At 42.4% G+C, this 57,671-nt stretch carries 37 protein-coding genes, 2 tRNA genes and 3 rRNA genes (2 of these 42 cut by a window edge); 33 read left to right on the top strand and 9 right to left on the bottom strand.

Features of this window, described 5'->3' with window-relative positions; all coding sequences use genetic code 11:
* The 12 genes from tpiA to rrf all read left to right on the top strand — a co-directional run.
* Positions 1-531, top strand: partial view of a triose-phosphate isomerase gene (gene tpiA, locus ACYQ3L_RS07210; RefSeq protein ID WP_380000634.1) — the 3' portion only. 216 nt of this gene lie to the left of the window's left edge; only the last 531 of its 747 coding nucleotides appear in the window; its start codon lies off the left edge, out of view; the stop codon is at positions 529-531.
* A 152-nt stretch (positions 532-683) separates the two neighbouring features.
* Positions 684-1,187, top strand: a complete 504-nt coding sequence (locus tag ACYQ3L_RS07215) for an SPOR domain-containing protein (RefSeq protein WP_380000632.1) — start codon at positions 684-686, stop codon at positions 1,185-1,187.
* A gap of 36 nt (positions 1,188-1,223) precedes the next feature.
* A complete protein-coding gene (folE, locus tag ACYQ3L_RS07220) occupies positions 1,224-1,787 on the top strand; it encodes a GTP cyclohydrolase I FolE (RefSeq protein WP_380000630.1) in 564 nt (187 codons plus the stop codon).
* Between the two features lie 81 nt (positions 1,788-1,868).
* Positions 1,869-2,519 (top strand): TatD family hydrolase, encoded by a 651-nt coding sequence (locus ACYQ3L_RS07225; RefSeq protein WP_380000627.1) that lies wholly within the window; start codon positions 1,869-1,871, stop codon positions 2,517-2,519.
* Between the two features lie 66 nt (positions 2,520-2,585).
* A complete protein-coding gene (locus tag ACYQ3L_RS07230; RefSeq protein ID WP_380000625.1) occupies positions 2,586-3,650 on the top strand; it encodes an asparaginase in 1,065 nt (354 codons plus the stop codon).
* The gene (locus tag ACYQ3L_RS07235; protein WP_380000623.1) at positions 3,637-4,116 is read left to right on the top strand and encodes a YkgJ family cysteine cluster protein; all 480 of its coding nucleotides are present in this window, start codon (positions 3,637-3,639) and stop codon (positions 4,114-4,116) included. Before ACYQ3L_RS07230 ends, ACYQ3L_RS07235 begins: the two co-directional genes overlap by 14 nt.
* A 12-nt stretch (positions 4,117-4,128) precedes the next feature.
* The gene (locus ACYQ3L_RS07240; RefSeq protein ID WP_380000621.1) at positions 4,129-5,070 is read left to right on the top strand and encodes a phospholipase A; all 942 of its coding nucleotides are present in this window, start codon (positions 4,129-4,131) and stop codon (positions 5,068-5,070) included.
* Positions 5,071-5,425: 355 nt separating this feature from the next.
* A 16S ribosomal RNA gene (locus ACYQ3L_RS07245) occupies positions 5,426-6,952 on the top strand.
* A gap of 202 nt (positions 6,953-7,154) precedes the next feature.
* Positions 7,155-7,228, top strand: a tRNA-Ile gene (locus ACYQ3L_RS07250).
* A 107-nt stretch (positions 7,229-7,335) separates the two neighbouring features.
* Positions 7,336-7,409 (top strand) — tRNA-Ala (locus tag ACYQ3L_RS07255).
* Between the two features lie 190 nt (positions 7,410-7,599).
* A 23S ribosomal RNA gene (locus ACYQ3L_RS07260) occupies positions 7,600-10,486 on the top strand.
* Positions 10,487-10,671: 185 nt separating this feature from the next.
* A 5S ribosomal RNA gene (gene rrf / locus ACYQ3L_RS07265) occupies positions 10,672-10,780 on the top strand.
* Together the 16S, 23S and 5S rRNA genes with 2 tRNA genes alongside form the textbook arrangement of a ribosomal RNA operon.
* 125 nt (positions 10,781-10,905) lie before the next feature.
* Here the strand turns inward: rrf and ACYQ3L_RS07270 are convergent.
* On the bottom strand, positions 10,906-14,904 hold the full coding sequence (locus tag ACYQ3L_RS07270) for a two-component regulator propeller domain-containing protein (RefSeq protein ID WP_380001989.1): 3,999 nt from the start codon (positions 14,902-14,904) through the stop codon (positions 10,906-10,908).
* A 287-nt stretch (positions 14,905-15,191) separates the two neighbouring features.
* Here ACYQ3L_RS07270 and ACYQ3L_RS07275 point away from each other — a divergent pair, with 287 nt between their 5' ends.
* The 7 genes from ACYQ3L_RS07275 (at position 15,192) to ACYQ3L_RS07305 (ending at position 29,936) form a co-directional block, all read left to right on the top strand.
* Positions 15,192-18,404: a SusC/RagA family TonB-linked outer membrane protein gene (locus ACYQ3L_RS07275; RefSeq protein ID WP_380001987.1), complete on the top strand. Its 3,213-nt coding sequence runs from the start codon at positions 15,192-15,194 to the stop codon at positions 18,402-18,404.
* Positions 18,405-18,415: 11 nt separating this feature from the next.
* Positions 18,416-20,317 (top strand): RagB/SusD family nutrient uptake outer membrane protein, encoded by a 1,902-nt coding sequence (locus ACYQ3L_RS07280; RefSeq protein WP_380001985.1) that lies wholly within the window; start codon positions 18,416-18,418, stop codon positions 20,315-20,317.
* A 21-nt stretch (positions 20,318-20,338) separates the two neighbouring features.
* The gene (locus ACYQ3L_RS07285; protein WP_380001983.1) at positions 20,339-21,526 is read left to right on the top strand and encodes a DUF4959 domain-containing protein; all 1,188 of its coding nucleotides are present in this window, start codon (positions 20,339-20,341) and stop codon (positions 21,524-21,526) included.
* A gap of 12 nt (positions 21,527-21,538) precedes the next feature.
* A complete protein-coding gene (locus tag ACYQ3L_RS07290) occupies positions 21,539-22,738 on the top strand; it encodes a DUF4998 domain-containing protein (protein WP_380001981.1) in 1,200 nt (399 codons plus the stop codon).
* A gap of 120 nt (positions 22,739-22,858) precedes the next feature.
* On the top strand, positions 22,859-25,810 hold the full coding sequence (locus tag ACYQ3L_RS07295; RefSeq protein ID WP_380001979.1) for a discoidin domain-containing protein: 2,952 nt from the start codon (positions 22,859-22,861) through the stop codon (positions 25,808-25,810).
* A 230-nt stretch (positions 25,811-26,040) separates the two neighbouring features.
* Complete coding sequence (locus ACYQ3L_RS07300; RefSeq protein ID WP_380001977.1) at positions 26,041-27,609, top strand: glycoside hydrolase family 43 protein; 1,569 nt, start codon at positions 26,041-26,043, stop codon at positions 27,607-27,609.
* Positions 27,610-27,698: 89 nt separating this feature from the next.
* Complete coding sequence (locus tag ACYQ3L_RS07305) at positions 27,699-29,936, top strand: glycoside hydrolase family 3 N-terminal domain-containing protein (protein WP_380001991.1); 2,238 nt, start codon at positions 27,699-27,701, stop codon at positions 29,934-29,936.
* Between the two features lie 163 nt (positions 29,937-30,099).
* Here the strand turns inward: ACYQ3L_RS07305 and ACYQ3L_RS07310 are convergent, their stop codons facing one another.
* The 3 genes from ACYQ3L_RS07310 to ACYQ3L_RS07320 form a co-directional block, all read right to left on the bottom strand.
* A complete protein-coding gene (locus ACYQ3L_RS07310) occupies positions 30,100-32,358 on the bottom strand; it encodes a monovalent cation:proton antiporter family protein (protein ID WP_380001975.1) in 2,259 nt (752 codons plus the stop codon).
* Between the two features lie 473 nt (positions 32,359-32,831).
* A complete protein-coding gene (locus ACYQ3L_RS07315; RefSeq protein ID WP_380001973.1) occupies positions 32,832-34,058 on the bottom strand; it encodes a glycoside hydrolase family 88 protein in 1,227 nt (408 codons plus the stop codon).
* A gap of 76 nt (positions 34,059-34,134) precedes the next feature.
* Positions 34,135-35,214: an aldose epimerase family protein gene (locus ACYQ3L_RS07320; protein ID WP_380001971.1), complete on the bottom strand. Its 1,080-nt coding sequence runs from the start codon at positions 35,212-35,214 to the stop codon at positions 34,135-34,137.
* A gap of 678 nt (positions 35,215-35,892) precedes the next feature.
* Between ACYQ3L_RS07320 and ACYQ3L_RS07325 the strand changes: the two genes are divergently transcribed.
* The 6 genes from ACYQ3L_RS07325 (at position 35,893) to folK (ending at position 40,197) form a co-directional block, all read left to right on the top strand.
* The gene (locus ACYQ3L_RS07325) at positions 35,893-36,771 is read left to right on the top strand and encodes a cell division protein FtsX (RefSeq protein WP_380001969.1); all 879 of its coding nucleotides are present in this window, start codon (positions 35,893-35,895) and stop codon (positions 36,769-36,771) included.
* A gap of 4 nt (positions 36,772-36,775) precedes the next feature.
* Entirely contained in the window at positions 36,776-37,039 is a 264-nt protein-coding gene (locus tag ACYQ3L_RS07330) for a DUF3098 domain-containing protein (RefSeq protein WP_380001967.1), read from the top strand.
* 14 nt (positions 37,040-37,053) lie between these two features.
* Complete coding sequence (locus ACYQ3L_RS07335; protein WP_380001965.1) at positions 37,054-37,905, top strand: undecaprenyl-diphosphate phosphatase; 852 nt, start codon at positions 37,054-37,056, stop codon at positions 37,903-37,905.
* Complete coding sequence (gene truB / locus ACYQ3L_RS07340) at positions 37,905-38,594, top strand: tRNA pseudouridine(55) synthase TruB (RefSeq protein ID WP_380001963.1); 690 nt, start codon at positions 37,905-37,907, stop codon at positions 38,592-38,594. Before ACYQ3L_RS07335 ends, truB begins: the two co-directional genes overlap by 1 nt.
* A gap of 67 nt (positions 38,595-38,661) precedes the next feature.
* On the top strand, positions 38,662-39,711 hold the full coding sequence (gene queA, locus ACYQ3L_RS07345) for a tRNA preQ1(34) S-adenosylmethionine ribosyltransferase-isomerase QueA (RefSeq protein ID WP_380001961.1): 1,050 nt from the start codon (positions 38,662-38,664) through the stop codon (positions 39,709-39,711).
* A complete protein-coding gene (gene folK, locus ACYQ3L_RS07350; RefSeq protein WP_380001959.1) occupies positions 39,712-40,197 on the top strand; it encodes a 2-amino-4-hydroxy-6-hydroxymethyldihydropteridine diphosphokinase in 486 nt (161 codons plus the stop codon).
* Here the strand turns inward: folK and ACYQ3L_RS07355 are convergent.
* The 3 genes from ACYQ3L_RS07355 to ACYQ3L_RS07365 all read right to left on the bottom strand — a co-directional run bounded on the left by ACYQ3L_RS07355 (position 40,194) and on the right by ACYQ3L_RS07365 (position 44,247).
* Positions 40,194-41,645 carry a glycoside hydrolase family 10-like protein gene (locus tag ACYQ3L_RS07355; protein ID WP_380001957.1) on the bottom strand — a complete coding sequence of 484 codons (1,452 nt, stop codon included), beginning with the start codon at positions 41,643-41,645 and terminating at the stop codon, positions 40,194-40,196. The genes folK and ACYQ3L_RS07355 overlap by 4 nt on opposite strands.
* Before the next feature lie 3 nt (positions 41,646-41,648).
* Positions 41,649-42,968 carry a TldD/PmbA family protein gene (locus ACYQ3L_RS07360; protein WP_380001955.1) on the bottom strand — a complete coding sequence of 440 codons (1,320 nt, stop codon included), beginning with the start codon at positions 42,966-42,968 and terminating at the stop codon, positions 41,649-41,651.
* 559 nt (positions 42,969-43,527) lie between these two features.
* A complete protein-coding gene (locus ACYQ3L_RS07365; RefSeq protein WP_459952370.1) occupies positions 43,528-44,247 on the bottom strand; it encodes a helix-turn-helix domain-containing protein in 720 nt (239 codons plus the stop codon).
* Between the two features lie 191 nt (positions 44,248-44,438).
* On the opposite strand from ACYQ3L_RS07365, the gene ACYQ3L_RS07370 reads away from it, so the two are divergent.
* Complete coding sequence (locus ACYQ3L_RS07370) at positions 44,439-46,742, top strand: TonB-dependent receptor (RefSeq protein WP_379994074.1); 2,304 nt, start codon at positions 44,439-44,441, stop codon at positions 46,740-46,742.
* A gap of 76 nt (positions 46,743-46,818) precedes the next feature.
* On the opposite strand, the gene ACYQ3L_RS07375 is transcribed toward ACYQ3L_RS07370, so the two are convergent.
* Together ACYQ3L_RS07375 and ACYQ3L_RS07380 are read right to left on the bottom strand one after the other, a co-directional pair.
* Positions 46,819-48,249, bottom strand: coding sequence for a TldD/PmbA family protein (locus ACYQ3L_RS07375; protein WP_379994125.1), 1,431 nt, complete (start codon positions 48,247-48,249; stop codon positions 46,819-46,821).
* Positions 48,249-49,616, bottom strand: a complete 1,368-nt coding sequence (locus ACYQ3L_RS07380; protein WP_379994075.1) for an MATE family efflux transporter — start codon at positions 49,614-49,616, stop codon at positions 48,249-48,251. The genes ACYQ3L_RS07375 and ACYQ3L_RS07380 overlap by 1 nt, the downstream gene beginning before the upstream one ends.
* Positions 49,617-49,891: 275 nt before the next feature.
* Here ACYQ3L_RS07380 and lysS point away from each other — a divergent pair, with 275 nt between their 5' ends.
* The 7 genes from lysS to ACYQ3L_RS07415 all read left to right on the top strand — a co-directional run.
* A complete protein-coding gene (gene lysS / locus ACYQ3L_RS07385; protein WP_379994076.1) occupies positions 49,892-51,637 on the top strand; it encodes a lysine--tRNA ligase in 1,746 nt (581 codons plus the stop codon).
* 93 nt (positions 51,638-51,730) lie between these two features.
* Positions 51,731-52,729, top strand: coding sequence for an NAD(P)H-dependent glycerol-3-phosphate dehydrogenase (locus ACYQ3L_RS07390; protein ID WP_379994077.1), 999 nt, complete (start codon positions 51,731-51,733; stop codon positions 52,727-52,729).
* A 10-nt stretch (positions 52,730-52,739) separates the two neighbouring features.
* Positions 52,740-54,086, top strand: a complete 1,347-nt coding sequence (locus tag ACYQ3L_RS07395; RefSeq protein WP_379994078.1) for a glucose-6-phosphate isomerase — start codon at positions 52,740-52,742, stop codon at positions 54,084-54,086.
* A gap of 90 nt (positions 54,087-54,176) precedes the next feature.
* Positions 54,177-55,211 (top strand): dual-specificity RNA methyltransferase RlmN, encoded by a 1,035-nt coding sequence (gene rlmN / locus ACYQ3L_RS07400; RefSeq protein ID WP_379994080.1) that lies wholly within the window; start codon positions 54,177-54,179, stop codon positions 55,209-55,211.
* The gene (locus tag ACYQ3L_RS07405; RefSeq protein ID WP_379994081.1) at positions 55,201-55,866 is read left to right on the top strand and encodes a hypothetical protein; all 666 of its coding nucleotides are present in this window, start codon (positions 55,201-55,203) and stop codon (positions 55,864-55,866) included. Before rlmN ends, ACYQ3L_RS07405 begins: the two co-directional genes overlap by 11 nt.
* Positions 55,867-55,873: 7 nt before the next feature.
* On the top strand, positions 55,874-56,956 hold the full coding sequence (gene pdxA / locus ACYQ3L_RS07410; RefSeq protein WP_379994082.1) for a 4-hydroxythreonine-4-phosphate dehydrogenase PdxA: 1,083 nt from the start codon (positions 55,874-55,876) through the stop codon (positions 56,954-56,956).
* Between the two features lie 60 nt (positions 56,957-57,016).
* On the top strand, positions 57,017-57,671 hold the 5' portion of the coding sequence (locus ACYQ3L_RS07415; protein WP_379994083.1) for a sugar phosphate nucleotidyltransferase. It continues 56 nt past the right edge of the window; the window shows 655 of its 711 coding nt (coding positions 1-655); the start codon lies at positions 57,017-57,019; the stop codon falls past the right edge of the window.

The following is a 57,671-nucleotide window of genomic DNA, read 5'->3' on the forward strand; positions in this document are numbered from 1 at the left end:
ACCGGAGAAGTGTCGGCTGCTATGGTAGCATCCACCGGTGCAAAATATGTTATTCTGGGACACTCTGAACGCCGTACATATTACGGAGAAACAGATGCTATCCTGAAAGGGAAAGTCCTGCTTGCTTTGGCTAATGGTCTGAGCCCTATTTTCTGTATTGGTGAGACTAAAGACGAAAGAGAAAAAAACGTACATTTCGATGTAGTTAAAAAACAGACTGTAGATGCATTGTTCGAACTTTCGGCTGAAGATTTCTCCAAAATCATTATAGCTTACGAACCGGTTTGGGCTATCGGTACAGGCCTTACAGCTACATCAGCTCAGGCTCAGGAAATGCATGCCTACATCCGTCAGATAATTGCGGATAAGTACGGAAAAGAAGTAGCCGATAACACTTCTATCCTTTATGGAGGTAGCGCAAACGGCGGTAATGCAAAAGAATTATTCGCATGTCCGGATATCGACGGCGGACTTATCGGAGGAGCTTCTCTCGATGTGGAGAAATTTATCCCTGTTATAGAAGGATTCTAATATGGCTCTATAAATTGCAGGGCTGGAAACAGCTCCTGCAATTGCTTTTAAATAAAAGAAACATAATTGGAGTTGTACCAAAAAACATAACTGTCAATTGTTGTTATACTTTGACGAACAATAAACAGGTCTGCGACCTTAAATAAATTGGTATGAAAAAGAGTCTTTATATTTTTCTTGTCCTGTCTCTGTTTTCAGGCTATGCCTTAGCTCAGGACGATAATAAAACGATTATAGATGAACTGAATTCATCTAAATGGGGACAAGGAAATATCAAAGTGATGCAGGACGAAGCTGTACAGAATATACTGGGAGTTCGTCAGGTAGCTGTTATAGATACTGCAAAAATATTGGGTGTCATCGACCCGGCGGCTAATTTCACAAAAGTGAGAGGCTTTAAGATTCAGGTCTTTTCGGGCAATAACCAACAACGCTCCAAGAGAGAAGCCGAATCGAAACAGGCACAGGTTAGATCTGCTTTCCCCGAATTGGAAACGATCGTAAGCTTTCAGTCACCATTCTGGCGTTTGCGTGTCGGGAACTTTACGAGCAGGGCGGATGCGGATGAAGTGCTAAAGGAGATGAAGAAAATATTTCCGGCCTTCGGGCGGGAGATGTATGTTGTGCCGGATGTTGTGAAAAAAACGGTACAATAAACCACTAATTTAAATCAGACGATAAAAATCTTCACAATGCAAGAAGAACAAAATATAGAGCTGCTGGCAAAGCATTACAAGGAAATCATAAATCTGTTGGGCGAAAATGCCGACAGGGAGGGGTTGATAAGCACTCCGGTAAGAGTCGCGAAAGCTATGCAGTTTTTGACTAAAGGTTATCACGAAGACCCTGAAGAAATCCTGAGAAAAGCTTTCTTTAAAGAAGATTACAGGCAGATGGTCATAGTTAAGGATATTGATTTTTATTCCATGTGCGAACATCACATGCTGCCCTTTTGGGGAAAGGCTCATGTAGCTTATATTCCTAATGGCTATATCACGGGACTAAGTAAAATTGCCCGTGTCGTGGATGTTTTTGCCCGACGCCTGCAAGTGCAGGAACGTATGACCCTCCAGATAAAGGAATGCATACAGAAAACACTTAATCCGCTCGGTGTCATGGTGGTGATAGAGGCCCAGCATATGTGTATGCAGATGCGGGGCGTAGAGAAGCAGAATTCTACGACTACCACTTCCGACTTCACCGGAGTATTTAATCAGGCAAAGACCCGCGAGGAGTTTATCAATCTTATCCGATAAAATCAGATGAACAAAAGATAAATGAATGCGAGGTTTTTCCGGAAAGAGGAGTAACCTCGTTTTTAATTTAGAGATAAAGATATGTGCCTATACAATATTCATACACATAAAGCGGGTCGGGAAGAGATCAACGGATATAAGGTACAATATATACTGAATACTTCCCCCGGAGATTTTGAAGAGGAGATTTTGACACCTGATAATATCCGGTTCTCATGTGGTATACATCCCTGGGATGCAGATAATGCAGGAGAGCGATTGGCCCGGTTAAATGAAATTGCACAGGACAAGTCGGTTCTTGCTATTGGAGAAGCCGGGCTGGATAAATTGAAAGGCCCTGATATGAAAGTCCAGGAACAGGTGTTCAGGCGGCAGATTGAGTTGGCGATGAACATAAGTAAGCCATTGATAATTCACTGCGTAAAAGCCTGGGATATTCTGATTGCTTTACAGAAAGAGTATAAATCCGATATTCCGTGGATTATTCATGGATACAGAGGAAATGTGGAGCAAACGAAGCAACTTGTGCAGTTTGGCTTTAAATTCTCTGTAGGAGAGTTCTTTAATGAGGGTGGAATACGGCATATCCCACTGGATTCCCTATTTTGCGAAACGGATATGTCTGAAGTTTCTATCTGTAAGATATATGAGACTGTTTCTTCGGTTCTGGACCTTCCATTTAATCAATTTGTCGGGATTGTAGCGGATAATATGGGGTTTTATTCTAAATAGTTGACAAAATTATATTGTATATTATTAAATTCATTATTTTTACATATTCAAAAGTTGCAAATTGACATGATAGATGTAAATGCTCATATTCTATTGATTTATACCGGGGGAACAATCGGAATGGTCGAAAATCCGGTCACAGGTTCTCTTGAACCATTCGATTTTACTCATTTGAATAGCCATTTGCCCGAATTGCAGCGTTTTCGTTTTCATGTGGATCATATTGTATTTGATCCGGTTATCGATTCATCGGAGATCACTCCGGAACATTGGAAAAAGATAGTGCGGACAATTGAATATAATTATCATAAATACGATGGCTTTGTCATCTTGCATGGCACAGATACAATGGCCTATACGGCTTCTGCACTGAGTTTTATGATTGAAAACCTTCAAAAGCCGGTGGTTCTCACAGGAGCACAATTACCAATTGGTAAATTAAGAACCGACGCAAAGGAAAATCTTATCACAGCGCTAGAAATAGCAGCCGATAAAGATGTGCTGGGAAATCCGATAGTACCCGAAGTCTGTATTTTCTTTCAAAACGACCTGTTGCGTGGTAATCGCGCAACTAAAGTAAATGCGGATAACTTCAACGCGTTCAAATCTTATAATTATCCCAACCTGGGAAAGTCGGGGATACAAATAAGGTATGATAAAAAGGTCATACACCAGCCCGATTATGATAAAAAGACAGTATTTCATTATCAGCTGGATACACGTATTGCAACTTTAAAACTATTCCCCGGAATTAACAGGCAAACAGTAGAGACTATACTGACCCTTAAGAATATAAAGGCTATTATTATAGAAACCTATGGTTCGGGAAATGCACCTTTGTCTCCCTGGTTTATTCGTCTCATACGCGAAACTGTAAAAAAAGGCGTTGTAATAGTAAACATTACTCAATGTAATACAGGTATGGTTGATATGCATCGTTACGAAACAGGGCGCGAATTGCTTAAAGCCGGGGCGGTAAGTGGATTTGATGCTACTTTCGAAACAGCTATAGCAAAGCTTATGTTTTTGGTCGGACACAAATATGAAAAAGAAGATATTCAGATTAGGATGAGGGTACCATTAATAGGAGAGATAACGCGTGTTGAAGATAGAATGAATGAAACAATATGAAAATCTGCAGTTATTAGCAGAAAAAGCAGAATCCTCATTTCTGCTATATTATAAGAAGAATAAGAAGCGTTTGATGAAGATGGATACAATTGTTCAGCAATTGCATGAAGATGTATCTGCCGAAATAGACTGCTTGTCATGCGCCAATTGTTGCAGGACATTAGGCCCCGCTATCTATGATAAGGATATAGAACGTATGGCTAAGGCTTTGCGGATAAAGTCAGCCGAAGTTGTCGCCAGGTACCTGAGAACAGATGAGGATGGCGATTATGTATTTCAGTCGATGCCTTGTCCTTTCCTTTTGCCGGACAATTATTGTTCAATATATGAGGCCCGCCCGAAGGCCTGTAGGGAATATCCGCATACGGATAGAAAAAGATTTGAACAAATATACAGGCTAACTGTTAAAAATTCAGCGACTTGCCCAATAGCATATGAAGTGCTATCCCGGCTTATTAATAAATAATTAATGCATTCTATGAAGAGTTTTTGTCTCTTATTTACGCTTTTATTTTTTGCGCTGACCCGGCTTTCTTCTCAGGAACCTGTTTTGCAGGATACTATCAAGGTAGAAAAACAAAAGAAAGATAGTACGGCTAGCGTTGGTTCTTTTATCTCTCATCAGACAGATGTTATAGTAGGCTCTGTATTCGGTCCGTCTAAGCAATTGAGTAATGCAGACAGTATAATAAATAAATTTGATGCGAATCCATCTTTCGGAATATACAAAGATAACTATTTCATAGTGGGGACTCAGATGCTGAGTAAGCCAACGAAATACAATTCCGATGCTAAATTTCAGGTTAGTATTATGCACAGGATTACGAATAGTACGTTGCCATTCAAAACATATGCATTTCTTACATATACTCAAAAAGCGTTTTGGGATGTTTTCCAGGATTCTTTTCCCTTTCGGGATCTGAACTATAATCCGACACTTGGAATAGGGAAAGCGTTGGTGCGCAATAATAGGTTTTTGGGAACGCTTACCTTTCAGTTTGAGCATGAGTCGAATGGAAAAGATGGCACAGACTCCCGTAGTTGGAATAAAGTATCCTTCGGGACTTATTTTACCTTGGACGATCATTTGACACTCCAGACAAAAGCCTGGATACCAATTGTGGATGGGACAAATAATAAGGATATTGTAAAGTACTCGGGTTGGGGACTTATGGCTATGGAATACTCAAGTCCTAAGAAAAAATACAATATAGGATGTGTCGTTACAAAAAGAGGAGGAGTGAATCTGAATGCGAATATAGAACTGAATTTCTCAATACGTTTGTTCAGTGATGACAATCAATATCTCTTCCTTCAATACTACAATGGCTATGGTGAATCTATGCTGGATTACAATCATCATAGGCAACGTATAAGGTTGGGCTTTGTTATTAAGCCGACTTTTATTACGATGTACTGAAAAAAATATGTTTTGCAACATATTAATTGATAGCATATTGTGAGTTTGTTTACTTTTTATTAAAAATTTGTTGCAGATATATTTGGTTTGGTAAAGATTATTTACATATCTTTGCACCCGCTTTACCACTAAAAGGCTCTTCGGCAGCGGGGAGTTTATGGGAGTAGAGAAAGCGATCTTTGAGATTATGAAATAACAACATTATAGAGTGTAGTACACAGTCTGAACCCTGGTTAAGTTTGGGGTTTGGATAAAAAGCTAGAGATAGTAAAAAAAGGTGCTACCGTCAATTACTATTACCCAATAGTAAAATAAAAACGCTTGAACAGGATCAAAAGGTTAAAAAAAAGAATATACAAAGAAGAGTTTGATCCTGGCTCAGGATGAACGCTAGCGATAGGCCTAACACATGCAAGTCGAGGGGCAGCATAGGGTAGCAATACTTTGATGGCGACCGGCGCACGGGTGAGTAACGCGTATGCAACCTACCTATAACAGGGGGATAACCCGGAGAAATTCGGACTAATACCGCATAAAACAGGGGCTCCGCATGGAGATATTTGTTAAAGATTTATCGGTTATAGATGGGCATGCGTTCCATTAGCCAGTTGGTGAGGTAACGGCTCACCAAAGCAACGATGGATAGGGGAACTGAGAGGTTTGTCCCCCACACTGGAACTGAGACACGGACCAGACTCCTACGGGAGGCAGCAGTGAGGAATATTGGTCAATGGGCGAGAGCCTGAACCAGCCAAATCGCGTGAAGGAAGACTGCCTTATGGGTTGTAAACTTCTTTTGTACAGGAATAAAAAGGGGGACGCGTCCCTTATTGCATGTACTGTACGAATAAGCATCGGCTAACTCCGTGCCAGCAGCCGCGGTAATACGGAGGATGCGAGCGTTATCCGGATTTATTGGGTTTAAAGGGTGCGCAGGCGGGCTTTTAAGTCAGCGGTGAAATCTCGGGGCTTAACTCCGAAACTGCCGTTGAAACTGGGAGTCTTGAGTATGGATGAAGTAGGCGGAATTCGTTGTGTAGCGGTGACATGCTTAGATATAACGAGGAACTCCGATTGCGTAGGCAGCTTACTAAGCCATAACTGACGCTCAAGCACGAAAGCGTGGGGATCAAACAGGATTAGATACCCTGGTAGTCCACGCCGTAAACGATGATTACTAGTTGTATGCGATATACCGTATGTGACTAAGCGAAAGCGATAAGTAATCCACCTGGGGAGTACGCCGGCAACGGTGAAACTCAAAGGAATTGACGGGGGCCCGCACAAGCGGAGGAACATGTGGTTTAATTCGATGATACGCGAGGAACCTTACCCGGGCTTGAAATGTACATGAATTACGTTGAAAGATGTAAGCCAGCAATGGCATGTATGTAGGTGCTGCATGGTTGTCGTCAGCTCGTGCCGTGAGGTGTCGGCTTAAGTGCCATAACGAGCGCAACCCACATTGTTAGTTACTAACAGGTCAGGCTGAGGACTCTAACAAGACTGCCGTCGTAAGATGCGAGGAAGGTGTGGATGACGTCAAATCAGCACGGCCCTTACGTCCGGGGCGACACACGTGTTACAATGGGTGGTACAAAGGGCAGCTACTTGGTGACAAGATGCTAATCTCCAAAGCCACTCCCAGTTCGGATCGGAGTCTGCAACTCGACTCCGTGAAGCTGGATTCGCTAGTAATCGCGCATCAGCCATGGCGCGGTGAATACGTTCCCGGGCCTTGTACACACCGCCCGTCAAGCCATGGAAGCTGGGGGTATCTGAAGTGCGTAACCGCAAGGAGCGTCCTAGGGTAAAACCGGTGACTGGGGCTAAGTCGTAACAAGGTAGCCGTACCGGAAGGTGCGGCTGGAACACCTCCTTTCTGGAGATGCTGTTCGAGCAAGGTAGTCCTTTTTAAGAAAGGTACTGCACTCTTAAATGATGTTGTTGTTTTAACATATACTCAGTTTACAGGAGTAGGTACAGGTTTACCAGTTGAAATATACTGTTTACTGTTTACTGCTAACTGTTAACTGACCAAGAGAAACCAAGAAGCTGGCAATCAGTTTCAGGCGAGAACAGCCAGTCCTATAGCTCAGTTGGTTAGAGCGCTACACTGATAATGTAGAGGTCGGCAGTTCAACTCTGCCTGGGACTACATCGCTGCGAGAGCAGCGAGGTTTCAAGATTCCAAGATTTAAAAATTTCAAGATTCCACAAATAATTTTGCAATCATTAAATTTTGAAATCTTTAAATCACCTTACGGGGGATTAGCTCAGCTGGCTAGAGCACCTGCCTTGCACGCAGGGGGTCAACGGTTCGAATCCGTTATTCTCCACAACTTAAGTGAATAACGAAGAGTGAAAAACGAAGAATATAAATTATATTTTTCACTTTACACTTATCAGTTTACACTTAAAAACGATCTTTGACATGATGTAAAAAAAGAGCAAGTAAAGTTAGATTATGGAAATAATCTATCAAACCCTGCTAATGAATAATCTTCGGGTTATTTGTTAGATAGAAAAAAGAAAGTAGGAAAGGGCACATGGGGGATGCCTAGGCTCTCAGAGGCGAAGAAGGACGTGATAAGCTGCGATAAGCTACGGGAAGGTGCAAATAACCCTTGATCCGTGGATTTCCGAATGGGGCAACCCAGTATCCGAAGAGGATATTACACTATGTATGTAGTGAGCAAACGCGGGGAACTGAAACATCTAAGTACCCGTAGGAAAAGAAAATAAAAATGATTCCCAGAGTAGTGGCGAGCGAAATGGGAAGAGCCCAAACCGTTATTGTTTAGGCAATAGCGGGGTTGTAGGACTGCGCCGTGGCAAGACCGATTTGAAGTAGAACGCTATGGAAAGAGCGATCATAGAGGGTGATAATCCCGTATACGAATCATATCCGAAGCCTAGCAGTATCCTGAGTAGCGCGGGACACGAGAAATCCTGTGTGAATCAGCCGGGACCATCCGGTAAGGCTAAATACTCCTGAGAGACCGATAGTGAACCAGTACCGTGAGGGAAAGGTGAAAAGCACCTCGAACAGAGGAGTGAAAGAGACCCTGAAACCATGTGCCTACAAGCGGTCGGAGCATTAAAATGTGACGGCGTGCCTTTTGCATAATGAACCTACGAGTTACTCTTACTGGCAAGGTTAAGTACAATGATGTACGCAGCCGAAGCGAAAGCAAGTCTTAACAGGGCGTTTGAGTCAGTAGGAGTAGACGCGAAACCAAGTGATCTACCCTTGGGCAGGTTGAAGTTTGGGTAACACCAAATGGAGGACCGAACCGGTAAGCGTTGAAAAGCTTTCGGATGACCTGAGGGTAGGGGTGAAAGGCTAATCAAACTTGGAGATAGCTCGTACTCCCCGAAATGCATTTAGGTGCAGCCTCGGCGAATTACTTATGTCAGGTAGAGCGACTGATTGGATGCGAGGGCTTCGCCGCCTATCAAGTCCAGATAAACTCCGAATGGGCATAAGTTAATACCGGGAGTGAGGGCATGGGTGCTAAGGTCCATGTCCGAGAGGGAAAGAACCCAGACCATCAGCTAAGGTCCCCAAATACATGTTCAGTTGAATTAACGAAGTATGACTACTAAGACAGCTAGGATGTTGGCTTGGAAGCAGCCATTCATTTAAAGAGTGCGTAACAGCTCACTAGTCGAGTGGTCGTGCGTGGATAATAATCGGGCATAAACATGTTACCGAAGCTATGGGATAAAATATTATCGGTAGGGGAGCATTCTACTCAGCGTTGAAGGCGTACCGTCAGGTATTCTGGAGCGTGTAGAAAAGCAAATGTAGGTATAAGTAACGATAAAGGGGGTGAGAAACCTCCTCGCCGAAAGACTAAGGTTTCCTGATCAACGCTAATCGGATCAGGGTAAGTCGGACCCTAAGGTGTAGCCGAACGGCGAAGCCGATGGAAGAACCGGTTAATATTCCGGTACTGTTATACAGAGTTATGTGGGGACGCAGGAGTGACACTGCTGCCAAGTGACGGATTACTTGGTTAAAGGAAGTAGACGTAGACAGAGGTAGGCAAATCCGCCTTTGGAGTTGAAACTGATAGTACTACAATCCTTCGGGAGCGTAGATAATGCAGGTAAGCATACTGCCTAGAAAAACCGCTAAACGCTAATCTGTATAGCAACCGTACCACAAACGGACACACGTAGTCGGGTTGAAAATACTAAGGCGCTCGAGCGATTCACAGTTAAGGAATTAGGCAAAATGACCCTGTAACTTCGGGATAAAGGGTGCCATCTGTAAGGGTGGCCGCAGAGAATAGGTCAAGGCAACTGTTTAACAAAAACACATGGCTATGCAAATTTGAAAGAAGAAGTATATAGCCTGACACCTGCCCGGTGCTGGAAGGTTAAGAGGAGATGTCATGAGCAATCAGAAGCATTGAATTGAAGCCCCAGTAAACGGCGGCCGTAACTATAACGGTCCTAAGGTAGCGAAATTCCTTGTCGGGTAAGTTCCGACCTGCACGAATGGTGTAATGATCTTGACACTGTCTCAACTGTGATCTCGGTGAAATTGTAGTATCGGTGAAGATGCCGATTACCCGCGATGGGACGAAAAGACCCCGTGAACCTTTACTATAGCTTTACATTGATTCTGGGCACTTGATGTGTAGGATAGGCCGGAGGCTGTGAAGCGGGTACGCCAGTACTTGTGGAGCCATCCTTGAAATACGGCCCTTTAATTGTTTGGAATCTAACCTGCGGATGCAGGAACAGTGTATGGTGGGTAGTTTGACTGGGGTGGTCGCCTCCAAAAGAGTAACGGAGGCTTCTAAAGGTGTGCTCAGGACGATTGGTAACCGTTCGTAGAGTGTAATGGTATAAGCACGCTTGACTGAGAGACCCACAAGTCGATCAGGTAGGAAACTAGAGCATAGTGATCCGGTGGTTTCAGTATGGAATGGCCATCGCTCAAAGGATAAAAGGTACTCCGGGGATAACAGGCTGATCATTCCCAAGAGCTCATATCGACGGAATGGTTTGGCACCTCGATGTCGGCTCGTCACATCCTGGGGCTGGAGCAGGTCCCAAGGGTTGGGCTGTTCGCCCATTAAAGTGGCACGCGAGCTGGGTTCAGAACGTCGTGAGACAGTTCGGTCTCTATCTATCGTGGGCGCAGGATATTTGCGGAGATCTGACACTAGTACGAGAGGACCGTGTTGGACGGACCCCTGGTCTGCCGGTTGTTCCGCCAGGAGCATCGCCGGGTAGCTAAGTCCGGATTGGATAAGTGCTGAAAGCATCTAAGTACGAAGCCGACTTCAAGATAAGATATCCATTAAGGGTGGTTGTAGACTACGACCTTGATAGGCTACAGGTGTAAAGGCAGCAATGTCATAGCCGAGTAGTACTAATAGCCCGGACGCTTTCAAGGGTGTCAGTAACCAGAATGATGTTAACTGACGCCAAACAACAAACCAGAGGTTTGCTATATTACGAATATAAGATAACGATACTCGCTCTTTTACATCAGTCAATCCTACACGGTTGACAGCAAGGCATACGGTTGTGGTATTTAATACTGTAAACTGTTAACTGTAAACTGTTAACTGAAGATATTCAGGTGGTTATAACACCGGGGCTCCACCTCTTCCCATTCCGAACAGAGAAGTTAAGCCCGGTCGTGCCGATGGTACTGCGCAAGTGGGAGAGTAGGTTACCGCCGTTTTTAAGATAAGTCCCTCACTAAACAGTGAGGGACTTTTTTTTGTTTGGGGGCAGCTGAGGTGCTGAATGCCGGTGGCTCTATTTTTGTTTTCAATTGATCCATGAGCACTTTTTAATTTTCCATTCCTATTTATAAAATTGGGGAGGATTAAAGAAATCTTGTAAGTTCTCCTTGTTGTCATTGTATTGTATTTCATATTCTTTAGGTGTCATCCCATATTGTTGCTGGAATAATTTGATGAAATAAGAAGGTGTATTTATACCTATTAGATAGCCTATTTCATTGATCCTGAATTTCCCTTCATGTATCAGTTGTACTGCTTTCTGTAACCTTATATACCGTATAAAATCAAGTGTCGACATATCCGTGATCGCTTTGATACGCCTATGGAGGCTCGACCTGCTAATTAATAAAATTTCAGTTAGTTGTTCTATATTGAAGTTAGGATTACTAATATTCTCATTGATGATTTCTACCATCTTGTTTATAAATTCATTATCACCTTTGCTTATACTGTTGTCGATCAATGGAAGAAATGGTCTTTTCTTGAATATTTCCAATTCTCTCTGGCGGTTATTTATCTGAGAGACAATCATGGTTTTGAGATAACTTGGTGAAAATGGCTTCTCTATATAGGCGTCACTTCCCAATTCCAGCCCTTTAATCTTGCTTTCCAGATCGTTGCGGGCTGTGAGCAGAATAAATATAATATGATTGTATTCGGTTGAAGACTTTATATAGCTGCATAATTCAAACCCGTTCATCTCAGGCATCATAATATCACTGATAATTATATCGATATTTACAGATGCTATTATCTGTTGTGCTTCGATACCATTTTTTGCTTTCTGGACAATATATTCATCGGATAGAGACTCGGCAATAAAAGCTAACATATCTTTATTATCTTCAACAATAAGGATTGTGGGATTATATTTCTTCGGTATAATGTTTAGATGTGTTGTATTATTTGTTTCCTCTATACTTTCCTCTTCGGCTTCCAGATTTACAGGTATTTTCAATGTGAAGATATTCATGTTGGCCTGAATATTATACAGTAAGTATCCTCCGTGTAGTTCGGCAAGTGACCGGGCAAGTGATAAACCTATGCCCGAACCGGAGTTCTCACTGTAAGTCTTGTTAATCTGAAAGAAAGGTTCGAATATTTTATTCTTAAATTCGTCTTTTATAAGTTCTCCGTCATTTGATACCTTTACAATGAAATAGGTATTGTCTAAAGAAATTTCCATCTCTATTTTCTTGTATGAATATTTTATAGCATTCAAAAGCATATTGTCGAATATTTTTGTCAATGCTTCCTTATCCGCTATAATATGGTTTCCGGCAGGATTATATATCACATTATATTCTTTATTGCCGACGGTCCATTGTCCTTCATATCTTTTCGTTATTTCTTCGATAAAACGATCTAAATCTATTTTTTTGTAGTGCAATGAAAACCTATCGCTGTCTACTTTCCTGAAATCTAATAGTTGATTGATAAGATTCAGCAGATGCTTGGTATTATTTTCAATTATTTCAAGATTGTGCCGGACTTTCTTATCTGCTATTTCTGTTTTCATAATCGTTTCCAGCGGCCCATTGATTAGGGTGACCGGAGTACGTATTTCATGTGCTATTTCTGTAAAAAAATTGACTTTACTTTCGTAAAGTTCTTTCTCTTTCTCTGTTTCAAACAGTTTTTGTTTTTCTTTATTTCTCTTCCTGTATTTTTTTAAGGAGTATCGTAGGATAAGATAGGATATGATGAGAAATAAAAAGATATAAGCAATAATAGCAAATACAGAGGCCCACCATGGAGGCAGTATCTCTATGTCAATTGTCCGTACATTCTCACTCCAGACTCCATCGTTATTTGATGCTTTTACCTTAAAGGTATATTTGCCCGGAGGTAGTTTTGCATAAGATGCCGAATAATTGTTACGGGTATATATCCACCCGTCATCGATATTTTCCATCTTATAGGCATAAAGGTTAGAGTGAGATGCTTTATAATTGAGGGCTACAAAATTGAAACCTATATTCGACTGGTTATGTGAAAGCACTATCTTCGAGGTATGCATTATACTGTTTTCCAAAGGGGAGTTTGGACTCAAAGGTTTGATCTCTTCATTCGATATGAAGAACTTGGTGATGTAGACAGGAGGTGTATATTTTTCTTCTTTGAATTTTTCGGGATCGAAGACGATCAATCCGTCGACACATCCGAAATATAGCTTATTATCACTGCTGAATAACGCTGATTTATAATTAAACTGATTCGACAACAATCCGTCATTTTTTGTAAATACCCTTATGGCTTTTGTTTCCGGATCGAAGCGCACTAAACCCTGGTTTGTACCAAACCAGAGGTTATGCTTCTGATCCTCTACAATTTTGTAAGCGATATCATCCGGTAAACCTTCCTTGATGGAGTAGGTGGTAAATTCTTTCTTCCCTTTATTGTATACACATATTCCGCCTCTGTCGGTAGCAAACCAGATATGGCCCAGATGATCTTCCGTAATATTGCTGACCGAATTGGAACTCAATGTGCCAGGCCCATTATTTGTGAAATGGGATATCTTATTATCTTTGGGATTGTACTGGAATACTCCGTTTCCCATGGTAGCTACCCATATAAAGCCATCTGAGTCTTCCATTATATCGAATATATAGTTGAAGCCGAAAATATCCATCCGCTTGAATTTTGTATCTCCCTTCTCTGCAACAAATACCCCCCATCCGTTTCCAAGCCATATTCTTCTATACCGGTCTTCACAGAGTGACCCCACGCTTTCTTCATCCAACCCAAGGTCTTCGTTCGAATAATGGATCACAGAGTTCGTTTTTTTGTTTATTTTATCCAGCCCGTTTTTGAAATATCCTATCCATAGTTCTTCGTCTGTAGGGTAAATAGCCAGCGTTTTCTTATATAAAAGATCGTTTTTAGCCTTGAACTCTTTTTTTTCGGGATCGAAGTGCATTACTCCTGCATCTTCCGTCCCAATCCAGATACTCCCATCTCTATCTTCTTTTATTTCCCTTATACGTCTGGACGATATACGCGTATTTTCTTTAGTAGGAAAATATTTTTCAAATTTGTTGACTCTGTTTGGAAGATAATTTACGCCACCAAATTTGCAACCGATCCAGATACCACCCTCCTTATCCTGATAAATTTTCTCCGTCAGCACATCAGATAATGCATACGAGTTACTCGGGTCTTCTTTGGCATGATGGATAATATTTTGTTTCTGGTCGATAACAAAAATGCCGGACTCGGTTGCAACCCATATTTCATTGTCGTTGAATACATGCACATCCCTTATTATCTTGTAATTGATTTCGTCTACCTTCATGTCTACAATTATATTCCGCCGCTTGTCCAGCTTCAGAAGCTTGCTTTCATGGATACCTATTATGATATAGTCATTATCATGTGAAATGGTATAGATATTTTTCCCGGACAAATAATTATTCCCGTCACTGTTGCCAAGCTGCTGTGTAAACTTGTCTTTCTGCTTATCATAGAGATAGACCCCCGAAACATTTGTCCCTATCCATACTTTTCCGTTTTTTTCAATAGTCATACACTGAGGATTGCTCACGCTGAGTTTCAGGTTTTCCACAACAGTATAATGAGACAGCTTGTTTTGTGCTCTTATATATTTGAATACACCCTTATTAGGACATATAATCCAGATATTATTATCCGGATCACTTTGAATGTCAGCAATCCAGTCTGTAATACCAATCCCGTTTTCAGTTTTGTTATCAAAAAAAGTAAAAGTTTCCTTAACAGGATCGAATAGAAATATTCCCTTATCGGTTCCAACCCATAATATTCTATTAGTATCTTCATAAAGCGCACCTACATTATTATTGCGTTTTCCCAAATGAGGATCATAGCAGTCAAATTGTTTTAATGATATTCCATCATATCTGTTTAAGCGATTACGTGTTCCGAACCACATAAAGCCATAGCTGTCTTGTATTATTGCTTTTACATTATTATGTGATAGCCCCATCCTGCCGTCTATTTGAGTAAAGAAAAAATCGTAGGCAGATAGGTGGATCAAAAAAGAGAAGAATAAAAAAATGAAACAAATTAGCCTTTTCATAGCATGATAATTTATATATGTTGCAAATATAAAGAAATGAATATTGACGAATGTGTCAAAAAGTAGGATAAATATTTCATTTATTTCCATATGTACATCTTTAAATGTATTTATCCTACTTTTTGACACATTTATGTAATGGTAATAGATTTCCGAAATTGTACTTTTGATTAATAATTCTTGTTTGTCGAACCTTAAAATAATATCTATGGAACCGGAATGAACTTATCCATAACACTGTACTATATACACATATTCACTCAATAATAATTTACTAATCTAATCTTATGAGAAAAACACAATGTATAAGATTTGGGTCTTTATTCAAGACTTGTATTCTTATTTCGCTTCTGATGTTATTCCCGTTTCATTTATTTGCGGTCAATGGGATTAATGAAACGAGCGAAGATCTACAACAACGGATAGCTGTAAAGGGTATCGTAAAAGATGAAAGCGATCTGCCTCTGGCAGGGGTTACCGTTCTGGTAAAGGGGACAACAAATGCGACAATGACATCCGCCAATGGGGAGTATAGCCTGAAAAATGTACCGGTTGAAGCTGTGCTGGTATATTCTTTTATTGGTATGCAGACAGCCGAAGTGGATGTTAAGCACCAGACATCCATCGATGTCGTTCTGAAGGAAGATGCCGTGAAGATGGACGATGTGGTTGTCGTCGCTTTCGGCACACAGAAGAAAGAGAGTATGATCAGCTCTATTTCGACGGTTAACCCCGGTGAACTGAAAGTTCCGTCAAGTAACCTTACCACCGCTCTGGCTGGGCGTTTATCCGGAATTATTGCTTATCAGCGCAGCGGGGAACCGGGCAAGGATAATGCCGACTTCTTCATACGCGGAGTTACTACTTTCGGGTATAAGAAGGACCCTCTTATCCTGATAGATGGCATTGAGTCTACATCAACGGATCTTTCCCGTTTACAACCTGACGATATACAGGCTTTCTCCATATTAAAAGATGCTACCGCTACCGCTCTTTATGGCGCTCGCGGAGCCAACGGGGTTATTCAGATAACGACAAAAGAGGGTAAAGAAGGGCCATTGAAAGTATCGGTACGTTTCGAAAATTCCTGGTCGTCCAACACAAGCAACATTCAATTGGCTGACCCTATCACATTTATGCAAATGGCTAATGAGGCTACAAGGACCCGGAATCCGCAGGAAGCGTTGCCTTATTCTTACGAAAAAATAGACAGGACAAGGCAGGGACTTAATCCTTATGTTTATCCGGCTAATGACTGGCGTGAGATGCTGATGAAAAATACAGCTTATAACCCTCGGCTGAATGTGAATATCAGCGGAGGCGGAGGTATCGGACGTTACTATGTCGCAGCGTCTTACAACAAGGACAACGGAAACCTGAAAATGGATAAGCGCAATAACTTTAATAATAATATCAATCTAGAGACATATCAGTTAAGATCAAATATAAATCTGGACCTGACCAAGACGACACAAGCTATAGTACGGCTAAGCGGGACTTTCGATGATTATACCGGGCCAATAGACGGAGGTGAAGCTATGTATAAGAAAATAATGGGGACAAACCCGGTGTTATTTCCTGCATATTACCCGTCATCATTGCAACCTCAGGCTAACCATATCCTGTTCGGGAATGCTACGCGAGGAAAGGAAAGTGCAGGAACAAGTGCAGATTATACGAATCCTTATGCGGAAATGGTAAAGGGGTATACAGACTATGCAAGATCCCAGATGGATGCAACGATTGAGCTGAAACAGGACTTACGTTTTATTACGCAGGGGCTCAATGTGAGGGCTATGTTCAATACTTCCCGGTATTCATACTATAGTATCAGTCGCAAATACAATCCTTATTATTATGCTGTCGGTTCGTACGACAAGCTAACCGATTCATATACGATAGCGCAAATCAACGAAAATGATAATCCGACAGAATATCTTGATTATAAGGAGAATTCCAAAGATATATCATCGGCTGTTTATATAGAAACAGCATTGTCATATAACCGGCAATTTGACGAGAAACACGATGTGGGAGGCATGCTCGTATTCCAGCGCCGCGAGAAACTGGAAGCAAACAGGGGCGATTTGCAGAAATCACTGCCTTATAGGAACCAGGGGCTTTCCGGACGTTTTACTTATGCCTATGACAATAGGTATATGGCCGAATTCAATTTTGGATATAATGGTTCGGAACGTTTTTATAAAACCAACCGTTATGGCTTTTTCCCCGCAGTTGGAGCCGGATGGTCCGTTTCTAACGAGAAGTTCTGGAAGCCAATGAGCAAGGTCGTTTCCAAATTAAAATTGAAAGCTACATACGGGCTTGTCGGAAATGACGCCATCGGTAGCGAAGATGACCGTTTCTTTTATCTTTCAAATGTAAAAATGAATGACGGTGATAAATCTTACTCCTTCGGAGAAAATTTCCAATACGGGAAAAACGGTATATCAATACAGCGATATGAAAACCGTGATATAGGATGGGAAAAATCATATAAATCGAATTTCGGTATGGAACTCGGTTTATTCAATGATTTCGAATTCCAGATAGATTACTTCACCGAAAAACGGACAAATATATTGATGAACAGGTCTATTTCCCCATCGATGGGCTTGTCTGCTGCAGTAAGGGCGAATGTAGGTGAAGCCAGGGCCAACGGCGTGGATATGTCCTTAGATTATAAGAAGATGCTGCCTAAAAACTATTGGGTACAGGCCCGAGGAAATTTCACTTATGCCCATAGTGAATTCCTGAAATATGAAGAGCCGGAATATAATGAAAAATACCGGTCTCATATAGGCCAGTCACTCAACCAGCAATATGGTTTGATTGCAGAACGCTTATTCATCGACGAATACGATGTCGCCAACTCTCCCCGGCAAACATGGAGTGAATACGGCCCGGGTGATATTAAATATGTAGATATGAACGGAGATGGAGTAATAACAGATGCCGATATGGTGCCGATCGGTTATCCTACTGTACCCGAAATAGTGTATGGATTTGGATTTTCGGCAGGAAATAACAGGATCGATTTCTCTATGTTCTTTCAGGGTTCGGCACGGTCGTCATTCTGGATAAATGCTCAGGATACAAGCCCTTTCGACCATAAAACCCCGGATAACGACAATCCTTACCATCGTGACGTTCCTCTTATACAGGCCTATGCGGACAACCACTGGTCTGAAAGCAACCGCAATATTTACGCCTTATGGCCGCGCTTAAGTCCGACTCTTGTGCGTAACAACACTGACCCGCGTAATACGTGGTTTATGAGAAATGGTGCATTCCTCAGATTGAAAAGTGTGGAAGTTGGCTACACATTCCCTGAACACATATTGAGAAAGCTTCATGTAAGTTCACTCAGGGCTTATGCATCAGGAACAAACCTGTTATTGTTCAGTGGGTTCGACCTTTGGGATATTGAAATGGGAGGGAATGGCTTGGGCTACCCTGTTCAGCGAGTTATTAACCTAGGTATACAAGTTAACTTTTAACAATCGATATTATGACTACAAAAAAAATACTGTTGTCTATTTTACTTATCGGCGGTCTTTTCTCCTGCAGCGATTATCTGGATATTGTTCCCGATAAAATAGCAACACTCGAAAATGCATTTGCAAATAAGAATGAAACAGAAAAATACCTGATGACATGCTACTCATATATCCCTGCCCATCACGAATATACCGGCAATGTTGGCCTTATGGGTGCAGATGAATTGTGGGCATATTATCCGGGAAGCGAATTTGATCCGTGGATGATTGCCCGGGGGCAACAAAATACGAATAATCCGTATATGAATTACTGGGAAGGATATAGGGGTGGTAAAGCACTATATAAAGCACTGCGCGATTGTAATATTTTTCTGGAAAATGTAGAAGATACCAACAAAGTGCCAGACCTGACATCAACGATGAGACAACGTTGGATTGGAGAAGTTAAATTCCTAAAGGCATATTATCATTTCCTGCTGTTCAGAATGTATGGTCCGATTGTTATTGTGGACAAGAATATTGCGATAGATGCGCCTCCGTTGGAAATGCAGAAGAAACGCAGTTCTGTGGATGAGGTTGTAGATTATATAGCCGGTCTGCTCGATGAGGCTTATGAATACTTGCCGCAGGAGGTTACAAATAAGACAGAAGAACTTGGACGTATAACCAAACCCATTGCCCTGACATTGAAGGCCAAGCTATTAGTGACGGCAGCCAGTCCGTTATTCAATGGCAATCCGGACTATACTGATTTTACGGACAAAGAGGGTGCACATTTGTTTAATGCCGAATACGACCAGAACAAATGGGTAAAAGCGGCTGAAGCTTGCCATGATGCGATAGAATCATGTAAATTGAATAATATACAGTTATATACTTTCCATACGAATGATCGTTTGTCCGACACGACCAAAATACAAATGAGTATAAGGAATAGTATTGGCGAGAAATGGAACAACGAACTTATCTGGGGACTGTCGGGAAGGGCTGTAAACTCTCTGCAATCTGTGTGCATGGCGCGCATAGACCCTGCGAATCTCGGAAATATGTGGGCTGCACAGGAACGTCTGAATCCTACAATTGAAATTGCCAATAATTTTTATACTGATAATGGCGTACCTTTAAATGAAGATAAGACATGGGACTATTCGGGCAGATATACCAGTCAGGTTGCCGGAACGCAGGAACGCTTTAATCTGGCTGAAGGCTATGCGACTGCAAAGCTCAATTATCACCGTGAAAACCGTTATTATGCAAATCTTGCTTTCGATGGATCTGTATGGTATATGCAAAACAGCCCTAGCCGTTCGGATGAAAACACTTTCACCGTAAAAGCACGTATGGGACAACCTCAGGCAAAACTTGGCGCGTATAATTATTCTGTGACAGGGTACTGGCCTAAAAAACTTATCAGTTGGAAATTTGTATTATCAAGCAATAGTTCTACCACAGAGTGGTTTCCTTGGCCTGAACTGCGTTTGGCAGACCTGTATCTGCTTTATGCAGAAGCCCTGAATGAAAGCGACCAAATGACTGCCGCATTGGAATGGATTGATCTGGTGCGCGAAAGGGCCGGGTTGAAAGGAGTGAATGAGTCATGGACAACATACTCTACTAAGCCGGATAAATTTAAGACTAAAACCGGACTTCGCGAAATAATCCATCAGGAACGTACCGTCGAACTTGCATTTGAAGGGCAACGTTTCTGGGATTTGAGGAGATGGAAAACGGCAGCTACTGTGCTGAACCAGAAAATACACGGTTGGGATATCGATCAGGAAGTTCCTGAAGCATACTATAGGCCGAAAGTTTTATTTGATCAGGAATTCGTAGCTCCACGCGATTATTTGTGGCCATTGCGGGAAGAATCGCTTTATTACAATAAGAGTCTGGTACAAAATCCGGGCTGGTAAAGAACTATAAACAGATTGATTATGAAAAAACATAATTTATTTATAATATTTTTAGGGATGATGGTTTCATTATTTTCGCTGCAAAGCTGTAAAGATGATGAGAACTCACCGATAGACAAGGATGACAAAGCCCCCGGGCAGGTATTTAATGTAGTCGTGGAGAATATGCCGGGTGCAGCCCTGATTACATACAGCCTGCCATCTGATGACGATTTGCTGTATGTTATAGCAGAATATAAAAATAAGCACGGTAAGATTTTCGACTTCAGGGCTTCATACTATACAAACAAGATTAAGGTAGAAGGCTTTGGCGATACAGACGAATATACTGTCAACCTGTATGCCGTAGACCGTAGTGAGAACAAGTCGGCACCTCTTGCGATTAAGATTAATCCACTGGAACCTCAGGTACAACTTACAGCCAGGTCTTTGAAAGTACAGCCTGATTTCGGAGGAATGAGCTTTACCTTCAAAAATGAAACAAAAGCCGATTTGTCCTTTATCGTAATCACTACAGATGTAGACGGCTCGCAAATGGTTGCCGAGACTTTCTATACGGCACGCGACAGCGCAAAATTTGCAATAAGGGGATATGCAGCCGAACCACGTTTATTCGGAGTTGTGGTGAGCGACAAATGGGGTAACCTGTCGGATACGCTGTACAAAGATCTCACACCTATTTATGAAGTAAAACTGAATAAATCGTTGTTCCGTCCGGTTGTTTTTCCTAACGATGCTGCTGCAACACAATGGGGAGGCTCACTGGAATATATGTGGGATGACATTGTCAATGGTAACTCAGCCCATACCGGAAACGATGCAAGTACCATTCCAAAACATATTTCATTCGATTTGGGTGTAGGAGCCAAACTGAGCCGCGTCAACGTAAAAACGATCCCTGACGATAAGCACTGGTTTAACGATGTATCTCCCCGCTTCTATGAAATATGGGGTTCTCTGGACCCTGATCCGTCGGGTAGCTTCGATTCGTGGACAAAACTGGTTTCGATAATAAACGTAAAACCATCGGGATTATCTATCGGTATAATAACAGAAGATGACCGGACGGCAGGCCGTAACGGAGATGATGCTGATATATCTATCGAAATGCCGAAAGTGAGGTACTTGCGTATCGTTTGTACTAAAAACTGGTCGGGTAATACAAATATGTGTATTGGTGAAATAACAGTATGGGGTGATGATAATTAAAAAACGATTACAATGAAAAATACAATCAAATTCCTCTGGTTAGGATATATAATCTTTTTGTGTTGCAAATTGACGTCATGTTCAGATATGGATGATTATCTGAAATATGTGGATAGTGTTCCGACTTACACTGGCATTGTCGACTCGGTAAATTTCCGTTCGGGCGACGAACGTGTGGTGTTTACAGGCTTACTGACTTCCGACCCTAAGATAAGAAAGGTAAAAGTGTACTGGAACAGCCGGAAAGATTCACTGATGCTGGACATCAACAGGACAAGCGGTGTGGACACATTGTTCTATCCGATTGCCCTGCCCGAAGGGAGATATAACTTCGAAGTGATTTCGTACGATGACAAAGGCATACCTTCTATAACGATAAAGAAAACAGGTATTTCTTACGGGGCGGAATATAAGGCCGGCCTTTACAACAGGGCTGTCAAAGATATTGAGATGAAAGGGGACAGTGCTGTTATCAGGTGGTATAATGGAGATGAAACCTCCCCGTTCGTAAAAATCAATTATGAGGATATCAATGGAGATATCCATACGCTTAAGGCCCTGACAGCAGATGAAGAAACTGTGTTGAAAAACTATAAAAGCATGAGTGTTATCAATTTACAGGCTTATTATTTACCCAATATATCTGCCATCGACACTTTTAAAGCTGTAGTAGAAGATATGGTCGCCAAAGAAGATATAACACGGGTGCAGATTAAAAATCCGGGTAATCCGTTCCTGCGTGCCGACAACGGAAGCGGCAAGTGGGGAGTGCTGAAAGACTGGCAGTGTACATCAAATATACTCAACCAGAACGGCAATACAGCCGGAGGATGGTCTACGGATGCGAAAGGGGTCATTCATCTGGAATCGCAGGACTGGGGCGGCTCTGGTTTTACAAATGGTAAAATATATCAGACAATCACACTTTCTGCAGGAAAATATTCACTCGAATATTACAGTGACGGATTTGGAGGAAATGCAACTTCCATGTTTGCCATAGCCAAAGGCTCCGCTTTGCCTGACATCCAAAATGCCGAAGGTAATACTTTAGCGCATGAAATAAGGCAGAATGGAGGTGCTTCCGGTAACCATATAATATATTTCGAACTGGAGGACACGGAGACGGTAACCTTAGGCTGGACTGTTACGATACCCGGCTCAAATACATGGTATCATATCAATTGGATTAAACTGATGATATTGGGACTTTAATATTAAAATATAGCAGAATCTGCATGACAGATATGCAGGTTCTGCCTTTTAGAAAAATTATTCAAAAATTATATCTGGCGGTAGTCAAATCTTGAAATGTCAGATTTTCAAATTTATATAATGGTACAACATAAGATATTTATAAGTATTCTTTTAGGGATATTCCTTTTTCCTGCATTATTATCTGCTCAAGTAATAGAATCACTCGACAGCAACAATCCTAACGTAAAATGGAAAGTAAAGCCCCAGGATGAGATCAGGGATATTGATCCACTTTTTCAGCCGGGCTACAACAGTGATGATTGGGTCCGAGCTATAGTTCCCGCAACAGTGTTCATATCGTATGTAGAGGCCGGTTTGGAAAAAGACCCGAATTATGCAGACAATATATCTCAGGTAGATAAGGCAAAGTACGATAAGAGTTTTGTCTATCGTGCCGAATTTTCCATACCCGGGACATTCACAAAAGAAAAAACATGGCTCAATTTTAGAGGTATCAACCGCAAAGGAGAAATATTTCTGAATGGAAAGAGGCTTGGAGAATTAGACGGTTTCATGGAACGGGGAAAATTTGACATAAGTTCGATCGCAAAAAAAGATGGGAATAATATACTTGTTGTAATTGTTCATATCCCTCAAAAGCCATTGAATAATGTGGGTAGCCCTACCTATCTTTCGAGCGCAGGCTGGGACTGGATGCCCTATGTGCCCGGATTAAACTCCGGTATAACAGATAAGGTATACTTGTCGAATACGGGAGCACTGATAATAGAAGACCCATGGGTAAGGACAGACTTGCCAACTAATGCGCAGGCCGATCTGTCTATCAAAATGAGTGTGAAGAATACAACCCCCGATTATCAATCTGCCAAACTGAAAGTTACCATAAATCCCGGAAATATACAATTTACACAAGACCTGGGCGGAATCTGGGGAAATAGTACGATGGAGCTGGATTTGAATAAAAACAAGTTTAAAGAGTTGGTTATCAATAATCCCCGGTTATGGTGGCCTAATGGTTATGGCGAACCGAACCTGTACACCTGCAACCTGGAACTTAGCGTTGGAGAGAATGTTTCGTACAAAAAAGAAGTAAAATTCGGTATCAAACGCTATTCTTACGATACCGATGGTGATGTTCTGCATGTGTCTGTCAACGGAAAGCGTGTGTTCCTTAAAGGAGGCAACTGGGGTATGTCTGAATATCTGTTGCGTTGCCGTGGCGACGAGTACGATACAAAAATCCGTCTGCACAAGGAAATGAACTTCAATATGATTCGCAACTGGCTGGGATCGACTACCGATGACGAGTTCTATGAAGCATGTGACAAATACGGAATCCTGGTATGGGATGACTTTTGGCTGAATGCCAATCCTGTACTTCCTGCCGATATTCATGCCTTCAACAAAAATGCAATCGAAAAAATAAAGCGTGTCAGGAATCATCCGAGTATAGCTGTCTGGTGTGGAAACAATGAAGGCTATCCGGTTGCCCCTCTCAAAAATTGGCTGAAAGAGAATATTGCAACCTTCGATGCCGGAGACAGGTACTATCAGGCAAAGTCGAATGACGACAACCTTTCGGGCAGTGGTGTATGGGGTAATTTCGACCCTCGTTGGTATTTCATAAAATACCCGGCCAGCAGCACCAAAGGAAATGTAAGCTGGGGCCTGAGAACCGAGATAGGTACGGCTGTATTTGTTAACTACGAGAGTTTCAAAAAATTCATGCCGGAAGACAAACTATGGCCTAGAAACGAGATGTGGAACCAGCATTTCTTCGGGCAACTGGCATTCAATGCAACTCCCGATAAATATGAGAAGACAATCGCCGAAAGATATGGAACACCCACCGGAATCGAAGATTTTTGCAGGAAAGCCCAATTGCTGAATATTGAAACCAATCAGGCTATGTATGAGGGGTGGCTGGACAATATGTGGAACGACGCCTCAGGCATACTTATCTGGATGAGTCAATCGGCGTATCCATCTATGGTTTGGCAAACATACGATTACTATTATGACCTTACGGGAGCTTTTTGGGGTGCCAAAAACGCCTGTGTCCCACTGCATATCCAATGGAACCCGTACAACAATTCGGTAAAAGTGATAAACACTACATCGGAAGACCATAAAGGGTTGACAGCAGAAGCCGCCGTGTATAATTCCGATGGAAAAGAAGTCAGCAGATTGAGCAACTCGGCAAAAGTGGATTCGTATATAAATACGGCGACAAATGCTTTCACTATCCCATTCTATACCAATAATAATATCGCAACAGGTAAAGAAGTCGTTGCCTCTTCGACAGAAACAGGTACGCCTAAAGATATAACAGACGGAAACATGACCACCAGATGGAGTAGCCGGGGGCAGGACGATCAATGGGTGTATGTAGACCTGGGCAAAGACGAAAATGTGTATGGCGTGGGGCTGAATTTTGAAGATGCTTACGGGAAAAAATATAAAATACAAGTGTCTTCCGATGCAAAAGAATGGAAAGACGTATATACCGAAGAACATGGGGAAACAGGCCTCCATGACATCTATTTTGATGATGTTACAGCCAGATATGTACGTATGCAAGGAATAAAAAGAGGTTCCGATTGGGGTTATTCTTTATGGGAATTCAAAGTATATGGCGGTACACAGCACAACGAAGGCCTGACAGATGTACACTTTGTCCGTCTGACACTGAAAGACAATAAGGGTAATATCGTTGACGAAAATACTTATTGGAGAGGAACAGACAGAAATGATTTTACGGCATTGAACAGTTTGCCAAAAGTGAATCTGAAGGTTGCATCGAAGGTTGTAAAGCGGAATGGGAAATGTATTGTGGAAGCAAAAATAACCAACCCGTCCTCTTCTCCTGCCGCCGCCTTTGCAGTATGGGTGCAATTGCATAATTCGAAGACAAAGGAAAGGATATTGCCGGCCATACTGAACGATAATTATTTTACATTACTGAACGGGGAATCGAAGAACATTCAGATAGAGTTTGATGAAAGTCTTCTGAAAGCAGGAGAAGAGCCTGTCCTGACAGCAAGCCCTTATAATAATCAGCCAAAATAAATAGAGTTTCTAATAGACGATAGTGAATACAAGATTGTAGGTTATTCTGTTCTTGGAGACTGTCCCAAAAGTATTTTTTATATCATTTTGTCATGTTGAATGGAGTGAAACATCCCGTATCCGGAGAGTCTGGATTCTTCATTGCATTCAGAATGACAAAGAGGGTAACAATTTAATAGTGTAATTTTACTTTTGGGATAGCCTCATCCAGTATTTAAACAATATAGATTATGACTTTTTATAAAAAACAACTTTGCCTGCTTGCCTTTGCCTTAGCTACAATAACTATTCATGCGCAGGATGTACCGTGGGGCGACCAGGGTAACGGTAAATACATAAACCCTGTTCTTGCCGCCGATTATTCCGATCCGGATGTGATACGTGTTAAGGATAAATACTATATGGTATGTTCCGATTTCCATTATATCGGTATGCCTGTTCTGGAATCGGACGATATGGTAAACTGGAAAATCATAGCGCAGATTTATGACAAATTCGATTTCCCGGAATGGGAAAAGAATGAGCGTTACGGAGGCGGCTCATGGGCTCCGGCAATCCGCTACCATGACGGCAAATTCTGGGTATTCTTTTGTACGCCGAATGAAGGACTGTTTATGTCGAATGCCGTAAATCCGGCGGGGCCCTGGTCTCCTTTACTGAATGTAAAGCACATAAGCGGTTGGGAAGATCCTTGCCCTTTCTGGGACGAAGACGGTCAGGCTTACATTGGCAGAAGCCGGCTGGGTGCAGGCCCTATCATTCTGCATAAGATGAGCCCTGACGGCACACGTTTGCTGGACGAGGGAGTAACGATATATGAAGGGCCTGTTGCGGAAGGAACCAAGATACATAAAATGAACCGCTATTACTATATGAGTATTCCCGAAGGAGGGGTTGCCACAGGCTGGCAAACAGTACTGAGGTCAAAAAATATTTATGGGCCATACGAAAGAAAAGTTGTACTCGAGCAGGGCAGTACAAAGATAAACGGGCCCCATCAGGGCTCTTTAGTCGATACGCCCGATGGCGAATGGTGGTTCTATCATTTCCAGGATACGAATCCGCTGGGGCGTGTTGTACATCTACAGCCCGTAATATGGAAAGACGGCTGGCCTGAAATAGGCAAAGATATTGACGGGAATGGAATAGGCGAGCCTGTAAGTGAATGGGGCAAGCCCGAAACAAAGAAAAAAAGTAAGATATTTGCCTCTCAGGGTAGTGATGAGTTTTCATCTTCCAAATTGAAACCCCAATGGCAATTCGATCACAATCCTGTACATGCCAACTGGTCTCTGACCGAACGCAAAGGATATCTGAGGCTGAAAGCACTGAAGGCTGAAAACCTCCGTTCTTCCAGAAATATGATTACCCAAAAAGCTATCGGTTATCATGGAGATGCTTCAACAGAAGTCGATTATAATAAGATGGAAAACGGGCAACACGCCGGATTGTTCTGCATCGGTAATTTGTTTAACGCGGTAGGTGTCGTTAATGATAATGGCAAGTACTATATCTACTCCGAGAATGACGGAAAAGTTAGCAATATACTGCCTCTTTCTTCCGGTAGAGTTTATTTCAAAGCATCGTTGGATGCGGTAAAGAATCAACATCAGCTATTTTTCAGTCTCGATAATAAAGAATTTATCCCTGTAGGGGAACCCTATGCTCTTCGCTCCAGTGACTGGAAAGGAGCACGCATTGGTCTTTTTTCCTATAATACCCTTTCTGATGGAGGTATAGCCGATTTCAATTGGTTCAGGTATAAATTTGATGGCCCGGGATTATATGCTGACAAATGAATGATAAATATCTAATATATTAATAATTAAGACATAAGAGGGTGAAAAAAGTTAGTTTGATAGTAACGGGACTGGTATTTATAGCCAATATGGCTTTAGCCGGTGACGGGAAGCCTTTGTATAAGGATAAGAATATTCCCATTGAACAACGGGTAGAGGATTTGCTCGGCAGAATGACGCTGGAAGAGAAAGTATGGCAAATGCAGAACAAGCCCAACAGTAACATTGACGAGGTGGAAAAAACATTCGATGGCAGAAGCTTCGGAACGACTCACGAAATGGGCAAGTCGGCTCAGGAGTGTGCCGATATACTCTATAAGACTCAACAATATATGCTTAACAATACACGTTTGGGGATTCCGTTGCTGACAGCCGCAGAAGGTATTCAGGGTATTTTACAAAATCAATGCACGTTGTTTCCCCATGCCATAGCGCAGGGCAGTACCTTCAATCCTGCATTGATACAACGGATGGCTGAAGCGGCCGGAGATGAAGCCCGCGTCATCGGCATCCGTCAGGTATTGTCTCCCGTGTTGGATATCGCCCGGGAATTACGTTGGGGACGTGTTGAAGAAACATTTGGGGAAGACCCGTACCTGATTGCCGAAATGGGAATCGGATTTGTGAGAGGATATCAGAATAAAGGTATTGCCTGCATGCCCAAGCATTTTGTGGCGCATGGTACGCCCGTTGGCGGCCTCAACTGTGCACATGTAAGCGGTGGCGAAAGGGAACTGTGGAGCCTCTACCTGTATCCTTTCCAAAGGGTAATACAGGAAACAAAACCATTGTCGGTGATGAGCGCCTACAGTGCTTATGACGGTGTGGCTACGGCAGGTTCCTCTTATTACATGACCGATATACTTCGCGGCAAACTTGGGTTCGATGGATACGTATATTCCGACTGGGGGTCTGTAGAACGCCTCAAATCGTTTCATTATGCCGTAGAAACTCCGGAAGAGGCTGCGCAGATGTCTGTTGAGGCCGGAGTTGACCTGAATGTCGACTGGACCTATGAACGTCTTCCCGAATTGGTTAAGAATCAAAAGATGGATATAAAATACATCGACCAGGCTGTACGCCGCATTCTTACCGTGAAGTTCAGACTCGGTCTTTTCGACGATCCTTTCGGGGAGCCTGAAAAGGTAAAATCAGTAGTGCGCAATGCTGAGAAAGTTGCTTTGGCAAAAGAGATAGCGGATGAAAGCGCTATCCTGCTGAAAAATGAAAACAACATATTGCCTCTCAACCTGAATAAGTATAAAAAGATCGCCGTTGTAGGGCCGAATAGCAACCAGACTGTTTTCGGTGATTATTCCTGGACAGGCAGCGACACAAAAGAAGGAGTGACTCTGTATCAGGGATTGAAAAATGTAATCGGAAAGAAAGCCGTTATTACCCAGGCTGATGGTTGCGACTGGTGGAGCCGGAACGCCAGCGATATAAAGAAGGCTGTAGAACTGGTAAAGCAAAGTGATATAGCGATAGTTGCCGTGGGTACCAGAAGTACATATCTTGGAAGAGGCCCTGACAAGTCGACCGCCGGAGAAGGCTTCGATCTTTCATCCCTTGACCTGCCGGGCAGGCAACAAGATTTACTGAAAGCCATAAAAGCTACGGGGAAACCGATGATAGTTGTCCTTATAGCCGGAAAACCGATGGTGATGACATGGGTAAAGGAGAACGCAGATGCTATTCTTACTCAATGGTATGGTGGTGAGCAGCAGGGAAATTCAATGGCAGACATTTTAGTAGGCAATGTAAATCCTTCGGGAAAACTGAATGTGTCCTTTCCTCGTAGTACAGGCAATACCCCTTGTTTCTACAACTATCTTCCCACCGACCGTGAACAACAGTTCGACAGTGGAGGATCATACGAAGAGCCGAGGGGGCATTATATATTTGAGAAGCCATATGCTCTGTGGAACTTTGGATATGGCCTGAGCTATACTGATTTCCGGTTTTCGAACTGTGTGTTGAATGATAGTATCTTCTCTCAATTCGGGACAATCAAAGTTTCAGTAGAAGTGGAAAACACAGGGAAGAGAGATGGAAAAGAGGTGATACAGTTGTATGTAAAAGATAAAATAAGTTCGGTGGCTACACCTGTACATCAACTGAAAGCTTTCAAAAAGGAATTTATAAAAGCCGGGGAAAAAGTGAAAGTTGAGCTTGAGGTTTCGGTTTCGGTACTGGCTCTTTACAATGCAAGGATGGATAAGGTTGTTGAACCCGGAGAATTTGAAATTCAAATAGGAAATTCGTCTGATAATATCCTCTTTAGAAAAACAATAACAATAAATTCTTCTGCATCCCAGATCTTATAGTAGCATTTGTGCCCCATCTGGGAATAAGGGATAAGGCCCTTGTCCAGGTAATTCTGCAATGTCCTCTGCGATATCCCCAATAACCGCCGGATATCGCAGTTGCCATATCATCTTTCATCTACAGGTTTCGGCTGCAGCTTTTGAATTCTCTCCGGCAAATCTTTCAGAACAGCTTATTGATGTTGGCCTCAAATGACGCTAACTTATCCACTTCCCCGGCAATCCATACCACATCGTTTTCATGAAATACGAAGCTCGCGCTGAAATTCGTTATAGATTCGTTTCCCCTGTCTATACCTATGACCAGGCATTCGGTTTGTTCCCTGACACTTAGACGGGCGATGCTTTTATTTATCATTACCGATCCTTCCCCGACAGGATATTGGGAGAGGCTGATATGATGCTGTACGGCTTCACTCATTGCAGTTTCTCCATTGTTCCGGTTCTCGACCGATTCTACAAACCTCATTATTTCGTCGTCCGACCCACAAATAATGATCCTGTCGTGCGGATACAGATATGCTTTGCCGTCAGGAATATTTATTTTCTTGTTTCCCCGTATAATCGTGATAATATTGACGCCCGTGCTTTGCCGGTAATTGAGTTCGGCCAATGTCTTGCCCACACTTGGCGAACCGGGCGACACTTCAAGTTCTTCGATATGTATATTTTTGGATAACAGACCTTTTGCTACAGCTGATGATATTGCTGCATTTTTTTCCTTACTGTTGAAGTTGTCGATAAATCTTTTCTCTATCCTGCGTGACTGAATTTTCACTCCTTTTATGAAAACGATAGCGGCAAGGTAAGCGATAGCAATGATTATTGCCGTTATGGATGAGGACGGGAATAGTATATGCAATTCGAATATAACGACAGAAAAACACAAGGCTATACGGAATAAGATGAGGATAACCAGGGCCACACGGTTCGAGGGCTGTTTGTCCCACAATTTCCGGAACTCGTCCGACCTGTTTTTCTTCATTATTATAGCACGCAGTAACGGGGCCATACATGTCAGCGTTAATGCAGTAGCCAGGATTTTCCCGAAAACACCCGGAATACTTTCTATTATGAACGGGTTTATAAACAGTTTGAACAGTTGTATGACAGCTATACTTATCACCAGATACACGATGACAAATGTGAAAACTTTTTTCAGAAGGATATTCCATGTCTTTTCCTCCGTAACCGTATTATAAGCCGAAGAAGCATAGCCTTCTATCAGCTTTTCCCATTTAGGCGGTATCCGTTTTATTATCCAGTCGGCCAAAGGGCCCGAAATTTTCAGCATGTACGGGGATATGAAGGTCGTGATAACTGCCACCGCTACAATAATAGGGTAAAGCGCTTTGCTTATCACTCCCAGACTTGTACCCAATGTAGCGATAATGAACGAGAATTCTCCGACCAAAGCCAGGCTGCATGCGGCTTTGACGGCAACCTTCAATCCTTGTCCCGACAATAAAATACCGATTGTGGAGAACAGAGGGCGTCCGATAAGAATCACACATGTAAACAGCGCTATATATACCCCGTATTCCGCTATTACCTTAACCTCGATCATCATGCCGACCGATACGAAAAAAATAGCCCCGAACAGATTCTTCAGAGGCAGCATCATATGTTCTATATGCTTGCCTTCCAATGTTTCGGATAAAATGGACCCCATGATAAATGCGCCTAATGCAGCCGAAAACCCGACGTATGTGGCAAATAATACCATTCCTAAACATAAACCGACCGATATGATAAGCAAAGTTTCGTCATTGAGGTGTTTTTTCAGTTTCTTCAGGAATGTAGGGATAAGGTATATACCGCCCACAAACCATATAACAATAAAGAAAGTAAGTTTAAAGATTTCGTATACCAGCTGAGTCCCTTCGAAGTGTTTGCTGACCGCGACCGTACTCAGCAAGACGAGCATTAAGATGGCGGCAAGGTCTTCTACGATGAGCATGCCAAAGGCAATACCTGCAAACCTTGTCTTCTGTAGTGACATATCATTGAATGTCTTAATAATAATAGTCGTAGAAGACATGGATAGCATACCTCCAAGGAAAAGACTGTCCATGTGCGACCAGCCTAACAGCTTGCCTATAGTATATCCAACGGTTACCATACAGGTCATGTTGAATAATGTTGCAATGGATGCCGTCCCCCCTACATCCATCAGTTTCTTGAAACTGAATTCAAGCCCCAGCGCAAACAGGAAAAAGATAATTCCGATCTCCGACCATATATGTATACTTTCCAGGTCAGCTATAGATGGAAAGAACGTTGTATGGGGGCTGATGAGAAGCCCGGCAACGATATATCCTAATACGACAGGCTGTTTGAGATATTTACATATAATCGTGACTATCCCTGTAGTAATAAGGATAAGGGCAAGATCATTCACAAATCGTGGCAAGTGTTCCATTGTTGTAATTATTTAGTTTATGTTATGACCGCATTTCCTGTTTTTGGAATACCGGTTATACCTGACAACCGGGCTGTTTGTATAACTTTCCCAATCTAAATCCGTCATTTCCGGGTACAAAAAGAATATAATGTATTGATAAGAATGAAGTGCATTCCCAACTGGGATTCAGCTTCAAAAGTATATACAGAATCTGAGATTCCGGCAAATTTTTGCAATGATTTTTCAGAAAAAACACTACACATAGGCAAATGTTAAAAGGAATACCCAACACAGTATTCGAACTTTCCAAAATAGAGAAACAGCAGCATTGTTGCTTATCAGCGAAAGCACCGTAAATGAACACATCGCCTTAGCATATAAACTGATCTTGTTGTATGTGAACAAAAAGATATGAGTGAGCCTGTTTTGATTCAACGCTTCATCACTGGTTATAATTTCGGTTGTGATACGAAAAAACATATCTGCGTAAATTAGCTTGCTGACTTTTTATATTTTACTAAAGATTCCAGAAAGTAATAATCGGCATAGACCAATGGAACATCAATCTCCGAATGGTGGGGGATACTACCCACACAATGCATGAGCAGAAAGTCTCCGTTTGTACCTGACGGAGCTCTGTATGAAGGGGATGCCAGATTTTTCAGTATTTTCACAGCTGTATCGGTATAATCCCGATTCTTAGAGAAACTGCCTAAGTCGAATAAGGCAGAACAAGCTATTGCGGCCGCGGATGCATCTTTCAGGCTTGCTTGAAATTCCACTGCATAAGAGTTCCCTTTTGGTATGTAACTTTTTTGACCTACATTGAAGTCCCAGACGGGGACTAAATCCTCGGGGAGGTGCTTTAGATAGAAATTCATGATCTTAATAGCAGCATCAAGATATGCCGGGTCTTTTGTCTCACGATACATCATCGTAAAGCCATATGCAGCCCATGCCTGTCCTCTGGCCCAGGTCGAATTGTCACTAAAGCCCTGTGCTGTGACCTTGTGGTGGATTTCTCCGGTAAGAGAGTCGTAGCAGACAACATGGTAACTACTGTAATCATCTCTGAAATGATTTTTCAGAGTTGTGTTTGCATGTGCTACAGCTATGTCGCGCAGTCTTTTATCTCCCGATAATTTAGAGGCTTCAAGTAATAATTCCAGATTCATCATGTTGTCTATTATAACAGGGAAATGCGATTCTTCCCCGTCCCATGATTTATGATAGTTCCATGATTTAATGGCCTTGGTTTTCTCGTTATAACGGGTTGCCAGCGAATAAGCACTTTGTATGATTATGTCTTTATACTCATCTTTCGGGGCAAGCCTGAGCGCATTTCCATAACTGCAATACATCATAAACCCTAAGTCATGATGAGCTGTAAATGTCTTCAAGGGCTCTAAAGAAGTTGTCCATTTTTCGGCATTGTCTTTCCATACGGAATCTCCGGTAAGCTCATATAAATACCACAAAGAACCCGGGAAGAATCCCGGAGTCCAGTCATACATACCTGTAGTAATCAGCTTTCCTTCTTTATCAGTCGAACGCGGATAGTTTTTTCCGTCCGGTTCCCCTACATTTTTCAACATATCAGATGTTTGCCGGGTGGCAAAAATAATATTTTCCTCTATAAAGTGTTTCTCGCTATTGCTTGTGCATGATATGCAGGTAGATAAGATAAATATAAATGACAGATAGAGAAATATCTTCATTATAATATGGATTAAATATATACAGACAGGTGATAGTGGATAATCCCTACCACCTGAATATTCATTATACGATTAATTATTGTTCCGTTACGGAAAACGCGTGTACGGTTTTGCTTTTGAATGTTTCTCCGGGGCGTAATACGACACTCGGATATTCAGGCTTATTGATACTGTCGGGGAAATGTTGTGTTTCGAAACATACCGCAGCACGCATAGGGTAACGGTGTCCGTGCTTGCCCTCGAAGTTTCCGGTCATCCAGTTTCCGGTATATATTTGGACTCCCGGTTCGGAAGTAGATATGTTCATCCGGATGCCTGTTTTTGGAGAGTAGCATTCTACAGCCAACGCGCATTCACCTTCTTTTTTATCCAATATCATAGTATGGTCGTAGCCTTTGCCGAAATATAATTGCTCAAAATCCGCTTCTATTCTTTCGCCTATCGTATGGGGGGAAGTAAAATCGAAAGGCGTTCCTTTAACAGCTTCAGGCTTACCGTATGGGATGGCAGTATCGTCCGTAGGAAGGTAATTGGATGCATGCATTACCAGTATATGGTCGTTTATGCTCGGATCGCCTTCTCCCGACAAGTTAAAATATGAATGGTTTGTTAGATTGAGGATAGTCGCTTTGTCGGTAGTAGCCTCGTAATCTATAGAGAATTCATTACTATCTGTCAGGGTATAAATCATTTTTACGCTCAGATTACCGGGGAATCCTTCTTCTCCGTCTTTTGCAAGATATCTCAGTTCCAAAGTCTGATTGCCTGTTTGCTTGGCATCCCACACTACGGCATTGAAACCTTTCAAGCCTCCATGAAGATTATTCGGGCCGTTGTTTATGGCTAATTTATATGTTACACCGTCAAGTTCAAACTGTCCTTTAGCTATACGGTTTCCTGTTCGCCCACAGACTGCCCCGAAATATGGTTCTTCCGAATTCAGATATTCAGCCAGGCTATTATGTCCCAGTACGACATCTGTTAGTTTGCCGTTCTTATCCGGAACAGAAAGCGATACGATTTTCCCGCCGTAGTTGATGACCGTAGCTTCAGCTCCTTTGTTATTGGTAAGGACATACATACGTACATCTTTTCCATCTACTTTTCCCGAGAAGTTGGCAGGGTTCAGCCCCGATTTGGTTTCATTTGTTTGCATGATATTATTTTGTTAGTTAAATGTGTGACTTATAGTTGTTCGGAATATATTTTCCGTCCTGGTTGTTAAATGCAAATATACAATAATATTTTAACGAACCCCTTCCCTCTATTCGTGCATATAAGGGAATGTTTATTAAAAAAAATAAAATATGAAAATGATGATCGTTTTTCCAAAAGGTAACAAAAGTAACACCTTTTGAACGCTTTTCATATCGATTTTCAAATATGGATACAAATTTTCAAAAAGCTATTGGCCAAGAGCTAAAACTATCGGCCGGTAAGTTATAGATAAAATTCGTTTGATAAAATACATGTGTTTGCAATAAGAATGAAAAAAAGACCCTAAAGATGAACGGAGGGAAAACACTCTTGAAAAAATATTTACCATGAACTAAAATTTGAACCGGTTCCAAAACAAATGCCCTGTTTTTACTGTTTCCTTATAGTGGTTGAATTGTATTTTTAGGCAAAAAGAAGCCTTATTTATTAAAAAAAACAAAAATAGTTCTAATACATGCTTTTATTTTGTTTCTTTGCAGCGAATTTGGGTGCGTTGTACCCGCATGTAAGGATTATCCGGCAAAGAGTATTTGCGCAACATTTTCAGTTGTAACAGATGTGTGGTTTACATGCAAAATAACAAATAGGTCAGTGACCGTTAATTGTCTCAGTGCAGATGTCTGATAAACGACAACCTAAAACAATATCTTTATTTACCTCAGGAGTAATATCTACCATAAGTATCACTCTTGTGCTTTTTTTGTTGGGGTTAACTGTTCTGGTGGCTTTTACCGGAAAGGGGTTGGCAGCGTATTTTAAGGAAAACATGGGTATGTCTGTCGAATTGACGGGAGATATGGATGCTGCTGCTGTTCAGAAGACAAAAGAGAGGATAGAGGCTAACCCGTATGTGAAATCTACAACTTACATAAGTAAGGAGGAGGTGAAGAAACAACTGGTAGACGATCTGGGGGGCGACCCCGAAGAAGTGCTGGGTTATGACCCGTCGCGAAGCTATTTCGATGTGTTCATCAAGTCCGAGTATGTAAATACCGATAGCATAAAAAAAGTAGAAGCCAGTTTTAAGGATTTCAAATTGACCAAAGGCCTGTCTTTTAAGGAGGAAGATATTGCACTGGCCAATCAGAACCTCTCGAAAGTAGGTTCTATCCTTCTCATACTGGGTATTATACTTATTCTTATATCTTTTACATTAATAAGGAATACAATACAATTAAATATATATTCGAAACGTTTCTTAATTAATACCATGCAGCTCGTTGGTGCAACGAATGGTTTTATCAGGCGTCCGTTTATAATGAGTACGGTTGTTTCGGGCATAATAGCTGCTATTCTGGCTAATGTAGCCATAACAGGGGTTATATATTACTTTACGAATGAATATCCCGAACTGATATCGATTGTAACCATGACTGAATTGCTGATTGTATACGGACTTGTATTAATCATGGGAATACTGATTACCGTTCTGGCTACAATATCGGCAGTGAACAGGTATTTAAGAATGACAACAAATAAACTTTATCACGTCTAAGAATATGGATAAGAAAGATTTTGCATTTGGCAAACATAATTACATTATTTGTGCAGTATCTGTTGTTCTCATCATTGTAGGATTTATATTGATGACCGGTCCTGCATCGAGTGTCGAAGGAGGTTTTGAACCGGATATTTTCAGTGCAAAGAGAATTGTTGTAGCACCGATGATCTGTTTCGCCGGCTTTCTGCTCATGATTGCGGGTATCCTGTACCCCCGTAAGAAGGTGTTGGCTGACGAAAAAAAAGAACACAACCAATTATAAAACTATAATTTGTAATGAGCATTATTGAAGCAATTATTATTGCTATTGTAGAGGGACTGACTGAATTTCTACCTGTATCTTCTACCGGACATATGATTATCGCGCAAAGTCTTTTGGGCGTTGAGAGTAACGAATTTGTAAAAGCTTTTACCGTAATTATCCAGTTTGGAGCCATCTTGTCGGTAATTGTATTATATTGGAGACGTTTTTTCCGTTTCAGGGAAGTTCCCGGATCTGAAAATGCTGGCTTTTTGAAATATGCTTTATATAAATATGAGTTCTACTGGAAGCTGTTGATGGGATTCATTCCTGCCGCCATATTAGGATTCATATTCAATGATATGATAGACGAATTGTTAGAGAGCGTATTGGTCGTATCCATTATGCTTGTTTTGGGAGGTATCCTTATGCTGTTCGTTGATCGGTGGTTTAACCGTCCTGAAGACGGTGAGCAGGAAATTACATATAAGAACGCCTTTATAATAGGTTGTTATCAGTGTATCGCCATGATACCGGGCGTATCCCGTTCTATGGCAACTATTGTAGGGGGGATGAGCCGCGGGCTCAGCCGCAGGAATGCTGCCGAATTTTCATTCTTTCTGGCTGTTCCTACTATGGCTGCCGCAACAGGTTATAAATTGCTGAAACTGATAATGTCCGATACGGGATTCGAATTATTAAAAGAAAATATAGGAGTCCTGATTGTCGGTAATGTGGTAGCATTCATTGTCGCATTACTTGCTATCAAGTTCTTTATCGGTTTTGTCACTAAATATGGTTTTAAACTGTTTGGCTGGTATCGTATTATTGTTGGTGGCATCCTGTTGGCGCTATTGCTTTCGGGATACGAATTAACTATCATTTAATGGATTTTATTTCAGGAGAGGTCTTATACATAAATAAACCGCTTAATTGGACATCGTTTGATCTGGTACGGAAATTGCGGAATAAACTTTGCCGGAGATTAGGCGTTAAGAAATTGAAAGTAGGTCATGCCGGAACGCTTGACCCGCTTGCTACGGGAGTGATGATTATCTGTACCGGGAAAAAGACCAAGCTGATAGAAACCTTCCAGTATCAGACCAAAGAGTATATTGCAACCGTAAAATTAGGGGAAACTACTCCGTCTTTCGACTTAGAGACAGAAGTAGACGCAACATATCCTACGGAGCATATAACCGAAGAGTTGGTTAATCAGGCCTTGGTACAATTTATCGGAGAGATCCAGCAAATACCTCCTACGTATTCTGCCTGTAAGGTAGAGGGGAAAAGAGCTTATGAATTTGCCCGAGAAGGACAGGATATTGAATTGAAGCCCAAGCTGCTGGCGATAGATGAAATTGAGCTACTCGATTATACTATGCCTGAGATAAAGATCAGGGTGGTATGCAGTAAGGGAACCTATATAAGGGCATTGGCAAGGGATATTGGTTTGGCTTTAGGGTCCGGAGGGTATCTGACGGCATTGGAACGCATCCGGATAGGAGATATTACTCTCGACCAGTGTGTTGCAGGAGAACAGATAGAAGACGTGATAGACGCCCTTTTGGATTAGGATATCAGGATATATCCTTGTATGTTTGCAGATTATAATAGAAACTAAATTAATTTATATATAGAATATGAAACTTTCTCAATTCAAGTTTGATTTGCCTGAGGAATTGATAGCCTCTCATCCTGCTAAAAACAGGGATGAATCCCGTTTATTGGTTGTCAATCGCAAGACCGGAGAAGTTGAGCATAAGGTTTTTAAAGATATTATCGAATATTTCGATGATAAGGATATATTTATCTTTAACGACACAAAGGTTTTTCCTGCCCGTTTGTACGGGAATAAGGAAAAGACCGGAGCCACTATCGAAGTATTTTTACTCAGGGAGTTGAACGAAGAATTTCACCTGTGGGATGTGCTGGTAGATCCTGCACGTAAAATCCGTATCGGGAATAAGTTATACTTTGGCGACGATGATTCAATGGTAGCCGAAGTAATTGATAATACAACTTCCCGCGGACGTACACTCCGTTTCTTATACGACGGGCCTAGCGAAGAGTTCCGTAAGGCTCTTTATGCATTAGGAGAAACTCCTATTCCGAAGTATCTGAACAGAGGCGAAGAAGCTGAAGATAAAGACCGTTACCAGACTATCTTTGCCAAGAATGAAGGAGCAGTGGTTGCTCCTGCTGCCGGATTGCACTTTAGCCGTGAACTGCTGAAGCGTATGGAAATCAAAGGCATTGATTTCGCGTATATAACATTACATTCAGGCTTAGGTAATTACCGTGATATCGATGTGGAAGACCTGACAAAACATAAGATGGATTCGGAGCAATTGCTGATTACAGAAGAAGCCACGATACATGTAAACCGCGCAAAGGATGAAGGTCGCCGTGTATGTGCCGTGGGTACATCTGTGATGAGAGCCATAGAGACGATTGTTAGCACAGACGGGCATCTGAAAACCAATGAGGGGTGGACAAACAAATTCATCTTCCCTCCGTACGATTTCGGTATTGCCGACTCAATGGTAACCAACTTCCATCTGCCTCAATCGACTCTGCTGATGATGACCGCCGCTTTCGGAGGATATGATCGTATTATGGATATATACGATATGGCGGTGAAAGAGAAGTACCGCTTTGGTACATATGGTGATGCAATGCTTATAATTTAAATGTTACTGGATAAAGATATTCAGCATGATGTGTTCTTAGGTCTGGGTTCCAATATGGGAGACAGGGGAGAGAACCTTAATCATGCTATAAACAGAATAGAAGAGCGGATTGGTGAGGTTGTTACCACTTCCGCTTTTTACGTTACCGAACCGGTAGGCTTCGAATCGGAGAACCGCTTCCTGAACGCCGTATGTGAAGTAAAGACCAGGCTGCGGCCAATGGAATTGTTGCAACGGACACAGGAGATAGAGACGGAGATGGGACGTACAACCAAATCAGAGAACAAGGTGTATGCCGATAGGATAATCGATATCGACCTGCTATTGTTCGACGATAAGGTGTATGCCAACGAGAAACTTATCCTGCCGCATCCGCACTTACACGAAAGGGCTTTCGTCTTATTGCCGTTGGCTGAGATAGCAGGCGATTACATCCATCCTGTTTTACATAAGACAATCAATCAGCTTAAAACCGAACTGGGCTAATGCTCTCCTCCGGAATGCACGAAGTATGCGGGAAACGACTGCACGCTTTCGTTATGATACCTGTCGGAGGCTGTAACAAAGTAGTGGAACCCGAATTCACCGACCGTTACCGGAAATGAGTAGCTGTTGGTGCGCAACCCTGTAACCAGCATGTTACGGGCATTGTTTATATCTATTTCTTCTGTTGAAGAGGCATATATATTGTAAGTATAAGTTTCGTTATTGTCGGGAGCATCCCATTTTATATTCAGGTAACCTTCATCTTTATACACCTGCGTAATAACCGGAGAGTTAGGTGATATATTATCCAACCAGGTCAGCGGAGGTAATTTAGCGGGAGTAGGGTAGTAAGTATGGATAGAATCCCTGATTCCTTTCAGGTTGCTTAGAATGTTCCCCGTGCGGAAGTACGCCTGTCCTTTTACCTTATTTTCCCGGGTATATTTCATCTGGTTCAGGATATCTTCCAACGACCAGTTTTGCTCGTCCATCTGATAAACGCCTAGCCCCGGCACAACAATGCGTCCGTTACTGTTTACCACCCAGTCGTCCAGGAATGGATAGAAACGGTGTTCTTTATAATACATCATAGGGAATACAAGGTCGTGTTTCCCGCTTTTCATCCAGTGGCCTGCATCCTGAAAAACAGTTTCATAGGCTGTCCAGCCATCGTTGGGAGCTACATGCTGCAGTACCCGGTACCGTCCCAGGGGAGAACTGCTTATCTGCACCCAGGGCTTGACTGCTTTCACATTGTCGTAAATGTCTGTAACCAACCGATTTATGTTCTCCCTGCGCCAGTCGTGCAGACCTTTGCCATTGCCGTATTTTTTGAAAGTATCATCATCGGGGAATTTCTGAGTATTGCTGGGATAGCGTATATAGTCGAAATGTATGCCGTCGACATCATAATTCTTTACTATTTCGTCTACAATGGATGAGATCAATTTCTGAGATTCAGGCCTTCCGGGATCGAGATACCAGGTTCCGTGGACTTCTTTGTAATAATCAGGTTTGTCTTTAACTACAGTCCCTTTTCTCCTTCTACCTTTTCCCGTATATTTTATTTTTGCTTTATCCATCGTATAGGTTACAAGCCAGGCATGACATTCCATCCCTCTTTTGTGGCATTCCTCAATGGCAAATGCCAATGGATCGAAACCTTCCGACTGATTAAAGTAGGTGCTTAAAGGTTCTATTTTCGATCTGTAAAATACAGACCCCTGCGCGCGTGCCTGAAATAGCACCACATTGAAATGCTCGTCTTGTAACTGGTCGAGTATATCGCATAATTGTTTTTTTTGTGCTTCTACGCTGGTGCCTTGTCTGGGCCAGTCCAGCCCCCAGTTGGTAGTAAGCCATGCGGCCCTTACTTCAGTGGAGGGTACCTGTGCAAAGAACGATATCGGAAATAAAAAGAATATTGTGAGTATGTTGAATAATTTCATGCTTTACAATCCGCTAAAATTTACATCGCTGAACAAGAGGGATGGTAACCGCCATGGCGAACTTTCACGCGGGTCATTTCCTACTTCTGCAAGGTTTTTCCATAGAACAAGTATGTTACCCGTAATGTTCATCTCGCTTATCGGGGTAGTTGCTATGCCGTTTTCGATAAGGAAACCCTCTACTCCAAACGAAAAGTCTCCGGTTGTGGGGTTACTGTTCCCCCCGTTGAAGCCCGTTATCCAGATACCTTTTTGTACAGATTGAAGTATTCCGTCAGAGTCCCTGCTTCCCGGTGCGGCCTGTATAATGGATGGCGAGGCTATCGTTGGCCCTACATCCATTTTCAGCGAGTTGTATGTATCTATGAAGTATGTTTGTAATATACCCCTGTCTATGATGACACGCTCTTTGGTGGCGACGCCTTCGCCATCAAACCATCTGGCTCCGAACGCACGGGCAAGATGGGGAGTATCTGTGATAGTCAGCTTGTCGGATGTGATCTGCTGCCCCAGTTTGTCCAGCAGGAATGAATTCTTTTGCTGCAATGCTGTTCCGTACATCGCTCCCATTATTGGAGAAAATAAACGTGATGCGGTGGTGTTGTCGAGCAGCATATCGTATTTGCCCGATTTAATTTTCCGCTGGCCTATTTTCCGCAAAGCCCGTTCAAGCGCTATTTTTCCTATTCCGCTTTTCTTCAGGTCGTCCCAGTAAACAGAACTGTCGAACCAATACGATTCGGCCCGGGCATCGCCGTCTGTTTTCAGGGCGGTTTCCACAGTCAGGTTGAAAGCCGAGTCTATGCTTTCAGCTTCAAAACCGTTGCTGGCAACCATATATTCAGCTCCTACACCGTCGTCATATGACGAAGTGATGGAAATAATACGTTTATCCGATTCGTATATTTCTTCAACAGCCTGCCGTGCTATATCCAGTTTTTTATCGGTGCTGATATTTTCAAAGGAATTATCATATAAGTCCAGGTTTTTGCCATCTCCTTTATAATATCTGTCAGAATTTGGTAGTTGGCGTAGCCTGTCCGGAGCCAGATATCCGGTCGATATGATTCCTTCTTTGATAAATGTTTCCAGTCCTGCCTTCTCTATACGGTTGGTAGAAAATGTGCCGTATCTGCCATCGACAAATAATTCGATATACAATTTGTTTTCGGAACTTTGATGCAACTTGTCCAGTTGTGTATTGCGATATTCAAACGAATTATTATTCGCCGTGATAATTGAGACCCGGGCAGCCTGGCATCCGTTCTGCAAAGCGAGCCGCATAGCCCATTGTGCTGTATCTTTATGTTGTTCAGTAATCATCCTATAATGTTTTCGTATGCAAAAATACACAGAATAAGAGAAAGCGATTAATAATTAAGAATGAAAAATTAATAATTAGCTTTTAACAGTTATCAGTAAACAGTCATCAGTCAATAACTCGTAAGATGTAAAACTTTGCGCCTTTGCGTCTTTGCGTGAAACAAAACAAAACGCCAGCCAACTTGTAACTCGTAACTGCCCGAAGGGCGAAGTAACCTGTAACTGTTAAAAGGTAACAAAGGTAACAGTATTTTCAGTGAACAGTAAACAGTCATCAGTAAACAGTATCGTGGTTTGTCATATACTCTGTCCATTTCCAAATTTTTCGTCTTCTTCGCTCGCGCAGACGTCCCGTCTGTATGTTGCGTAACAAACATTTTTGCCCTGTCAACAAGACACGACTGGAAGTCCGCGCCAGCGGGTTAACTTTTCAGTTAACAGTCAACAGTTAGCAGTTAACAACTTGTATCCCGTATAATTTTTCGTTCTTCGCTTTTGGCTCCGCCGATTTTCAATTAGTTCTTCACTTTTCGTTTTTCACTTATTATTTACCCCTTCTTCAATCCGTTCTCGATGTATATCCCGGCGGCAGGAACGGATAGAGATTCTTTGGCTTGGGCTTCTCTACCGGAGCGGCAGATGGTTGAGCGACAGGCGGCTGTTCCATAGCTTGCCCTTGCTCATTTTTCACTTTTAGTTCTTCACTTTTCACTTCCGGTTCTTCACTTTTCATTTTGCCTTCCTCTTCCAGTTCCTTATCCACGGCCGCCACTACCTCCGGATTGAGCGAGCCGCCCGGACGGAAGCCGTTCCCTTTCAATATCATCAACTGACGCCTGGTCTCTTCGTCCTGTACCTCGATGACCAGCGGATGGCGTTCCGATGCAAGCAAGCGGTCTCTGTCCTTCCTCCTTTCCTCCCGGTCGAGTACGTACTTTATCGCGCGGATGCTCGGCGGGCAGAATTTCTTTTCCACTACGCGGCATTTCTCCACCTCGTTCAGCGGATCGTTCTTATCGGGGATATAGGTGACCTTCTCTTTTTTCTGCACATAGCCTTCCAGCAGTTGTTTCAGTCCGATACGTGCCGAAGCTATGATCACCTCTTCGCGGTGGTCGATGGCTTCTTCCACCGCTTCGCCGAAATCGGGCTTTGCCTTTTTCCATTCATAAAATGTCTTGCGGCTTATTTTAAATGTTTTGCATATTTCGGAGATACTGCACAAGTCCTGTTCTATCATCCTGATAATCTCCGAGGCTGTTTTTTCTTTATACTTCATAAGATACTTAAATATTAATGTTAATAATTAGTTTCTTATATAGATAAAGATGTTTGGTTCTGATAAATTTTCAGTTATGCAGAAAATGATTCAACATTAAAAAAACAACTACTTATTCACATTAATTGTAACACCCCGTTTTTTCTTCCGTCATAATAATAAAATGGATGTTATATAAATTAAGCTTAATAATGAGAAGCCCGATCATTTTATTATTTATTTTCCTCTTTAGTATTTCTTTGCAAGCGATTGATGTAAAAGGCCGTATAATAGACATAAATACAAAGAAGCCTGTCGGGTTCGTAACGATGGTATTGCTAAAGGCCGACTCCACATATATTACCGGCTGTCAGACGGATACATTGGGATTATTTGCAATGGCCGGACAATTCCAGAAACAGGATTATCTTCTGAAAGCATCCTTTCTGGGATACAGGACTGCATTTATAAAGATAAGCAACCTGTCGTCCCATCTCGATTTAGGTGATATCGAACTGACAGAGGAATCGGAAGCACTGGGCGAAGTGACAGTGACAGCTAACAGAATAATAAATAAAGTGGACAGGCAGATAATCCTCCCCGATTCGATGCAGATAAAAAGTTCTGTCAATGCTTTCGACCTGCTAAGTAATATGTCGCTAGCCCGTTTGAATATCGACCCTGTAAATCAGACAATAAAAGTAGGTAACGAAGAAGTACAACTCCGGATCAACGGTGTACGTGCCACTGTACAGGAAGTTGCCGCTCTCCGCTCGAAAGATATCCTGCGAGTGGAATATTTTGAAGACCCCGGCGTGCGTTTCGGCAACGAAAATGTAGGCGCGGTCGTAAACCTGATCGTGGACAGGCAGAAGAACTATGGCGGATATGTATCCGTAGACGGGCGCAATTCTCCTTATGTAGGATTCGGAGACGATAATATTACGTTCAAGATGAATAATAAAGCATCGGAATTCGGGCTTAATTATTATATAAATTACAGGTCTTACGATAAACGATGGACAGAGCAAAGCGAATTACTGAATTTCCCGGCAAATCCGGTCTCCCGGGAACAAAGGGGAATAGAAGCCCCTATGGAATACCAGTATCATCGCTTCAACCTGACATATAACCTGACATCCGTAGATAAATATGTGTTTAATGTGGCTTTTAAGAATCAGCTTTATAATTACGATAATACAACAGACTTCAATAACTTCTACTCCGACAGGGTTATCCCGGCTTATTCCAGCGCGAGGCGGAATGGCTTCGAGTACACTCCGGTTCTGGATATATACTATAAGCAGGAATTGAAAGATAAGCAGTCGCTGGCTGTTAATATAGTGGGTACATATATCAATTCGGACAGTGAAAGCAATTATCTGGAATCGGAGGAATCCGTGCCGCAGACAGAAATCTACAACAAGGTGGACGGTAATAAATATTCAGTTATCGGTGAAGCTGTTTATGAAAAACAGTTCGAAAACCTGACCTTTAGCGCCGGGGCGAAACATACGCAGGGGTTTGCGGATAATACATACAGAGGGAATACTGATACAAAAACGGAAATGAAAAACTCTGATTCGTATGCTTTTGCCCAGGTGCAGGGTAAGATAGCCAAAAAGCTGGGTTATACTTTAGGTCTGGGCGGTTCGCGTATCTGGTTTAAAGAGGGGGAGAATGATGCGGCATTTTATACGATACGGCCTTCCGTGCAGTTGAATTATCCGTTCAATGATAATCTGTCGGTAAAGTATTCATTTGTAGTGAGCAACAGAACCCCGTCGTTAGGACAGCTCAGCAGTGTGGAGCAACAGGTGGATGCTTATCAGCTCAGCAGGGGCAATCCGGATCTGAAACTTACCAATACATATAACAACAAGCTGATATTTAATGTAAACAAAGGAATTTTTGACATCAGCACTACACTAGGATATATGTATTTCGATAAAGTTATTGTCAATACATACAGCATAGAGGGGGATAAGATCGTGTCGTATTCAGACAATCATAAAGGGCAGCATTACTTCTACTGGTCGGGAGATATTACCGCTAAAATAATAAAGGACATCTGGACTCTGACCGGCTGGTTTGGCCTGCAACGGGATATCTTCAACGCAAACACCGGGATAAACCATACTTATAATGCTATTTATGGAGGATTCCGCTCAAATGTACTGTATAAAAATCTCAGCTTTGTTATAGGGTTGAATTCCCGCTATAAGGAATTATGGGGAGAATCTATTTACTACGGGGAAGACTGGAACTATATAGAGGCCGGATATAAACACAAAGAGGCTAAATTATCGCTGGGGATGTCATATCCGTTCAAGGATTACTGGAGTGCCGGCAGTCGAAATATCTCATCTGTAAAGCCGACAAAATCGTGGTCGTACATAAAAGAGAACGGGCATATGCTTTACCTGCGCTTTTCATGGAATATGTCTTTCGGGCGTAAGCATGAGGCAGGGAAGAAGAGCCTGGATAATGCCGATACGGATAAGGGGATATTATAAGAATTTCAAGATTTCAGGTTTCAAGATTTCAAAATTCAGGAGAATAATCTTGAAACCTGAAATCTTGAAATAACAATCATTCCCCTCCCACAGTCAGTTTACTCACCAATACCGATGGTAAACCCTGTCCGACCGGAACACCCTGCCCGTCTTTGCCGCAGGTCCATGCACCTTCGTCTATTTTCAGGTTGTTGCCTGTCATGGTGATGTCGGCCAACGCTTTCGGGCCGTTACCTATGATGTTTATATCTTTTATCGGCCGGGTCAGTTTTCCGTTCTCTATCAGGTAGCCTGTTTTTACAAAGAATGTGAAGTCCCCGGCGCCGATCTGCACCTGTCCGTTTGTGAAATTATCCACATACACACCTTGTTTTACGGATGCTATAATATCGGCTTCCGGCGTATTCCCTTCTTCCATATAAGTTACCCGCATACGTGGTAATGGCGCGTACCGGAACGATTGACGCCGCCCGTTTCCCGTCGGTTCCACACCGTAATGCTTTGCGCTGATACGGTCGTGCAGGTAACTTTCGAGAATGCCGTCCTTTACTATATATGTCTTTTGGCTCTCCACGCCTTCATCGTCAAAATTGATTGCGCCACGGGCATGTTCTATCGTGCCGTCATCCACAATGTTGATACCGGGCATACAGATCCGTTTGCCGAACCGGTCGGAAAATATGGATACATTTTTCCTGTTAAAGTCAGCTTCGAAGGTATGTCCGATGGCTTCGTGCAGCAGGATACCCGAACTTCCGGCTCCCATAACCACAGGCATTTCGCCACCTTTAGGCTTTATGGCTTCGAACATGAGGGAGGTCTGTGCTACGGCTTCCCTGGCAATCGTTTCAATTAATTCTTCGTTCAGGAACTCAAATCCTTTCCGGTAAGCACGTGAACAATAGCCGTTTTCTATTTTGCCGTCCTGCTCCATCGTACAGGAGCCCGACATGATCGACATCGGGCGGTAATCCCAGGTCAATATACCTTCCGAGTTGAAAAAAAGGATATATGATGTAGCGTCATTCAGGCTGACTGAGGCTTTGATAACACGGGGATCGAGCTCGAATATCCTGTCATTCAGTTTCTGTACAAATAATTTTTTGTCGGCTACCGATACATCGAGCCAGGGCTTTTCTATTTTATAGTAGTTATGAAAATGGCGTTCTCTTATTTCAGCCGCGTTATTTGTCCCGACAGGCATTGACGCGATACTTGCCGCTGTGCGGGCCGCTTTCAGTAAATCCTTAATGTCGGTGTTCTCCACATAGGCATATCCGGTCTGGTCGCCCGATACTACCCTTACACCCGCACCATAATCGATATTCGAAGCGGCGCGGTTTACTTCCCCGTCCCGGAGCGAGATATTATTGCTGAATGTATGTTCAAAATATATATCGGCGTAATCCCCTCCTTTGCTCAGGGCTTCGGAGACCACTTTCAGTAAGTCATTTTCCGCAACGGAGAAATGTTGCAGTATATTCTGTCTGTTTATATTATCTATCATCATAATTCTGAGGCCTCCATTTTCTTGAATTTGTTTATCTGCCATATAAACATCGCCGCGGTCAACAATGTTGACAAACTATCCGCAACGGGCAATGAGAACCAGACACCATTCAGCCGGAAGAAGTGTGGCAATATAATCAGAGCAGGGATAAGCAGAAGGAATTGGCGAGTCAGACTAAGAAAGATCGATTTCGCCGCCATCCCTATGCACTGGAAGAAATTGGTAACCACAATCTGAAAGCCCACCAATGGCAGCATCACGGTTATGATGCGCAGAGCTTTCGATGCTTCGGCAGCCAGCGGGGCAGAAGGGTTGAACGGCTGTACGATAACATTCGGCAACAGCAGTCCTATTGCGCATCCTACAATACCTATACATACCCCTACTTTAATCGTATAATTGAGGGTTTCTTTCACCCTGCTTATCCTTCTGGCTCCATAGTTATACCCCACTATCGGCTGCATACCTTGTGTAAGTCCTACCAGTACCATGATAATGATCATTACCAGGGTATTGGCAATGGCATATGCCTCTATGGCCACATTGCCGCCATACACTTTCAGCTTGTTGTTGAGCATGAATACCACGACCGACGCAGCTACCTGAATAAAGAAAGGGGACAGACCGATGCTGGCGATCGCCCATACTATCTTCGGATTCAGCCCTATGTTTTTCCTGCGCAAACGCAGCATACTGTTTTGGTTCATAAAGTGATGCATAACGAAGCATAAGCCTATGAACATGGAAATGATAGTTGCGATGGCAGCTCCTTTAATCCCCCATTCCAGTACAAATATGAATATGGGTGCAATAATGATATTCGCTATCACCCCGATCAGCATAGTGTACATTGCCTTGGTCGGATAACCCGATGCACGCATCATACTGTTGAAGTTAAAGCACATGGTAAGGAAGATGTTTCCCGGCAAATAATACAAAAGGAATTCTTTTGCATAAGGGAAGGTTTCTTCCGTGGCTCCTATCCTCATCAGTATAGGATCAAGGAACATGAATAACAATGTTACAAGTGTTCCTGTAAATAAGACAGTCATCAGGAAAGAGTTGCCTATTATTTTTTCGGCGGTTTCCTTATCGCCCCTGCCCAGACAGATAGATATGCGGCTTGCCGAGCCGGCCCCAACCAGCATACCCACGGCAGCAGTCAGGTTCATGACAGGCAGGACGATTCCCAATCCTCCGATAGCATGGTCTCCCAGATCGGGACCATGGCCGATATATATACGGTCGATGATATTGTATAGCGCGTTGACCATTGTTCCCACGATAGCCGGAAGCGCGTATTGCCAGAGTAGTTTACTTATCTTTTTATTCTCTAATTCATCTATGTTTGCGGTTTTCAACATTTTTAATCTGTTCTAATACGGTTAAGGAGTGTAGCCCTCCCATCTTTGAGGGTGCAAAGGTACAATTTATATTACTTATTTCATGTGTAATGCACGCCGATTTTATTTATACCTGTTTCTGCTTTTTTGTTAAAAAAAGTACAGCTTTCAGGTCTGGTGTCTATTAAACCGGATACAAAATGTGTATTTGTGATTATATTTTTTAACTTTGCGTGGTTATTCGCATACGAACCAATTTTTATTTTTGAAATTAAAAATCTGAAGATAGATTGATAATGAATATACTAGAATTAAGCGAACAGGAAATCTTTCGCAGACAAAGTTTAGAAGAGTTGAGAGCGTTAGGGATAGAACCGTATCCGGCAGCGCTGTATGATGTAAATGCATATTCAAAAGAGATAAAAGAAAGCTTCGAAGACGGAGCAGAACGTCGTCCGGTAACCATTGCCGGCCGTATCATGGGGCGCCGTATCATGGGTAAAGCTTCATTTGTTGAGTTGCAGGATGCGGAAGGACGCATACAGGTCTATATATCACGTGACGATTTGTGCCCGGCTGAAGATAAGGAGCTTTATAATACAGTTTTCAAGAAATTACTGGATATTGGAGACTTTATCGGCGTTAAAGGATTTGTGTTCCGTACACAAATGGGTGAAATATCGGTGCATGCCGAAGAATTGACGGTGTTAGGAAAATCGCTTCGCCCGCTTCCCGTAGTGAAGGTGAAAGACGGGGTTACCTACGACGGATTTACCGACCCGGAACAGCGTTATCGCCAGCGTTATGTCGATCTGATCGTCAACGAGGGCGTAAAAGATACATTTATCAAGCGTACAAAAGTATTCAATTCGATGCGTGAATTCCTGAACGGACACGGTTATATAGAAGTGGATACTCCGGTATTGCAAAGCATACCGGGAGGAGCTACTGCCCGCCCGTTTATTACTCATCACAATGCACTGGATATTCCATTGTATCTGCGTATCGCAAACGAACTTTACCTGAAACGTCTGATAGTCGGAGGTTTCGATGGAGTGTATGAGTTTTCCCGTAACTTCCGCAACGAAGGTATGGACAGGACGCACAACCCGGAATTTACGGTAATGGAATTCTATGCAGCATACAAGGATTACAACTGGATGATGGATTTTACCGAGCGTATGCTGGAGAAAATCTGTATGGACGTGCATGGAACTACCAAAGTGAAAATGGGTAAAAATGAGATTGATTACAAAGCGCCTTACCCGCGCGTTACTATGATAGATTCCATCAGGCATTTTACAGGTGTAGACATTAGCGGAATGGACGAGGTTCAGCTTCGCGACGTTTGCAAGCAGCTTGGAGTGGAACAGGACGAAACAATGGGTAAAGGAAAGCTGATAGATGCCATTTTCGGAGACAAATGTGAAGGTAACTATATACAACCGACATTCATTATAGACTATCCTGTGGAAATGTCGCCGCTGACAAAGAAACACCGAAATAATCCGGAGCTTACAGAACGTTTCGAACTGATGGTAAACGGCAAGGAACTTGCGAATGCTTATTCGGAGCTGAATGACCCGATAGACCAGCGCGCCCGTTTCGAAGACCAGCTGAAATTATCGGAAAAAGGAGATGACGAAGCTATGTTTATCGACCAGGATTTCTTGCGTGCGCTGGAATACGGCATGCCGCCGACAAGCGGTATCGGCATCGGTATGGACCGTCTGGTAATGTTTATGACCGGACAGGAAAGTATTCAGGAAGTGATGTTCTTCCCTCAGATGCGCCCTGAAAAAGTGGCGAAGAAAGATCCTGTGGCAAAATATACGGAACTGGGAGTTTCGGAAGAACTGGTTCCTATCCTCCAAAAAGCCGGATACCTTACTGTGGAAGCAATGAAAGATGTAAATCCGCAGAAGATAAGACAGGATTTAGGAGACATCAACAAAAAGCATAAACTGGAGTTGTCTCTGCCATCGGTAGAGGTGATTGAGGGATGGTTCACCTCCCCAACCCCTCCAAAAGGAGGGGCTTAAGCAAGCCATGAGTCATGAATATTAAAAATAAATAAAATTCCTGCTTCCTTTTCCTCCCCTTTTGGGGGAGGTTAGGAGGGGGTGGTTAAAAATATGAGTTTTCCCGGTAAAATTGCAATTTTAGGTGGTGGAACATGGGCGACCGCATTAGCCAAGATTATGCTGAATCACGAAAAGCATATCAATTGGTACATGCGCCGTCCGGAACAGATACAGGATTTTAAAAAGACAGGGCATAACCCTTCTTATTTATCGACAGTTGAATTTAACCTGGACAGAATTTCATTTTATTCGGATATTACTCAGGTTGTTGAGGATTCCGATACGCTGATCTTAGCTGTTCCGTCCCCTTTTCTTAAAAGCCATCTGGATAAACTGAAAACTAAAATAAACGGAAAGTTTATTATTTCGGCCATCAAAGGGATCATCCCACCCGAAAACCTGCTGGTTACCGATTATCTGACGCAATTCTACGATATCCCTGCCGAAAATATGGCTATCGTCGGCGGGCCTTGCCATGCTGAGGAAATAGCCTTGGAGCGTCTCACATATCCTACGATTGCTTGTCCCGATATTGAAAAAGCACGTGCCATAGCCGGAATATTCAACAACAGGTTTGTAAGGGCATCCGTATCGAACGACGTATCAGGTATCGAACTGGCGGCTGTGCTGAAAAATGTATATGCCATTGCTTCGGGTATTTGCCACGGGCTGAAATATGGAGATAATTTTCAGGCGGTGCTGGTATCGAATGCAATATCCGAGATGGAACGTTTTGTAGATATTGTATCTCCGATAGAAAGACGGATTCAGGATTCGGCATATCTCGGAGATCTATTGGTTACGTGTTATTCAAGTTTCAGCCGTAACCGTACATTCGGTTCCATGATAGGAAAGGGTTATTCCGTAAAAGCAGCTCAGATAGAGATGGAAATGATTGCCGAAGGATATTATGGTACAAAATGTATCAGGGAAATGAACGAAAAATATAATGTGAATATCCCTATTGCAGACCTGGTGTATCACGTATTATATGAAAATGCATCAGCGCGGGAGGGTGTTAAGGTATTGAGAGAACAAATATTAAAATAAATAAAGAACAATGGATAAGGTTATCAAATTAGACATTAGCAAAACTTTAGGTTTTATTAATCAGGCTGACATCGACAATCAGGCTGCTTTGGCAAAGAAATGCAATGAGGCATTGCATGATGGTTCAGGTAAAGGAAACGACTTTTTGGGTTGGCTGAACTTGCCGTCATCGATTACAGATGCTGAATTAAAAGATATAGAAGATACAGCAAAAGCATTACAGGCCAAATGCGAAGTAATTGTACTTGTCGGCATCGGCGGCAGCTACCTTGGTTCAAGGGCTGTTATCGATTCTCTGTCGAATGCCTTCGATTGGTTGCAACGCGACCGTAAAACTCCTGTAATCCTTTATGCTGGGAACAATATCGGTGAAGACTATCTGGTGGAATTACTTGCATACCTGAAAGGTAAATCTTTCGGAATCATCAATATATCCAAATCGGGAACAACAACAGAACCTGCTTTGGCTTTCCGCATCCTTAAAGCCGAACTGGAAAAAACAATAGGTAAGGACGAAGCGAAACACCGTATCGTAGCTATTACAGATGCTGCGCGTGGAGCATTGTTTACACTGGCTACAAAAGAAGGGTTTAAGAAATATGTAATCCCTGATAATGTAGGAGGACGCTATTCTGTGTTGACCCCGGTAGGTTTGCTTCCTATCGCATTAGCAGGGATCGATATCCGCCAACTGGTTGCAGGTGCTGCATATATGGAGAAAGAAACCGCTCCGGCTGTGCCTTTCGAAAAGAATATCGCAGAAGTATATGCCGTTACACGTAATGAATTATACAAAAAAGGTAAGAAAATAGAAATCCTGGCCAACTTCAACCCTAAGTTGCACTACATCGCAGAATGGTGGAAACAACTTTACGGAGAGAGCGAAGGCAAGGAAAATAAAGGTATCTTCAATGCTGCGGTTGACTTTACCGCCGACCTTCACTCTATGGGACAATGGATACAGGAAGGTGAACGTTCTATCTTCGAAACTGTTATATCAGTGGCTCAACCGAATGAAACATTGACAGTGCCTACCGATGAAGAAAATCTTGACGGATTGAACTTCCTTGCAGGTAAACGTGTGGATTTTGTAAACAAAATGGCCGAACTGGGCACGCAATTGGCCCACGTTGACGGAGGTGTACCGAACATCAAAGTGGAAATGCCTAAACTGGATGCATACAGTATCGGACAGTTGTTGTACTTCTTCGAGAAAGCATGCGGTATCAGCGGGTATATCTTAGGTGTGAATCCATTCGACCAACCGGGAGTGGAAGCATATAAGAAAAATATGTTCGCTCTCCTTGACAAACCGGGTTTTGAAAAGGATAGCGAAGCTATTAAGAAAAGATTGTAAAAAATAGTTACAAGTTACAGGTTACGAGTTACAAGACTTATGATGTCCCACTCGCTCGTAACTTGTAACTCGTAATTCGTAACTAAAGGTATGATAGAAAAAAAACACTTACTGGGTATGATCATGGATGAATTCTATGGTGTGGCAGGTGAGTGCGGTCTACCCAGATTTGCAGCAAAGCAAATCGCCGATTGGGTATACAAGAAAAGAGTAACATCGATAGACCAGATGACAAATATCTCGGTCGCAAACAGGGCTTTGTTGTCGGAAAAATACGATGTGGGAAGATATATCCCGCTCGAATTCCAGCAATCTGTAGATGGCACTGTTAAATATTTATTCAAAACGGAGAACGATAAACTTATCGAGGCCGTGATGATCCCCGAAGACGACAGGGCTACGCTTTGTGTGTCTTCACAGGTTGGTTGTAAGATGAACTGCCTGTTTTGCATGACGGGGAAACAGGGATTTAACGGCAATCTTACTGCCAATGAAATATTGAATCAGCTCTATTCGGTTCGTGAAGCCGAAGATCTGACGAATGTTGTCTTTATGGGAATGGGTGAGCCTCTGGACAACTATGAGCAATTGAAAAAGACACTCGAAATTATGACGGCCGATTATGGCATGGCCTGGAGTCCCAAACGTATAACCGTTTCCACAACCGGTGTTACGCCCAAGTTGAAACGTTTTCTGGATGAAAGTAATGCCCATCTGGCAATCAGCATCCATAGCCCGGAGAAAGAACAGCGGTTATCTATTATGCCTGCCGAGAAGGCTTTCCCTATAGCCGGGGTGATGGACTTATTAAAAGAATATGACTGGACAAAGCAACGGCGCTTGTCTTTTGAATATATAATGTTTGATAATTTCAACGATTCGCTCGTGCATGCCAAAGAACTGGCGCAGATGCTCAGGGGAATCGAATGCAGGGTAAATCTTATACGTTTCCATGCGATACCGAATGTCAATCTGAAAACATCGACAAAGGAAAAGATGGAGGCATTCAGGGATTATCTGACAAGTAAAGGTGTCACTTCGACCATACGCGCGTCGCGCGGCGAAGATATATTCGCGGCTTGCGGAATGTTGTCGACAATGAAAAGTAAAAAAAATGAGGAATAATCAGGTTGTATTTAACGGGATTCATGATGGGAAGATGACTTTGCCGAAAGACTTTGCCGTTCTTTTCCCAAAAATGACCCGGTTATTGGATAAAGCATATAAAGTAGAATTTACACTGAACGGCAATCAGCGGTTCCGGCAGTATATATGGACGCTTAACGGTGGAAGTACCATCGGCTGGCTTTGTAAGCTGGAACATTGTGTGCCCCAGGGGCGTAATATTATACCCGAGCACATTCTGCTATCCCAAAATATGGGAGGGATTGTAGAATATTGGCTCGAAGACAATACTATGGAGGCGGAGAGTTTTATAGATGCCAATCAGTTTACATTCTCGCTGGTAGATTCCACGGTTGGTATCGGAGGATGGGAACAAAACTATGCGGATGAATGTAAGTCGCAGGGCATAGAACCTATGGATACGTCCGACTTTCTGACTTTTGCTCTCGAAGCGAATGGAAATACGACCTTCTATAATTATAAAACAAAAGAAGTTTTCGTTTATTTACATGATGACTATTCCCCGTTCGCGATCACGCCTCACAAAGGCCATCCGTTATGTACGATTTATCAATACGATAAAGCCCCGACTTTTGTTGACTTTGTCGAAACCCTGGCCGGACAATGGTTGCAGGTAATACAATCTAAAAACTAAATCAACTATGATAAAAGTAGGTATAACACAAGGTGATATAAACGGGATAGGATACGAAGTTATCCTGAAAACGTTTGCAGATATCCGGATGGCAGAGATGTGCATCCCTGTTATTTACGGATCGGCAAAGGTGGCGTCCTATCATCGGAAAGCGATGGAACTGCAACCGGTTTCTTTCAATCAGATCAATAATGTGAAGGATGCGGTGGTAAACAAAGTGAATATCATCAACTGTATCAATGAAGATACTAAAATTGAAATAGGGCAATCGACCGCAATAGCAGGGGAAGCGGCATATAAATCCCTTGAAAAGGCGGTTGCGGATCTCAAAAACGGGTTGATTGACGTCCTGGTGACAGCCCCTATCAATAAACATAATATCCAGCGTGAAGATTTCCACTTTCCCGGTCATACCGAATATCTTGAAGAGCGTTTCGGCAAAGACGGGGACAAAAGCCTGATGATTCTCATCAAGGATTCGCTTCGTATTGCCCTCGTAACGGGGCATATTCCGTTGGCAGATGTCCCAAAATCGCTGACTAAAGAAAAAATAACAGATGCGGCCATGCGTTTCGAAGCCAGCCTGAAACGTGATTTCAGAATAGGCAGGCCACGTATTGCGGTATTATCCCTCAATCCGCATGCCGGAGAGAACGGCTTGCTCGGAACAGAAGAAAATGATATTATTACTCCTGCCATAAAGGAATTACAAGATAAAAAGGTACTTTGTTTTGGACCTTACCCTGCCGATGGATTTTTCGGGGCAGGTGAATTCGCCAAATTCGACGGCATACTGGCAATGTATCACGATCAGGGTTTAGCTCCTTTTAAGACCTTAGCTATGGAAGACGGTGTTAACTTTACAGCCGGATTACAGATCGTCCGTACATCTCCGGCTCACGGGACAGCCTATGGTATAGCCGGAAAGAATGAAGCATCGGAAGAATCCTTCCGTCAGGCCGTTTATATGGCCATAGATACATTCGGCAACAGGATAGAATTTGATAAGGCTCATGCAAATCCGTTGAAAAAGCTATATGTTGAAAAAGGCGGCGATAATGAAGTCCTTGATCTGACTGCTGAAGAATAAATTTTTTTACTTCCGGATTAAACCTTTTTGGCTGGCTTTAGTCAAAAAATATTAATATTTATGAATTATGCTATAATAGCGGCGGGGGAAGGCTCCAGACTGGCTCAAGAAGGTGTTACTTTGCCGAAGCCTTTGGTAAAGCTGGAAGGAAAGGAAATGATTCGCCGGTTGATTGATATTTTTCTCAGGAATGATGCATCTTCGATAAGTGTTATTGTCAATGAGGAGATGGTGCAGGTTCAGGAATATATATCCGGGCTGAAACTGGATGTGCCATTTAATATTGTGGTGAAATCTACCCCGAGTTCTATGCATAGTTTCTTTGAATTACGAAATTTTCTGAGAGATGGAAAGTTCTGCCTGACAACAGTCGATACCATTTTCCAGGAAGGGGAGTTCAGAAATTTTATACGGGCTTTTGCCTCAGATGAGGATAATGACGGAGTAATGGCTGTAACAGATTATATCGACGATGAAAAACCATTGTATGTGGAAGTTGACAGTAAAATGAATATAAAGGGATTTCCGGATCATTCGGATAATTGTAAATATATATCGGGAGGAATTTACGGACTTACTCCCAGGGCAATAGATACATTAGAATCCTGTATCGAAGCAGGGCAGTCACGGATGCGTAATTTCCAGCGGCAGCTGGTAACTGATAACCTGAATCTGAAAGCATTTCCTTTTGCTAAGATCGTTGATGTTGACCATG

The organism is Dysgonomonas termitidis (assembly GCF_054657735.1).

Coding starts and splice junctions, on each gene's coding strand:
- ACYQ3L_RS07215 (WP_380000632.1), top strand. CDS start 684: ATGAAAAAGAGTCTTTATATTTTTCTTGTCCTGTCTCTGTTTTCAGGC.
- folE (WP_380000630.1), top strand. CDS start 1,224: ATGCAAGAAGAACAAAATATAGAGCTGCTGGCAAAGCATTACAAGGAA.
- ACYQ3L_RS07225 (WP_380000627.1), top strand. CDS start 1,869: ATGTGCCTATACAATATTCATACACATAAAGCGGGTCGGGAAGAGATC.
- ACYQ3L_RS07230 (WP_380000625.1), top strand. CDS start 2,586: ATGATAGATGTAAATGCTCATATTCTATTGATTTATACCGGGGGAACA.
- ACYQ3L_RS07235 (WP_380000623.1), top strand. CDS start 3,637: ATGAAACAATATGAAAATCTGCAGTTATTAGCAGAAAAAGCAGAATCC.
- ACYQ3L_RS07240 (WP_380000621.1), top strand. CDS start 4,129: ATGAAGAGTTTTTGTCTCTTATTTACGCTTTTATTTTTTGCGCTGACC.
- ACYQ3L_RS07270 (WP_380001989.1), bottom strand. CDS start 14,904: ATGAAAAGGCTAATTTGTTTCATTTTTTTATTCTTCTCTTTTTTGATC.
- ACYQ3L_RS07275 (WP_380001987.1), top strand. CDS start 15,192: ATGAGAAAAACACAATGTATAAGATTTGGGTCTTTATTCAAGACTTGT.
- ACYQ3L_RS07280 (WP_380001985.1), top strand. CDS start 18,416: ATGACTACAAAAAAAATACTGTTGTCTATTTTACTTATCGGCGGTCTT.
- ACYQ3L_RS07285 (WP_380001983.1), top strand. CDS start 20,339: ATGAAAAAACATAATTTATTTATAATATTTTTAGGGATGATGGTTTCA.
- ACYQ3L_RS07290 (WP_380001981.1), top strand. CDS start 21,539: ATGAAAAATACAATCAAATTCCTCTGGTTAGGATATATAATCTTTTTG.
- ACYQ3L_RS07295 (WP_380001979.1), top strand. CDS start 22,859: ATGGTACAACATAAGATATTTATAAGTATTCTTTTAGGGATATTCCTT.
- ACYQ3L_RS07300 (WP_380001977.1), top strand. CDS start 26,041: ATGACTTTTTATAAAAAACAACTTTGCCTGCTTGCCTTTGCCTTAGCT.
- ACYQ3L_RS07305 (WP_380001991.1), top strand. CDS start 27,699: ATGGCTTTAGCCGGTGACGGGAAGCCTTTGTATAAGGATAAGAATATT.
- ACYQ3L_RS07310 (WP_380001975.1), bottom strand. CDS start 32,358: ATGGAACACTTGCCACGATTTGTGAATGATCTTGCCCTTATCCTTATT.
- ACYQ3L_RS07315 (WP_380001973.1), bottom strand. CDS start 34,058: ATGAAGATATTTCTCTATCTGTCATTTATATTTATCTTATCTACCTGC.
- ACYQ3L_RS07320 (WP_380001971.1), bottom strand. CDS start 35,214: ATGCAAACAAATGAAACCAAATCGGGGCTGAACCCTGCCAACTTCTCG.
- ACYQ3L_RS07325 (WP_380001969.1), top strand. CDS start 35,893: ATGTCTGATAAACGACAACCTAAAACAATATCTTTATTTACCTCAGGA.
- ACYQ3L_RS07330 (WP_380001967.1), top strand. CDS start 36,776: ATGGATAAGAAAGATTTTGCATTTGGCAAACATAATTACATTATTTGT.
- ACYQ3L_RS07335 (WP_380001965.1), top strand. CDS start 37,054: ATGAGCATTATTGAAGCAATTATTATTGCTATTGTAGAGGGACTGACT.
- truB (WP_380001963.1), top strand. CDS start 37,905: ATGGATTTTATTTCAGGAGAGGTCTTATACATAAATAAACCGCTTAAT.
- queA (WP_380001961.1), top strand. CDS start 38,662: ATGAAACTTTCTCAATTCAAGTTTGATTTGCCTGAGGAATTGATAGCC.
- folK (WP_380001959.1), top strand. CDS start 39,712: ATGTTACTGGATAAAGATATTCAGCATGATGTGTTCTTAGGTCTGGGT.
- ACYQ3L_RS07355 (WP_380001957.1), bottom strand. CDS start 41,645: ATGAAATTATTCAACATACTCACAATATTCTTTTTATTTCCGATATCG.
- ACYQ3L_RS07360 (WP_380001955.1), bottom strand. CDS start 42,968: ATGATTACTGAACAACATAAAGATACAGCACAATGGGCTATGCGGCTC.
- ACYQ3L_RS07365 (WP_459952370.1), bottom strand. CDS start 44,247: ATGAAGTATAAAGAAAAAACAGCCTCGGAGATTATCAGGATGATAGAA.
- ACYQ3L_RS07370 (WP_379994074.1), top strand. CDS start 44,439: ATGAGAAGCCCGATCATTTTATTATTTATTTTCCTCTTTAGTATTTCT.
- ACYQ3L_RS07375 (WP_379994125.1), bottom strand. CDS start 48,249: ATGATAGATAATATAAACAGACAGAATATACTGCAACATTTCTCCGTT.
- ACYQ3L_RS07380 (WP_379994075.1), bottom strand. CDS start 49,616: ATGTTGAAAACCGCAAACATAGATGAATTAGAGAATAAAAAGATAAGT.
- lysS (WP_379994076.1), top strand. CDS start 49,892: ATGAATATACTAGAATTAAGCGAACAGGAAATCTTTCGCAGACAAAGT.
- ACYQ3L_RS07390 (WP_379994077.1), top strand. CDS start 51,731: ATGAGTTTTCCCGGTAAAATTGCAATTTTAGGTGGTGGAACATGGGCG.
- ACYQ3L_RS07395 (WP_379994078.1), top strand. CDS start 52,740: ATGGATAAGGTTATCAAATTAGACATTAGCAAAACTTTAGGTTTTATT.
- rlmN (WP_379994080.1), top strand. CDS start 54,177: ATGATAGAAAAAAAACACTTACTGGGTATGATCATGGATGAATTCTAT.
- ACYQ3L_RS07405 (WP_379994081.1), top strand. CDS start 55,201: ATGAGGAATAATCAGGTTGTATTTAACGGGATTCATGATGGGAAGATG.
- pdxA (WP_379994082.1), top strand. CDS start 55,874: ATGATAAAAGTAGGTATAACACAAGGTGATATAAACGGGATAGGATAC.